This window comes from Desulfosediminicola sp., assembly GCF_048381775.1.
GTDB lineage: Bacteria > Desulfobacterota > Desulfobulbia > Desulfobulbales > Desulfocapsaceae > Desulfopila > Desulfopila ganghwensis.
Genome location: NZ_JBLXGE010000014.1, coordinates 115343 through 163820 on the forward strand (window position 1 = coordinate 115343; position 48478 = coordinate 163820).

The window sequence follows — 48478 nt, forward strand, 5'->3', positions numbered from 1 at the left end:
CAATATATAGCCTTACTGCTGAGACCGAAACACAGACATCCGCTTCCCATTGTCTCGAAACCAGCTGTCTGCCTGTCAGTTATACAACATGCTTCACCACTGCGTGCTATTCCAGCGAAGTACGACTGATGATCTCGTCCTGAACCTCCTTACAAAGTTCCACAAAAAAGGCGCTGTATCCCGCAACCCGCACCATCAGGTCGCGGTACTCGTCCGGATTCTGCTGCGCTTTTTTGAGCGTCTCATTATCCGTGTAATTGAACTGCATCTGGCCATTACCGAGCACCGACGCAGTTTTGAGCAGGGTTATCAAGCCGGCCCGACCTTCAGCATTCTCCAGTGAGCCGCGCACCACTTTGAAATTATGCGCCATGCCAAGACTCATCTGCTCAACATCCATCTTGGAGACTGATTTTATAATGGCGGTCGGCCCCTTCTTATCAGCCCCCTGGGTCGGACTCATACCATCTGAAAGCGGTGCCCAGGCTGCACGCCCGTCCGGGGTGGCGCCAACCAGCTCACCAAGAGGGGTATTGAACGACTGGGAAAGGGTACCGTGAATCATCGAGGCATAAAGGGACTGATGCCCGTTCATGGTGGTTTCTGTAAAATCGACGATATCCGCTGTTATCAGATCCGCGTAATCGTCATCATTACCGTATTTGGGAGCATTGAGACAATCGCGGCGCAATTGCTCGTAGCCCTTCCAGTCCGCATCCAGCGCCTCTTTCATCTCCTGAAGGCTATATTTCCCCTCATCGAACACCAGCCGCTTTATAGCCGCCATACTGTCCACATAGGTGCCAAGTCCGGCAAAGATGGTTCCCGGCCCGGCATAACGCACGGCGCCACCGGCAGTGACATCTTTGGCGCTCTCCATACAGCCATCAACGAAAAGAGACATGTACGGTTGTGGTGCAACATCACGAACCAGTTTCTGGTTGATGACCGTGCCCCTGGCTGTAAGCGCCATGATATGCTCAAGCTGCTTTTTGACCGCCGCCTCAAACTCCTGGTAGCTGTTCAGTTGGGAGAGTTCGCCGGTATCAAGCCCTTGTCTGCTGCCGTGGGACTTGACCACTCCCCGGTTGAAAACCATCTCGATGGCAATGGGCCATTGGGTGAAACCACCAACGGTCCACTGATGGAGACGACCGGATCGCTGGGGTTCGACGCAACCCATGAGGCAATAGTCCCTTGCCTCCTCCAGCTCGAAACCTTTCTGCAGCATCATCTTGACATGCGCATCATCAAAATGGCAGGCGGGCATTCCTCCCCCTGCCCTGACGACATCCACGATCTTTTCCAGATATTCCTGGGGAGAGTCGTTATGAATACGGCAGGCAAGCGATGGCTGATACACACCGACCTTCTTCACCGCTTCCATGAACAGGTAGGTCAATTCATTGGTCGCATCGAGACCTTTGGTGGTCTGCCCGCCAACGGTGATATTGATGAAAGGCATATAACCGGCAAAGTATTTTGCAGTGGACTCGGGGGTATACCAGATCATCTCCGAGCATTTGATAATAAAGCAGCCCAGTAGCTCGAGAGCCTTTTCATCATCGATCCTGCCAGTCAGTTTATCCGCATAAAAATATGGATAGAGATATTGATCCACCCGCCCCAGTGAAGTTGAACACTGGTTTTCCTCCAGTAAAAAGAGTGACTGAATTGTCCACAGGGCCTGCAGTGCTTCGTGAAACGTCTGCGGCGGGTTGGCCGGCACCCGGCGGGTGATACGTGCCAGTTCAAGAAGCTCCGCTTTTCGGGCAGGTTCCTGCTCGTTTTCGGCAAGCGTCATGACATGGGCGGAGAGTCGATCGCAATAAGCGATGATGCCATCACAGGTCTCGATTACAGCCCGGTAGTAATCACCCTTCTCATTGGTTTCTCCCGCTTGCCTGTCGAGTTCCCCCAGCCTGTGCACCGCTTCAGACCTGATGCCATGAATACCCTTGGTCAGGAGGATGATATCGTAGCCGGGGCTGGTATCACCGCCGCCGCTGGTGTGATGATAGCTCAAATCACTCACGCAGGCATCGATGGAAAATTCCCAAAGCCCCTCCTCACGAAACAGCTTCTCGCACGCCTCATCGAGTGACTTGCCTTCCCAGAACGGAAAAATCTCTCTCTTGAGAATTTCCTTGTCCTCTTCACTGATAAGGTACGGGTCCTGGGAGCGGGTTCCAATGGTATCCAGCTCATCCCGCAGCCACCTCCAGGCGGTGTCGGGAGAAAACGAGCCGGAACGTGCTCTTCCTGTCGGGTGCCCGACAATGAGTTCCTCGTCCTGAACCAGCAGGGGTGCGGTTTCGCAACTTCGTCTGAAGCCCATGGCCCTGCGCATCTGGGCAGACTGGGAGCCATGCAGTTTCTCGACTGCTGTTACAGCCAGCGCCCGGCCTATGGAGATGGTAGGCTTCACCTTCAGATATCGAGCTTTCAAACGCTCAATACGAGGGAACACCTCCACGTTTTTGTACTCCGGATTAGGCTGGTCGTTTCCGCAATCTGTCTGAATCGTCATGATACAACTCCTGAATATGGGTGTTTTCCTGCAGCGCAGGAAGGATTCGTTAAAGAGAAAACAAAAAGATGAGAGGGACTATTGGCAGTATGGAAACAGAATGGGTCAGGCAAGAGCCCTGCGCAGCTCGTCCAGACCGTCGCCGCTGATGATGCCGGTGGCGTAGAATTCCTTCACTCCTGCATTTCTTAAAAAGGCAATTGCACGTTCTCTATTGGCTGCGGGATCATCGATTTTAGAAATAATACCGACCACTCTCCGATTGAACATCGAAGCGAAAAGAGGGGGGAAAAGGCTGTTTTTGCGGGTCGCGTCCTGAACCAGGAGCAAAACATCACAGTCTGCGGAGGTGGTGATAAGGGCGTTATAAAACCGCCTGTTCTCCAGAAACTCCCCAGGAGTATTGATGAACCGGCCATGATATTCCACGGCCATGGCTCGCCGGGGTGAGTAATCACCGGCTGAGAGGGTTCTGATAAGTGAGCTTTTTCCAACCAGGGTCTCACCGACCAGCATCACTTTCCTGGTGATATTTTGAGTATCCATCAACTGCTTACTATCTCTGAAAAACGATCTTGAAGGGCACTGATTACTCTCTTACGGCTTACTGAACTCTTTATACATGTTGCATGTTTCCCAAAGTCAGCTCTGCAAGCATTATTGTTCAAGGCCACCTGATGTTATGCGAAATGTCAATTATCGGACAGACTCCTAGGAACGGGTCATCTTGACAGTTGAGTACTGCAAAACATTTTCGAAATAATTCAAAACTTCCCGAATCGCCGCTTCCACACTCGCCACGTCTCCGACGAGCAGCAACGAACCGCCAAACCTGTCGAGAAAACCTATCTCCACCGCGGCCGCTTTGGTGGCCACATCTGCGGCGATGATCACCCCCTCATATGGCATAATGGTCATAATGCCGATGGCACCGGCAGACTCATTATCGAGGCCGAGTTTCAGGTATATTCCCTGCTGGGGACTGGCAATGACATGCGCCAGGGTCACCTGCTTGCCGGGTACGTATTCCTGAATAATGCGCTGTTTCTGCCCGCTCTGGTTCTCAATCATATCAGTGTCCATGTAGTGAAGTGCTTATAACAGATGCGCTTTCAATTCGTTGCTTGGTGACGGTATTACTACGTGGCTGTGCAGAGGACCGGAGTCACCGACAGCCGCAATGCCCGCTTCAACCGCCGCGTTTACTGATCCCACATCTCCAGTCATAGTCACATATGCCTTGCCGGCAAGTCCTGCGGCCATTCTGATTTCAATCAAGTCCACATCGCCCGCCTTGGCCGCGCCATCGGCTGCGAGAATACAGGCTGAGATGGTCATTGTTTCTATTACGCCCAGAGCGTTAATGCGGGGGATAAGCGTACTGGCATTCAAAGCCGGGATCACATCATGGTGAACACTGGCAATGGTAAACCAGTCCACCGCCATATCGCCGGCGATTTTGCAACCGGCCTCCACAGAACTTTGTATCGCCCCGGTATCACCGGCGACAACGATGACGTATCGACCGGGACAGGTGGTACGGGCCATGACCAGTTGCACACTGGCCGCCTTGATCATCTCATCGGCCACATGCATTCCCCAGGCAACACTGTTGACCTCAACACATCCGATTGTCCGTAAATCCATACCTGCTATCTCCCTGCTTCACAGCTTGCTATGCAAATAATGCCATTATCGATCGAGGCAACCACACCGTCTATGCTGGCGTGCACTCTGGCTCCCATCGCCATTTCGGGGATTTCCGCAATGAGCTGATTTTCGCTCACCCTATCTCCCACCGCCACTACCGGCCTCGCCGGCGCTCCTATATGCTGCCTGAGCGGCAAGGCCACTTGCCCGGTGGCCATTTCTCCGCCATATTTGGCATGGGCCTCATACTCTCCGAGCTTGAGCCGCTGGATAAGTCTGCTGGTCGGCACACGGCGAACATCCCTGAACAGATTGGGAACAAGCGCCTCGCCGTCACCTTCCCAAGTCACCCCTTCGCCCATGAGCGCTCTCTTAATCTGGGCGTTGACCTCCCGTGGCGAGAGCATCATCGGACAGGCGAACTTCTCGCAGACACCACACTCCGAACAGAGCAGCGCCTCACGGGCCTGACGCGACTCGAGCACCTGCGACTCCAGAACCCGCATCAGCTTATGCGGATGCAGGGAGTGACCAAGCAATTTCCTCGGGCACATATCGGTGCAGCGGGTGCACTGACAACAGATGGTATTGGTGATCCGCCGGATCTTCTCAGGCTCCATGATTTTACCGGCCACGACGGGATGGTCCGGTGGCAGAACGATCAAACCGCTGGTGGTTTTCGTGACAGGCTGACGTACATCTCCAATCACCCGCCCCATCATCGGCCCGCCATCAATAACCATGAATTGATCAATGGTCGCGCCACCGGCAAATTCGAGCACATCGACAACACTGCTTCCCACCGGCGCCTTCACCACCATGGGCCGTGCGACCTCACCACTGACAGTGATATATCTGTGAGTTACCGGCTTACCATCGACGGCGCGGGCCAGGTTGTACAACGACTCGACATTGCTGACCACAACTCCGACCTGCAGGGGAATGCCCCGCTCGGGTACGGTCTTGCCCAGCACCTCGTGCACCAGCACCTGCTCATCGCCTGCCGGGTAAAAATCTTCCAGTACAAATATCTCGATAGTGGTACAATCGGCACCGCTGATCGCTTTCCGCAGAGATTCAATGGCCGAACCATGCTTGCCCTTAACGCAGAATATGCCTTTGGAGGCCCCTGTGCATTCCATCATAGCATGGAGACCACGCAGCACATCATCCGCCTCATTCTCCATGAGATACGGATCACTCATCAGCAGCGGCTCACACGAAGCACCGTTGACCAGCACGGTTTCAACCCGGGCATCGGCTTTGACCTGGGTAGGCAAGCCGGCACCACCAGCCCCGACCACACCCATGTCGCGAATTTTGGCGACTATCGCATCACTCATCAGATTTTTATCCCATCGCTAAATATTTCTAATTACCAGGCCTGCCTGAGCAACTCAACGATATCACCTTCGGAAGGCCTTCTCGGGTTACCTGCGGTGCAGATATCGCCAAGGACGTTACGGGCGATGGTGTTGAGGTTTGCCATGAACGCGCTTTCCTCGATCTTGAGTGAACCGATTCGGTTCGGAATACCCATGGTCTCGTTCATCTCTCGAATTGCCTTAACAAGGCTCGCGGTTCCCTCTTCCACTGTGGAGGCAGGCAGCCCGATCTTTTGCGCGATCTCCTGGTAACGGATGCCCACATCAAAACTATTGAAGCGAACCACATGGGGAAGCAAAACAGAGTTGGCCAGGCCGTGGGGCACGTGGAATATGCCGCCCAGGCTGTGTGCAATACTGTGCGTAATACCAAGACCGCTGTTATTGAATGCCATTCCGGCCATGCAGGAACCAAGCAGCATGTTCTCTCTGGCCTCCATGTCATCGCCGTTTCTATATGCTCTCAACAGATAATCAAAAACATACTGTACCGCATTCAGGGCATAGTTAGAGGTAAAGGCATTGGCCTGTCTCGAGGTGTACGCCTCAATGGCATGGGTCAGCACATCCATGCCGGTCGCCGCGGTAACGTGGGGCGGAACGGTACGGGTAAAGCGTGCGTCAAGAATAGCGATATCGGGAATCAGTGCTTCATCACTGAGTGGTATTTTGACCTCGTTGATCTTGTCGGTCACAACCGAGATATCAGTCACCTCAGAACCAGTGCCGCTGGTGGTGGGGATCGCCACAAACAGTGGTTTGCCCGCATCCTCCGCAGCCTTGTCGGCGAAATAGGCGATGGCCTTTGCCGCATCGATCGGTGAACCGCCGCCAAGAGCTATGATCAGATCAGACTTGTTCTGCAGCAAGAGCCGCGCGCCCTTTACCACGGTCTCAAGGGACGGATCAGGCTCCACATCGGCAAAAACATGATAACCAACCCCACTGCGATCCAGATGGCTTTTCACCCTGTCCACAAACCCTGTGGAGACCATTACCTGATCGGTAACGATGAAAGCCTGCGTAACCGCAAGTTGCTCAAGCACATCCATGGCATCGTCGCCATAGCAGATTTTGGTTTTTCCGTAAAACTGTGTCACCAGATACTCCAATCAACCGTAAAGAATAAAACAAAGTCCCGACAGGAGAACGTCAGGTATACGATGTGAGGTCAGAGGTGAAAGGCATCAATTCCCTTCACCTCATTGGTACCCTCACTCCCAGCTGCTTACTTGCCGGATTTAGGTAAAATAACTTCAACCTCCGCATGGGGACGCGGAATCACATGCACGCTCTTCAGCTCGCCCACACGATCAGCCGCAGCAGCGCCCGCATCGGTTGCCGCCTTAACTGCGCCGACATCACCACGAACCATTACGGTTACGAGGCCACCGCCAACCTGCTCGCGGCCAACCAGTTCTACGTTTGCCGCCTTTACCATCGCATCAGCAGCCTCAACCGCACCAACCAGTCCTCTGGTCTCAATCATTCCAAGTGCATTCATGATCATTACTCCTCAGTCGAATTTGACTTAAATTGTTTTTTTGAGTGTCTCAACTATCCGGCAAGTGGTTTCCCGCAACTGCTCGGGATCACTCACTCCGTAATCGTTCTTTAAAATCGCAGCCACACCCAGAAGCATAGGGTCGATGTCCGCATTTTCAGTTTCAGCCTTACAGCCTCCGGCAGGGCAACCGGCATCTTTATCGCATTTTCCTCCGAGACCGGCCTCGCGAACAATTGATATCTTTTGTTCACTGAGCGCATCTTTGGCCCCCGGGGTCAGAATCATGGTCTCATCAACATAGATGGTGCCATTGGCCTGACAGATGTAGGACTCAAGGTCACCTTTTTCAATCAGTATCTTTTTCATGGTTTATCCTATTCTTTTAACGAGAGATCTGACAACGGAGTCATCGGGGCGTGGAATAACCACAGTCTCTATGAGATATTTACCCAGAACACTTTCCGCCTTTGCAGTCGCTTCACGCACCGAGGCAACATCTCCGCCGAGAACAAAGTAGCATTTACCGTTAATTCCCTGACCGGTTACCAACCGTAGCAAATCGACGGCGGATTGTTTGACGGCACTGTCTGCGGCCACCACTCCTGACGAGACATTGCGGCACTCAACGACACCAAGTGCCCCACCCTGATAAGCACCGGTATCTCTTTGCAATGCCCCGGCAACTTCTGCCGACACGTTGGAGATACAATAGCAGCCGCTCAACCCGCGGCCGCTCTCTTTGGCCAGCGTGAGCGAAGAGGAAACAGCTTCCCGATCACCACCTATAAAAATCAGATATCTGCCGGAACAGATGGTGGCAGCGCGGATAAGCTCTACATCCGCCTCCTTGACCATGCTGTCAGCCAGTGCCACTCCGCCGGCAATACCTTGTACTTCGACAATACCAAGTGTATCCACAGTCAGACTCCAGCAGCTCAGCCTTCGCTGCCGTCGATAATGCCGACTATGGCAGCATCAACGGGAGTATCGTCATTGCCTATGGCCTTGCGGGCCGAGCTGCCGGTCACCACCAGCACCGGCTCACCGATACCCGCGCCCACACAGTCCACGGCGACGAAATTATCAAGTTCCAGCTCTTTTTCGGTGGTGATGTCGATGCGGCGCACAATCATCAGCTTGAGGCCTTTCAGCGTTTCTTCCTTACGGGTTGCCCAGACATTACCGACTACTTTGCAGACAATCATTTTCCGGAACTCCTTTTAGTGGACACTCGAGGTTACAAGCATCGTTGAATTTCTATATTCAGCTCTCTGGCGATCTCACCGGCCAGCGGAGTAACTTTGGCGGCTGCCGGTACCTGCAGCACCGGTGCGCCCTGCCCTTCGGCATCAACAATGGTCTTTTCAGTGACGAGGTTTTCCCAGCACCTGACAAAATCTGGCTTTTTCACTGAGAACGCTGTCAAGCCGAATCCGGCCAGGGTTTCGACATAGGATTCATACAGCCTGTACAGGGGCCCTGCGGCACTGTCACTGTACGTTCTGTATTCAAATTCAAGCACTTCAACGTTTTTGCCGTTCAACAGCAGATTCAGCACTTCGCCCGCCATAGCGCCTGCGGCGCGTCCGGTTGCCAGCTCCGCCATATCATTACAGGACAACTGCGGCACGACGTAGCGATCGACGTTTTGAGTCGGTTCTGTTTCACCAGAAAACAGAATATCGGTAGCCGGTTCACAGGCCGCCCGCAGGCGACGCTCCAGCTCCGGGTTTCTGTGGCCAAGCACCAGAATACGGTGAGCCACCCGACGGCTTTCAGGCGGCTGCTCTTCATGCAGCTGTTTCACCACTTCCTGGGCAATGATGCGGGCAATTGCGTTGATATCCATACTGCTGGCTTCTCCGGAAATTATCTTATGCTGCACAGTTCAGGGCTATTCCAAGCGGTGTGACCAGAAACGGATTGGCGGGTTTATGCACCGGGATGCCAATCTCGCTTTGCATCACCTTTTCCATCTCGCCAAGACAGCAGGTACCACCAACCAGGTGAATTGCGGAAACCTTTCTGCCGGCCAGATGTCTTTTGACGATGGAAGCCATCTTCTGCACCACCGGCCGCACGATCGGTAAAATCTCACCATGTCGCTTATTCTGCTTTTTCAGCGCCTCAGCCTCTTCAAAGCTGATACCGTAACTTCCGGCAAGCACCAGGGAGACATGGGTGCCTCCGGTCGCCTCATCGGCGACATGGACGACTTTGCCGTCTTCAAAGATCGAAAGCCCGGTGGTTCCTCCACCAATATCGACAATGACGCCATCCTGCAGACCGAGCACCGCGTTGGCCGCGGTGGGCTCATCGAGAATAGCGGTCACTTCCAGACCGGCACCTTCCACCACAAAGCGGTGGGTATTGCTATCTTTGGCGCTTGTGCCGGGAGGAACGGCAATGGCCGCATGGGTCAGCTCTCTGCCCAGCTGCTTCTCAAGCTGCTTCACCAGCTTGCGGGTGATTGTGGTGGCGCCCAAGTAATCCACGACCAGGCCGTCTTTTATTACCTGGGCAAATTCCATTGCACAGGCGACCGGCTGCTTGCAACTGTTGAGAACCACCACAACGATGTAGGCGGTACCGAGATCCACCCCGACATGGAGCTTCTCATCGGCTTCAACAGGCAGACTTGTCACCAGGCACTCTTCAAGCGCCTCTATTTTATTATCGATACTCGCGAAGTTCATACGGCCCACAACCCGGAATCAGCGGTTGCTGATTCTGCCGGAAACACTCTTGTTCCAGCCTGCGCTGTTGCCCTCATCGGGATCGATATGCATTGCCAGCTTGAAGGAATCGTGAACGCGGACCAGCACATCTTCAAGTGTTACCGGACGCTCACCGTCGAGTCGGACATGAACCCTATCATTGTCGATCACGCCGAATCTGCGCGCATCTTCCGGCGACATGTGAATATGACGGGAGGCAACGATAACTCCCTCCTCAAGACCTACGATACCCGCCTGGGAGGCAAGGATGATTCCCGGCGTGCCATTGGTGTCGCCGGACTGGCGCACCGGCGCTTCAACGCCGAGGATACGGGCGTCGGTCTTGGAGATCTCGACCTGAGAGGCGTTACGGGAAGGGCCGAGAACCGCGACATTATCCATGACACCCTTGGGGCCGATCAGTCTCACCCGCTCTTTGGCGAGAAACTGACCAGGCTGGGAGAGTTCACGAACCGGGGTCAGAGGATTGCCGAACAGGGCAATCGCGTCAGCTTCACTCAGATGTACATGGCGAGCGGACAGCTCAACCGGAATGGTCTCGCTGGTGTTGTAGTTGCCAGCCTTTCCCTGCTTGCACACCTCCATCTCATTGATGACATTTTTTATCACCACTTCGAGGATGTCGTTTATTGCTTTCTCGTTCATGCTCACTTCGCTTGCGGATATAAAAATATTTTCAAACGTCTCCGCCCCGGTGAATCGGCAATCGATTCGACACCAGAGCAGTTCATTGTGCTGAAGGGAAACCGGGCCCCCCTTCAAGCTATATGGACCGGTCACATGCTGCCCTACGGCATTGCTGCGACCTGTACCCAAAATCTCTCATCTGCTCATCGGGTGACGGACACCCGATGAGCATGAGAAATGCGGGGCAGTGCCGATCATCCCTGATTGCCCGGAAGGATGATCTCAACCTCGCCATGGGGGCGCGGAATTACGTGAACGCTTACCAGCTCACCAACGTTTTTGGCAGCAGCGGCGCCAGCGTCGGTTGCAGCTTTAACAGCGCCAACATCGCCACGGACCATAACGGTAACAAGACCGCCACCTACCTGAGATTTGCCAACGAGGGTTACGTTAGCTGCTTTAACCATTGCATCAGCTGCTTCAACTGCGCCGACGAGGCCTCTGGTTTCGATCATTCCAAGTGCGTTTGAGGACATGATATTCTCCTTCAAGTGTTTGTATTCTGCTTATTGCGGCAGTTTGTGATCCCAGATGCGATCTAGGACATTTGTTTCAATTGTGCGACGATCATTTTGGTGATGGCGTCGACATCAAGAGATTCGGGCGCGGCGGTCGCAGGTGCGGCCTCGCACGCCATGTTATCGAGGTCATAGGCGATCCTTCTCACGTTCATCAGGTTGAGCGGAGTCACATTGTCGGAAGTGGAACTTCCGCCGACCGCACCGCAACCGAGAGTAAACGATGGAAAAAGTGAGGTGGAAAGCCCCACAGCACCCTGAGTAGAAGGAGTATTGACAAGCATCCTTGAAACCGGCTTCTTCATGCCGAACTCGCAGATTACTCCCTCATTGTTCGAGTGGATGGCCAGAGAGTGTCCCACACCACCGTTTTCCAGAAGCGCATGACATACTTCACATGCTTCCTTCCAGTCTTCCACGACGTAGAAGCCGAGAAGAGCGGTGAGCTTTTCCTTGGAGAAAGGATAGTTCGGGCCTATTCCCTTTTCATCGGAGATCAACAGACGAACACCACTTGGGATGTTGATGCCTGCAATCTTTGCAATGTGAGCTGCATCGCGGCCCACAATATCCGGATTCATGGAACCGTTGCCACGCTCCATGACCCGTTTTACTTTCTCCAGCTCTTCACCTTCGAGGAAGTACCCGCCCTGGGCAATCAGGGTAGCCTTGACCTTATCGGCAATAACCGCATCGGTTACAATGGCCTGCTCAGAAGCGCAGACGGTACCGTTGTCAAAGGTTTTACTGGAGAAAATTTTGGTAATGGCATCCTCGATGTTGGCACTTTTCTCAATATAGGCAGGTACGTTACCGGCACCGACACCGAGAGCCGGGGTGCCTGAGCTGTACGCCGCCTTCACCATACCGGGTCCGCCGGTGGCAAGGATGAGATCAACAACCTTCATCAGTTCGCCGCTGCCCTGGATAGTCGGAACGCTCATCACGTTCACCATATCCGCATTGGCACCGCACTCGTGCAGAACCTTGCGAATCATGGCAACCGTCTGGTTGATGCAGTTCTTGGCACTCGGGTGCGGGGTGAAGACGATGGCATTACCAGCTTTAAGGGCGATTATCGACTTGTAGATAGTGGTGGAGGTCGGGTTTGTCGAAGGAATGATTCCCGCAATAACACCAACCGGTACCGCGATCTCTACCACTTTTTTTGCCTTGTCATCATTCAGGACACCGATGGTTTTCATGTCCTTGATGGCATCCAGCAAACGTTCGCTGGCAAGAATGTTCTTCTGCCTCTTGTCCTGAACCTTACCGAAGCCGGTCTCTTCAACCGCAAGCTGGGCCAGCTGCTCGGCATTCCGGCAGGCAGCCTCGGCGACCGCCTTGACGATACTGTCTACCCGCTGCTGATCATACTGGCCGAATTCGGCCTGCGCCTTTTTGGCAGCACGTACCAGAGAGCGGGCTTCCTGAATTGACAATAAATCCTTGTCTACCATTTGTGTTTCCTCTATCTGTTTGTAGCTTTCAAGATGGCTTCAATCAGTTTCATCTTTGTTGCAGCCTTAATTTCTTCAGTGGTCAGAGAGAGTTCACTCATCTCGAACGCCATCTGCCGCAACATGCTGATTTCAGTCTTCTTCAGCTCTGAAATTTTATAACGCTTCGGCTGCTTGATTTCTGGAGTGTCAACCTCTTCAATCTCGGTCTGCGCTGTGGTTTCCGGCGCAGCTTCATGCTGAGGTGCAGCTGCCGGTATGGGGGCAACCGGCCTTTCGACAGCCACGATCCGGGCAACCTCTTCATATGCTCTGGCAATAACGTTGTCGGCAACCAGTGCACTCTTATCGAGGCGGCAGACTGCAGCTTTGCCAGCCTCTACAGCTGTCTGCACAGCCGAAACCTCACCGCTGACGGTGATTGTGACCAGACCGTCACCAACAATATTTTTTTCCACGAGACGAACATCCGCAGCTTTCACCATGGTGTCTGCCGCTTCAACCGCTGCCAGCAGTCCTTCCGTTTCAATAAATCCTAATGCCGTCATCCCATCCATCCCTTCAATTGCTTACGCTGTACAGCACCTTCCGATCAGTGATGACCATCAGTGGCGAACCACTGACACCGGGAAATTATGCTGTTTGATTTCGCTCTCTATCCGATGCAGGTCGTCACTGCTCAACTTGGGATCTCCCTCGATCGGGTAATTCCAGCCAAGCTGGCTGTACTTATTGACTCCCATCTTGTGATATGGCAGCAGATCCACGCCCTTGAAGTTCTTGTAATCCTGATAGGGTTGCAAAAAGTTGATGAGCGCTTCGATCTCCCGGCGTCCGTCGTTGACACCTTGCAACAGCGGCATTCTGATTTTCACATTCTGCCTGTTTTCCAGCAACCACTGGAGGTTGCCGAGAATCATCTCATTGCGCACTCCGGTCAGCTCGAAATGACGCTCCGAATCCATATGCTTGACATCAAACAGGAACAGATCGACAAACTCCGCCGCCCGTTGAATAACCTCCGGCCGGGCATAGCCGCAGGTCTCGATGGCGGTATTGATCCCCCGCTGCTTACAAACCTGCAACAGGCTGGTGGCAGCTTCAGGCTGCATCAGCACCTCGCCGCCACCAAGGGTGACACCGCCACCCGAGGTATCGTAAAACGGTTTATCTTCCTCAATGATCTCAAGCAGCTCGGAGATGGTCTTCCTCTCGCCCATAATGGCCAGGGCCGACTCCGGGCAGGCATTTTCACATTTACGGCAACCGATACACTCAATCTGGCGGTCAATCTGGTGCTGACCGCCCACCGCTATTGAGTGGATACCCTGTGGACATTGGCGTACACAGGTGCCACAGTTTGTGCAATTCGCCTTCTTCTCCAGAATCTGGGGCCGTTTCAACTGCCCCTCGGGATTTGAGCACCAGTGACAGCGCAAAGGGCACCCCTGAAAAAACACCAGGGTCCGCACGCCCGGGCCGTCATACATGTTGTATTTCTGGATATTGAAGATAAGTGCTTTTCGTTCCATGACGTTCCTTACTCAATCTGCTATCACCGGATCATTCCCGACAGACTGCCCAATCCCTTGAAAATAAACTGTTAAATCTCTTCCAGCATGGTACGGCTGATGATCTCGTCCTGAACATCCTTGCAGAGTTCGACAAAGAAGGCACTGTAACCGGCCACGCGAACCACCAGGTCACGGTATTTCTCCGGATGTTTCTGGGCATCGAGCAGCACCTCGTTGTCGAGGTAGTTGAACTGCATCTCACCGTTGCCCAGCATACAGGCGGTACGGATCAGGGAGATGATGGAGTTCTTGCCTTCCGGGGTCTCCAGCAGGCCGGACATCAGCTTGAAGTTGTGCACCATGCCGATATTCATATCCTCGTTCGGCATCTTGGAGACGGACTTGATGATAGCGGTCGGTCCCTTGAAATCCGCACCCTGGGTCGGGCTGATACCATCGGAGAGCGGCATCCAGGCGTCACGGCCATTGGCCGAAGCGCCGAGGAGCTGGCCGAACGGGGTATTGTTGGAGATAGACAAGGTGCCATGGCTCAGGACGGAGTAGAGAGTTTTGAACTTGCGATGCTCGGTCTCGGTGAAATGCACCAGATCGGCAGCGATCAAATCCGCGTAATCATCGTCGTTACCGTATTTCGGCGCGGCGAGACAATCCGCCTTGACCTGCTCGTAGCCTTTGAACTCCGCTTTCAACGCTTCGTTCAGCTGCTGCAGGGTATATTTTTTCTCTTCGTAGACCAGCTTTTTGATAGCGGCCATGGAATCCGCGTAGGTCGCCAGACCGGACCAGATTACACCTGGGCCGAAGTTATACATGGCGCCACCAGCGGATACGTCTGTACCGCTTTCCATGCAGCCTTCGTACATAATCGACATCAGCGGCTTCGGCGCATGATCCCTGTGAACGCGCTGGGTAATTACCGTGGCGACACCGGACCATTTGGTGATGAACTTAATCTGCTCTTTTACGGCAGCCTCAAACTTCTCGTAGGTGTCGAAATCGCGCAGCTCACCGAGGTTTGGAGTGACCTGCTTGCCATACCAGAGCGGCACACCCTGGTTGAGAACCAGTTCGATGCAGATCGGCCACTGGGTATAGGCGGTGGAGGTCCACTGGTAGAGACGGCCTGATTTCTGCGGCTCCACGCAACCCATGATGCAGTAGTCCCTGGCATCTTCGATGCTGACGCCCTTGGTGAGCATCATCTTGATATGCGCATCATCGAAATGAACAGCCGGAAAACCCATACCGGAGCGGATTACATCGATGATCTTTTCGAGGTATTTCTGCGGTGATTTGCTATGTACACGGGTAGAAAGCGAAGGCTGGTAGATACGTACGTGGCGTACCGCATCCATCAACAGATAGGTCAGGTCGTTGGTCGCATCCTGACCATCACGGGTAACACCACCAATACACATATTGACAAATGGTTGGTATCCCGCGAAAAACTTGGAACCACCCTCACTGGTGATCCACATCATCTCAGACATCTTGATCAGCATACAGCCGGCGAGATCAAACGCCTCGTATTCGCTCATCTGCCCGGTTTCGAGATCACGCTTAAACAGATCATACATATACTGATCGACACGGCCGATGGACATTCCGGTCTGGTTTTCTTCAACCACCAGGAGGGACTCAATGGTGAATACTGCCTGAATCGCTTCCCAGAAGTTGGCGGGAGCGTGGGCAGGAACGCGGGCGTTGACCTCGGAGATCTTCAGCAGTTCAGCCCTGCGCTTCGGGTCACTCTCTCTTCCGGCGAGCTCGGCAGCATAGTTGGAGAGACGCTGGGCGTAGATCATTACACCCTCGGTGGTGTCGATAACCGACTTGTAGAAATAGATCTTCTCGACATCTTCCGGGTTGCCGTAGTCAAGCTGTTCAAGATGTTCACGGGCTTCGCGCTGGATGTCCAGCATACCCTTCTTCATCAGGATGACATCATAGCCAGGGTTGGAGTCACCACCGCCATTGACGGCGTGGTAGGAACAGTCAGAAACGTAGGACTCACCGGACATCTCCCAGAGCCCAGCCTCACGGAACTGTCCTTCGCAGTACTCGTCCACCGATTTGGCTTCCCAGAACGGAAAGAGTTCCTCCTGCATGATTTTCCTGTCTTCCTCGGAGATAAAAAACGGATCCTGCGGGCGGGTGGAAATGGTATCAATCTCATCCTTCATCCAGCGCCAGGCGATGTCAGGAGAGAAGGCACCGGTACGTGGTGCGCCATTGGGGGCACCAACGATCAATTCGTGATCCTGAATCACCAGAGGAGCGGTCTCACAGCAGTATCGGAAAGCCTTTGCACGCCTTATGCTGGCCGGCATGCCGGGATTTTCTTGTGCGATCTTGGTAATAGCCCTGGCACGGTGGGTGCTGATGCTGGGAACATGCGTAAGGAAATTTTCCTTCAGCTTTACATGACGCTCAGTCGGGCCATCCGGTATACCGCGGGTCTCAACGGCAACAGGGGCACTCTTTTCAACGGGCTTTTTGAATACTTCAACAGAAACACCTTCGAAAATCTTCTTCAAAGACTCCCGTTCTTCGGGAGACAGGTTTTTCGCGGCTTCTGCAAGCTTATTTGAAAATTCGTTAAGATCCACTATATTTCCTCCGTATAAAGGATACTTTTCATCTATCTCGTCTATTTATTGGCTGGTGCAGACAGGGCTTTAATCGCCTCGGAGAGGATTTGACGTATTGCCTGCTCCTTATCCGAATCACTGAGCTGCCTGCTCGCAGCGCTGTTCGGACGTTTATTTTCATATTGCACACTTGCCCCTGTCAGACTGTTCATCCCCCTGACCCCATAGCCGACCTTGCGGACATAGATCAGGTTTCGAGGTGAAACGTTGTCTGAGGTGATACCGTGGCCTGCTGAACCGCTGCCCAGAATCATTGAAGGGAACAGATTTGTTGTAGCTCCCATGCCCCCAAAGGCGGCCGGGGTATTAACCAGAAGACGCCCAACCGGCTTCTTCATGGCAAACTGGTGAATGACTCCCTCATCACCAGAATGAATCACCAGCGTGTGGGAATTTCTTTCGTGAAGCAGCAACTCGATGCACTTCTCGCAGGCATCCAGCCAGTCGGCCTCTACATAAAGAGCCAGCACGGGCGAGAGCAGCTCTCTTGAATAGGGGTCTTCTGCCGCTACATAATTTCGTTCTGCGATGAGCAGTGTCGTCTCAGCCGGTATGGAAAAACCTGCTCTTTTGGCAAGAGTCTGTGCCGACAGGCCAACCACTCCATGGCGCCTGGTGCCGTCGGTGCGAAAAAAGAGTCCGGCAAGGGCCTCGCACTCTTTCTCAGACATGAAATAGGCATTGTTCCTGCGCAGGGCTGAACGCACATCTTCAGCAATGCAGGCGTCCACCACAATGGACTGCTCCGCCGAAGGTGCGATACCATTATCGAACGTCTTGCTGGAGATGATATCCCGAACAGCCTGGTCAATATTGGCGCTGCGCTCAATAAAGGCGGGGCCGTTTCCGGTTCCGCCATAGATCACCGGCTTGCCGGAGGTTCGGGCGCTAGCCAGCATTCCCGGAACACCGGTCACCATTACCAATGCCGTTGCCGGGTGATTCATGAGCTCTGCGGTACCGCTTTTTGACACCGGCTTGAGGTAACTGATACAGCCTTCCGGCAAACCGCTCGCCTCTGCTGTTTCGATGATCAGCTCGAGGGTATGGGAGATACTTTTTGCCGCCAGAGGATGGGGAGAGAAAATAATGGCGTTGCCAGATTTCAGCGCCATAAGCGCTTTGTAAATCGTTGTCGAAACCGGGCTGGTTACCGGACAAAGGGCAACAATAACACCGACAGGAACACCGATATCCCTGGTTTCCGCCTCGCAATCTTCTGCAATCACCCCGACACAGCGTAATTCCATGAACCGGTCGACCACCGCAGTGCAGACAAACCTGTTTTTAGCCAACTTATCCTGCCACCTGCCGCCATCGGTCTCCTCGGCTGACATCACTGCCAGCGCGTGGGCCTCACCGGCAACAGCTTCGGCTACTTTTGTAACAATCGCGTCCAGCTTATCCTGCGAGAAGGTCGCCAGCTTTTTCTGGGCTTCAACCGCATTCTCAGCAAGGATTCGTGCATGCTGTATGGAGAGTAAGTCGTTATCGACAATCATCAGTTTCCTCGTCGTCTCTTCGGAAAGGGGCTATCAGGGCAAAAGCTTCTTGATATCGTAGATGCTGGTGATCTTTTTCAGGTCTGAATGAGGGGTGGGGATCACGACGGAAGAGTACACTTCGGTACCCATCTGCTCCACAGCCTTGACACCGGCTGCAACGGCAGCCTGGCAGGCGGAGACATCACCTTCTACGAGTACCGAGATATAGCCTGAGGCAACGTTCTCATAGCCAACGACCCTGACATCGGCCGCTTTGACCATGGCATCAGCAGCTTCGAGCACATAAACAATGCCGAAGGTCTCAATCAGCCCCAAGGCAGAAGAACGGGAAAATTCTTCAGTACTTTCCTCCAGGCCGTGTACAGCGACGATATCGCTTACTGCACCGATAGGACGAGGCATGACATTGCTGGCAGTAAGTTTGCCGATAGAGGATGCGGCGGCAACACCGGCTTCCACAGCGGCCTGCACGGCAGCGACATCGCCATTAACCATTGAGGTGACCAGGGTCGAACCGACATTTTCGTAAGATACCAGGGTTACATCTGCGGTTTTCAGCATGGTATCGGTTCCATAAATCGCAGGAACCATTCCAAGCGTTTCGATCATTCCGAGAGCCTTCTCACCGTTATGTCTCATGTATCCTCATCAACAAAAAAAAATTGTTCTGCTCACCAGCAAGCAGTGAAGTGATAAATCCGGTACAACACCGACCTCCATTTATGGAAGAGGATCTTACGCCCTTCCCCACAGGGGAAAGTCAACATTTTTCTCAAAGCCAATTCTTTTCAGGCAATAATGCACGGAATAACCTACTCTTCCGGATACATAAATCGATACAGGGCGACTACTCCCTCACCATTCGGCCAGAACCTCCCACTTTTTCACCAGCTCTCATCTATTCAAATCGTTTCCCCACCATTCCCAAGGCTATTTTTTGGGCCTCTGGCAAAACCGTATGCCCAGGGCATATTGTGTCCGTTTCCTGGGTACTTACTTTCCTAAATTCACTCTTTTCTCCTGCCATGAACCACGTTGTCGGCAAATTTTTCCTTGACCTTCCCCTTAGGGGTAAGGAGTACAGTCGTCATTCGATGACCTTCCCCCCCAGGGCAGGGTAGGCACTGGATCTACCGATATTGACCCGATTCACGAATAACAAATTGTTGTTTCTCATTGCGGCTCGGGTTCTGTATCAATTTGTAGTTTTTATAATTTCCAAACAGGAGTAAGAAATGGGGTCCGCAGTTCAGGCAGTAAACCCGGCAGCTATCGCTGCAAAAAAGAAACTGGAAACCAGTTTTCGACGTCGCGGTATTCAGATCGCCACTTTCTCAGGCATTATGTACGGTATTTACACCGCCTTCATGACCCTCGGCATGTCCAAGGGAATCTGGGTTGACTGGTACGAAGAAAATTCTGCGCTTTCTGCTTTTGCCGTCATTTACCTGCTTGGTGCACTCGGTGCCGCCACTACAGATATCTGCAGCGCGATCTGGGCCAGTTCCATTGCCGCCGTCCGCGGCCGCTTCGGCGATTTTGTCCGCACCTTGAAAACCAAACCTGGAATGATCATGGTTGGTGCCGCCATAATTGGTGGCCCCATTGCCGGTACAGCATATGTAATCGGTTTGCAGATGGCAGGCTCCATCGTGGTGCCGATTGCCGCACTTTGCCCTGCTATCGGTGCGATTTTGGGCAAATTCCTCTTCAAACAGCAGCTTAACGCCCGCATACTTTCCGGTATCGCTATCTGCTTTCTGGCAAGTGTTATGATCGGCAGCACCGGCCTGGGAGCTGATGCGGCCGACAACCTGCTTCTCGGCCTCATGTTCGCCTTCATTGCGGCGCTCTGCTGGGGACTTGAAGGCTGTGTCTGCGGTTACGGTACTTCCATGATCGATCCCGAAATCGCCATCACCATTCGCCAGGTAACTGCCGGTGTCACCAACCTCTTCATCCTTGTCCCCCTGTTTGCATATTTTGGCGGTGCAAATGCAGTCGAGATGGTTACCCTCGCCTTTACCGACAGCTCACTCATCTGGTTCATAGTCGGTGGTCTCGCAGCCTATATGACCTTCATGTTCTGGTATCAGGGCAATGGCATGTGCGGCGCTGCCCTCGGTATGTCCTGCAACGGTACCTTCTCCTTCTGGGGCCCATTCTGCTGCTGGATCATCATTGGTGTAGTTTTCGGTATCTCCGGCTGGACCATGGCACCGATTGCCTGGGCGGCAGCTGTCGTCATGATCATCGGTATCTTTATTATCGCCATGAACCCACTCGACCTGTTCAAAAAGAAAAATGAGGAGATTGCCTGATGTTACCCCTGAACTATGCTATCCTGAAACATTTCACCACGGTTGATGATGCCTGCGCTGAGACAGTCATGGAAGCGCTGCACAACACCTACTCAGGTTATAAAGCGTTCAACAAGCCATCCATCATCAATGCGCTGATGACCGCTGAAGCCAACGGCCTTCTAGAGGAATCACGCTTTGAACTCGATGCCGATGATGAATTGAGAGTCTACTATCGTGCCCATGAGGAAGGCGCTGCCACAATCAACACATATATCGTTGACTAGGCGAAAAACACCTCCCCTGCTTAAAACCCCAACGAGGTCTGCTTCCACCGGGAAACAGACCTCGTTTTTTTTTGCAAAACCGTTCATTCATGCTCAGTGTAGGTTCTATCTATCAAACTTGATGACAGCCGGTTTTCATTATTTTCACACGCGTAAATCCCGAGGAGCCCGAAACGCTTTATGACAGAAGAAAAACACTTCCTGATAGGTGATGTAAGCCGAATCTGCAACATTTCCAGAAAGGCCCTCAGGTATTACGACGAGATCAACCTCATCCCCTCCCTGCGGGATCATGACAACAACTATCGCTATTACACCGAAGAGGCACTCCTGGCTGTGCCGGTCATTAAATATTACAAGACCATGGGCTTTACCCTCGAGGAGATGAAAGAATTCATCGAAGGTGAAAATGCCAATATCTTCAAATCGCTCCAGGCATCGTTTTTGGCAAAGAGCAAGGAACTGAAACAGCAGCAGCAGGAGATACGCAGAAAACATATCTGCGTAAAGGAATGGTACGACCTGATCACTGAGGCTGAGACTGTAATCAGCAATGATATCCGGGAGGTCTCAATTAAATTTGTCGAATCGTCCGATCTGCTATTCATGGATCAGGATTTTGACGGCAACCAGAAAGCAGCCCTGATCAACATCGATTTCACCAAACATATCGAAAAGCTGGAGAACAGTATCGCCGGTCCTGTAATTATAAACTTCTCATCACGTCAGGACAGAATGATCCGCAAGGAGCAGAGGGTGAAAATCATGCAAAAATCCGTTATGCCCTGCCCTGAAGAATATTCATACCAATTCGGCGGCAGCCTCATGGCAAGCTGCTACCATATCGGCCGTCACGACGATATCGGCGAGACCTATTTGAAGATTGCACAGTGGGCAAAGGTAAACGGATATATTTTGGATAACCAGTCCTTTGAGAGATATGTAACCGACTACTGGACCACCAATAACATTTCAAAATTCGTAACTGAAATCATGATTAAGGTGACACGCCCAAACCATTGATGCCAGGGGGGTTGCAGAGTTAGGCGCAAGATGACACCGAACTCCCGAGACTATCTTGTTGCCCATTTGTTAAATATTCTGTATTCACATGAGCCTGTGCGCCACCTGTTTAGAACAGAACATAGGGGTCGTGCTGGGATCAAATTGAATTTTGCCCCCTTTTGCTGGTTGAGAATCGCATAACATCACGGTATGCTTCCTTCCATTGTGAGAGTTTCACGATGACCTGGATCTGTACCATGCGAATCCTCCCACTCTATATTCCCAGGCAGCATATTTGTTGACTCTAACCCTATCCGCTTGCGTGGACATGAAGAACTACATAGCTCAGCCTGTCCGCTCACAACTCCCGAAAGAGTGACATAGCTCCATGAGCGTCCTTCATTTACTACTCGCCTTGATCGCCAACTGTGCCTGGGGCTTTAATTTCATAGCCGGCAAAATAGGGACGCTCACCTTTCAGCCCCTCTTTTTCACCAGTATCCGCTTTTTTTTCCTGCTTTTGATCATGCTGCCCTGGCTACGGCCCGCACCCGGCCACATGAAACCCCTTCTAAAGGTCGCTTTTCTGCTGGGTGTTATCCATTTCAGCATGATGTTTATCGGCCTGAACGCAGGCGGCAACATCGCCTCAATAGCCATTACCACCCAGCTCTATGTGCCGTTTTCCGCTATCCTCGCCGCCATTTTTTTAAAAGAGAGCTTTTCCGCGATACGAGTTGTGGCTATTTTTATAGCTTTCATCGGAATACTGGTAATCGGTTTTGACCCCATAGTTTTCAGTCATCTGGATGCGGTTCTCTGGGTAATGGGAGCTGCCTTTGCAATGGCCGTGGCCACCATCATGATGCGCCAGTTTCCCAATATGGGTGTTTTTAAATTGCAGGCATGGATCGCCGCAATCGCTGCGCCTTCTCTGTTGCTGCTCAGTTTGATATTTGAATCTGGCCAACTGCAGACCTTGGCAGATCTCGAAATTATTCAGTTATGGTCTCCGCTCTATTCAGCCATCGGCGCATCTGTTCTCGGACACGGCATCGTCTACTATCTCCTTGGCCGTTACCCTGTTTCGATAGTGACACCGCTGTTACTTCTGGCTCCTGTTCTTGCTTCAATATTCGGTATCTGGTGGTTTGGGGATGAGATCGGCTGGAAGCTTATTGTCGGGGGCACGATGACCCTGCTTGGTATTCTGCTGGTTTCGGTAAATGTTGAACGATTTACGAGCAGGCTCAAGGCGAGAATATAGTCTTTTTAAAAAATCACTTTCGACAACACACCGAGATGACACAAGAAGAAATAGTACAGATCGTTGATTCAAACAACATTCCCATTGATGCGGTACCACGCTCAATTATGCGGGCCCAGAAGCTTATTCATCGGGCGTGCTACATCCTGGTGCTCAACAGAGCGGATGAACTTTTTCTCCAGAAACGTACCTTGACCAAGGATATCTACCCCGGTTACTGGAGTGTTGCGGCAGGAGGCGTGGTGCAGGCAGGAGAATCGTATGAAGATTCTGCCAGAAGGGAGCTTTTTGAGGAACTTGGCATCACCGCGCCCCTCAACGTTCTATTCGACCACTTCTATGACCGGGAGGACAACCGTGTCTGGGGACGAATATATTGGTGTCGCCATGAAGGACCGTTCACCCTTCAGGCAGAGGAAATTGAATACGGCCAGTCTCATTCTCTCAAACAGATCCTCGAAATCAGTAAAAATGAACCTGTTACCCCGGACGGAATCGAGATAATTCATCGGTTACGGGATGAAGAAATCGATTTCATTTGAATCCCGCCTTCTTCATTACAGGAAGATTCATCAGAATAGTGAGCCGGAATCCTGTCAGATATGCATTTTTTTCACAATTCGAGATATCGAAGAAATATCAAGCAAATTCATATGCTTGATATTGCGAGCATTATTTTTTGAAAATTCCGCAGAATTTGGGGGAAAGCCATTGCCGGACATCCTCTTAGCCCGGTTTTACAGCAAGCCAGATAGTATGTTTGCGACCCTTGCCGGAGCTGTTGGCGTGAGCTGTGACAACTTCTGTGCGAAATCGGCATTTTTTCAGACGTCGGGTAAAACCATCGTCTGGCGCATAGGACCAGACAGCGAGAATACCACCGGGCCTGAGCGCTGCAAAGGCGGCATGTAGACCCGGCAGACCATAGAGTTGATCATTCGCCTCACGGGTAAGTCCATCGGGGCCGTTGTCCACATCGAGTAGTATCGCGTTCCAGGCGGATTTCTTACTCTTGATTGCCTGAACGACATCTCCCTGCCAAACAGCCACCCTGGGATCATTAAGCGGAACCCCTGCAAGGTGGCCGAGAAATTCACGGTTCCAGCTGATCACTGCCGGTACAAATTCTGCAACGGTCAGGTGGGCATCCGGGCCGGAATTTTCAAGTGCTGCTCCAAGCGTGTATCCCATGCCAAGACCGCCGATAAGGATGTTCACATCCCTTTGATACGAAAGGCGCTCACAGGCAAGCCTGGCCAGAGCCTCTTCAGAGCCGTGGAGGCGGCTGTTCATCAATTCAGTGGTTTCAGTACGGATTGAGTATTCCGTGTCACGCTTTCTTAAGATGAGCTCGCCCTCTTCATCGGGAATTCGGGCTCGATCAAGTGTTACCCAGGGTTTCATAATATCCTTTATACTGCCCACCTTGCTGTACGGACAGTTGAGCAGATGAGTGCGTGATAATCAGATTTCCACAACGCACGTGTAACATTCTGGCGACGTATCTGTTCCGGACTAGCAATTGCTGAGGTTGATTAGCCTTTTGACAAAATGTTCCTGAGAAATCGGGGTCTGGAGCAGTCAAACTGACTGCCACTCATTTATCACCGTTTTTTCCTTCGCGTGTTACGCCTGCCTGAACCGGGCTTGCAGGATTTGGCTATTGTGACCTCATCCTGTGATTTTCTGTTTCGTCTTCCCCCTGGTTTGCCCTGCGGGCTCCCTGCCCCCCGTGCTGCCCTGCCTCGTTGCCGCGGGTTTTCTTTTTCAGAACTGTTTTCCCGGCTCCCTCCGCTTTTTGCGGAACTGCCCTTTTGATCCTGGGCCTGACTCTTTACACCCTGCTTTTTCGGTTTTTTGGGCTTTTTAGGCTTCGGTTGCTGCAAATGGGTCAGAGGGACACCGTGGTGGGGAACAAAGCCGGTTGTAACCTCACGGGTCAGGAGTTGGCGAATAAGGGTCTCGATTGCGGTAAGAAGCTGGACTTCATCGGCACTGACCAGAGATATCGCAACACCTTCTTTACCAGCACGACCGGTACGACCGACGCGATGAACATAGTCTTCGGCCACCTTCGGCAGATCGACATTGATAACACAACTGAGTTCCGTGATATCAATACCTCGCGAGGCAATATCCGTGGCTACCAGAACACGGATTGACCCATCTTTAAAATCAGCAAGAGCCCGGTTACGCGCTCCCTGGCTTTTATCACCATGAATCGCCAGGGCGGAAACACCTTTCCCCGTGAGTTTTCTGACCAATTGATCAGCGCCTTTTTTAGTCCGGCTGAATGCCAGTACCTGATCCCAGTCATTGTTTTGCAGGAGATGGCAGAGCAGATCGGGCTTTTTGCTCTTATCGACCTCGATCAACCACTGTTTGACACTCTTGGCCGCTGAATTACGCTGGTTGACTTCTATCTGAACAGGGCGGTGGAGAAGTGTTGTGGAGAGCGCCCGGATTTCTGCTGAAAAGGTCGCTGAGAACAAAAGATTCTGTCGTCTTCGTGGTAACAGCGCGAGAATTTCATCAATCTCATCTTTAAAGCCGAGGTTGAGCATCTTATCCGCTTCATCCAGAACCAGAACCTGAAGCTGATCAAACTTCACCGCATTCTGGCGATAAAGATCGAGCAGGCGGCCGGGGGTGGCAACTAGAATATCAATACCGCGGCGCAGTCTCATCATTTGCGGATTAATTTTTGCGCCGCCGTACACAACAGCGCTGCTCAGCGGCAGATATCTGCCGTAGTCGGCAAGAGCTTCACCAACCTGCATGGCAAGTTCGCGGGTAGGAACCAGTATCAATGCGCGAATGTGGTTCGATCGCACACCTGGCCCGGTGGCTAACAGTTGCATGATCGGCAGCGTAAAACCTGCAGTTTTACCGGTACCGGTCTGGGCAGCGGCCATAACATCCCTGCCTGAAAGAACAGCTGGAATGGCCTTATTCTGAACTGGGGTCGGTGTCGTGTAACCCTGTTCATCAATAGCACGAAGAAGAGGCTCAGAGAGCTCTAGTGAAGAAAATGACATAAAATTTATACAAATCGTATTAGAGACAGCTGGTCGGGGATAGGAACAGGCTATTTCTGATTCTGCTTGAAGAGTTGATTGAATTTTTCCGGGATCCCTGTCTCAAAACTGCACAGTTCATTGGTTTTCGGATGGGTGAAAACAAGTCCCTGGGCGTGCAGGCCGAGACGTCCGATAGGTTTTATTTTAGAACCATACTTTATATCGCCGACAACCGGGTGTCCGATATCCTGCATGTGCACACGAATCTGATGTTTTCTGCCGGTTTCGAGGTTCACCTGCAGCAGGGAGAAATCTTTGTTACTTTTGAGCGTCTTATAATGGGTGACTGCTTTCTTGCCTACTCGCGGGTTTTGTGAAGAGTAGACGATAAAGGCTTTACTTTCATTCAGGTAGGAGGTGATTGTTCCGCTTTCACGTTTAACTTCACCTTCTACGGCGGCTATATAGGTACGCTCCTTGATAGTCGAGATCCATGTTTCCTGAATCTTGAGCTTTATTTTTTCGTTCTTGGCAAAAAGCAGCAGGCCTGATGTTTCCCTGTCTATCCGGTGGACTATGAAAATTTTATTATCAGGATCTTCAGTTTTCACGTATTCACTGAGCAGAGAATAAGCGGTTTTACGCTTTTCCTTGTCTGTTGCGACGGTGAGCAAACCCGCAGGTTTGTTGACGACGATAATATCATCATCCTCAAAGATTATGTTGAGTCCGTGAGGACGCTTCTGCGGAGACGATTTGTCCCAGCTCACCTCCACCACCTGGCCTGGCTTTAAGGGATGGTCGAACTGGGTAACTGTTCTGTTATTTACCTTTATCTGACTATCACGCAAAACCGCTTTGAGGAGTTTACGACTTTTACCGGGAAAGGCGGCAACAAGGCTTTCAAGCAGCGGACCTTGGCTGGTAACAGTAAAAGTGTCGGATTTTTTTGTCTTTTTCTCTGGCCGGGTTCGTATTCTGGTCTTTTTCATCATACTCTCGAAAGATAGGGTCTGGTCAACGTGTCGCTCATACTATCATGCATGTGCAGGGCGTCGGCAATCTACCTTTTTTGCGGCCAAAGTCCTAACTATTTCCACATCTGATTACAGAGAGCCTGAAAAACAACTATAACCGGTAACCCATTGTCTGATCGCACAGAATCGATGATACCTGTACTTTTCTTAAAAAGAATCTTGTTTTTTGACGGCCATAGCACTATCGTTGACAGGTCAACTGTTGACCAGACAATCCTGGGAAGGTTATGAAATACATCGACAAACAACCATTCGGCTTTTACATCGCAATGCTCTTTCGACTGAGCCGAACCAACATTGAACCCCTGGCCCGGACTTTGGGCTTAACCGGGAGCCAAATCCCCTTTATGGCCTCCATTTTCAAGAGCCCGGGCATAAGCCAGGACGAAATTTCAGCTGTCCACTATATTGATAAAGCGGCAACAGCGCGTCAACTCAGTAAGCTGGAAGAATCTGACTTCATTGTGCGAAAGACAGATCCTGCTAATCGCAGAAAAAAACAGGTCTTCCCCACTGAGCACGCTCTTTCAAAAGAGGCTGAGTTCTGGCAGATGCTGAGCGAGAGTAACCAGCGCTCCCTTGATGGTTTGAGCCAACAGGAATGTCAGCAGTTCACCGAACTTCTTGCCAAAGCACTCCATAATCAAATTCACTATTACCAAAAAACGCAATAGACACAATGCATTAAACGCTTTCGGCAGATCTGTCACGCTACTCTACCCAACCCTGCCATAACACAGTTACCTTTTAAAGCCTTCCGAGATCGCAGTAATGAATGACACCCGGCAAAAAAATCATAACCTGATTCTTCTTATTATTTGTATCGTCCAGTTTATCACCCCTTTCATGGCCGCTGGAGTAAACGTCGCCCTGCCCGCTATCGGTGAATATTACCAGGCATCCACTTTTCAACTCAGCCTGGCAGCCATGCTCTATATTCTCGGCCTTGGCTGTCTGTTGCTGCCATCCGGTCAACTCGCCGACCTTTATGGCCGGAAAAAAATATTTTTGAGCGGCATTATTGGTTTTTGCTGTACCTCCATAATCATTACCTTCAGCCCTGATATAACAATCTTTCTCATCCTGAGATTTATCCAGGGAATGGCTACCGCTCTAATTACCACAACTTCTTTTGCCATTCTTTCCTCGGTTATTCCTCCCGAAAAGAGGGGAAGAAGCATGGGAATAATTATAGCCTTCGTTTATGCCGGATTGTCAGCCGGGCCTGCTTTAGGTGGCTTTCTGGTCGATTATTTCAACTGGCAATTCCTATTCTGGTTTACTGCAGCTTTCGGTATCGTTGGACTCTGCCTGAGTATAGCAGTATTACGCGGTGAATGGTGGGGAGATAGAACCCAGAGATTTGATTTCACAGGGAGCCTGCTCTTTGCTCTGGTCATCTCATGCCTGACAGTGAGCATTACAGGAAAAGAATGGGTTGGGGACTGGGCAACTCTACTGATGATAAGTAGTGTCATCGGAGCTGGCCTATTCATCATAATTGAGCGCCGGGTCTCCTCCCCTGTCCTCCCCGTCAACTTCCTGCTCTCAAATAGTTCTCTGAGCTTGAGCGCCTTGGCAGCATTACTCAACTACGCCGCAAGTTTCGGCATTATCTTTTTCTTCAGCCTTTACCTGCAGAGTATAAAAGGACTGTCACCGCAAAATGCAGGTTTGCTGCTGATGATACAGACCCTTATTCAGTGCATCCTCTCCCCCAGTGCCGGTAAGCTTGCCGACCGTATTTACCCGGGAAAGCTCGCCACCGTTGGCATGGGGCTTTGCGCTCTATCACTTTTTATGGCAACGCGGATAGAGGCGAACAGCTCACTCAGCTTTATAATTATCGTTTTTATCATTATGGGCCTGGGCTTTGCTCTGTTTTCATCACCAAACACCACCTTGATCATGAATTCGGTGCCGAAAGAGAGATACGGTATGGCATCGAGTCTCACCGCCATCATGCGTAACCTCGGCATGCTGGTCAGCATGGCAATTTCAACTTTTCTGGTGGAGCACTTTATGGGACACTCGCTGCTGCGAGCCGATACCCACGAACCATTCATGAACAGTATGCAATGGGGAATGGCCTGTTTCGCTGGTATAAGCTGCCTTGGTGTGCTGTGCTCTGTCGGGAGATTCAAAAAACCGGCTGATAAAAGGTGAGCATGTTACAGCAGGCTCACTTTAACGAACTCACAGGGTATGACATTACTCAAGACCACAATGACGCTACTCTTGAACTGTAAGCTGTTGCCCTCCCCCTCTGGTTCCTCACGCCTGGTGTAGTGAAGCTGTGCATGAGTGCTGATAAGATGCAGGTAACATGTATTTTTCGTTGACAACAACACTTGGCTATTTTACCATATGACCCAACGAGGTGATGCAATGAAAGGTAAACAACGAGCATTGATTGAGGCGAAAGCCAATGTATTAAAAGCCCTGGGGCATCCGACCAGGCTCTGGATGGCCGAGCAGCTCGCCGATGGAGAGAAATGCGTTTGCGAACTGGCAGAAACCATCGATGCAGATTTTTCTACCATTTCCAAACATCTGTCCGTACTCAAGCAGGCCGGAGTGGTTGCAGATGAAAAACGGGGCAAGATGGTCTACTACAGACTCAAGGTGCCATGTATCCTGAACTTTATGCCCTGCGTGGAAGCGGTTATCCAGGCAGGCATCGAAGAGAGGAATGGACTCCTGGGCTGAAGTTTTTTTTGCAAACATTTGGTTATTTTGCCAAATGACAATTCGTAAGGATGAACAATGAACTGGAAAGTTGAATGGAAGTATCTGGTCTGGATCATAGCCGTTTTTCTTGGGTGCTATTTCCTGCCAGTGGGGTACCCCCGCTTTGACAACGCCATGCTCGAGGCATTCCACCTAGTCAAATGGTATGCGCAGGAGCATGTTCTTCTCTGCCTTGTTCCCGCTTTCTTCATAGCGGGTGCGATCGGTGTTTTTGTCAGTCAGTCCTCGGTTATGAAATATCTGGGCGCTGAGGCCAACAAGGTGCTTGCTTACGGGGTCGCATCTGTTTCCGGGACCATCCTGGCGGTTTGTTCCTGCACCATCCTGCCGCTCTTTGCAGGTATTTACAAGATGGGAGCCGGTCTTGGCCCTGCCACCGCGTTTCTCTATTCCGGGCCTGCCATCAATGTACTTGCCATTGTTCTGACTGCCACCGTTCTCGGCCCGACCATGGGAATAGCACGAGGTGTGGGTGCGGTGGTCTTCAGCATCATTATCGGATTGCTCATGGCATTTTTCTTCCGCAATGAAGAAGAAAACAAACCCGCAGTCCCTATAGCAATGATGGCAGACGAAAATGTCCGGCCGTTATGGCAAAACGCGCTCTACTTTTTTTCCATGGTCGGCATACTGGTTTTCGCTAATTGGGGTAAACCGCAGGCAGCAGATGGATTGTGGGCATTCTTGTATAACATCAAATGGCTCATTACCTCAGGCTTCGGCCTGCTCTTTGCCGCAATCCTTGTGCGCTGGTTCGGGGTACGTACCTGGAAAATAGCCCTGGTAACCTCCGTAGTTGCACTCTTAGCATTTGCTGCCCCCGACCATCCGGCACTCGCCTTCACAGCAGGGTTTATCGGCTTGTCACTCATCACCAGTATGGATAACGGCGAATTAGGGAAATGGTTCTCTTCTTCATGGGATTTTGCCAAACAGATACTGCCACTCCTGCTGATCGGTGTGCTCATTGCCGGTGCCCTGCTTGGCCGTGTCGGCAATGAAGGACTGATCCCTTCCGAATGGGTAGCTGCCGCAGTTGGCGGCAATTCCCTCAGGGCAAACTTTTTCGCCTCGTTTGCCGGGGCGTTCATGTACTTTGCCACCCTGACAGAGGTACCTATTCTCCAAGGGTTGATTGGCAGCGGTATGGGGAAAGGACCGGCGCTGGCCCTGCTGCTTGCGGGCCCGGCACTCAGCCTGCCCAACATGCTGGTCATCCGCAGTGTAATGGGCACTAAAAAGACAGCGGTTTTTGTTGCACTTGTCATCACCATGGCAACATTGAGCGGCCTGATCTTCGGGTCATTTTTCGCATAAATACAACAATGAGGTAACATTATGAAAATTCAGGTTTTTGGTCCAGGATGCACAAAATGCCAGCAGGTCGCTGATAATGCCAAAGCGGCCGCTGAAGCACTGGGGATTGAGTACGAGATAGAAAAAATTTCCGATTTCAATGTAATGATGGGCTTTGGGGTAATGATGACTCCGGCCATCGCCATTGAAGGAGAAGTGAAGGTGGTTGGAAAGGTTCCTACGGTTGATGAAATTAAAACTATGCTCAGCTAAAGGAGGAAAGCCAATGAGTACCCCGCAGACTGATTGTAAATGCAGTTGCAGCACCAGCACCGGTATCGCACCAAAATTGGTTTATGCATGTTCCGGTTCTGCAGATGTGGGAGAACTCAGTGACAGGGTCGCGAGAGAGCTGAGCCGTGAGGGGCACGGTAAGATGTCGTGCCTCGCCGGCATAGGCGGCAGGGTCACTGGTCTGCTCAAATCGGCAGAAGCAGCCAGCGGTATCCTGGCAATCGATGGCTGCAAACTCCATTGCGGCCTGAAATCCATGCAGGAAGCGGGCTTTTCACAAGTTAGACACCTTTGCCTTGATGATCTCGGGTACACCAAGGGAGCAACTGAGATAACCGAATCGGCCATCCACCAGGTTGCCCAACATGCCGCATCAATGCTCAGCAGTAAATAGGGTTGTAACAGATAGAATCTAATTAAGATTTTAGGTGCTCATCAACTTCGTAGCAGCCTGATTTCGCTCTACCACCCCCTTGAGTAAACCACTCGCCCCAGGAAGGCAAAAAAGCCTGTAGCACTCACAAACGTGAATGCTACAGGGCCTGGGTGTTGTGTTCCTGTTCCTTCTCCTGGCCTACCTGGGGCTTTCGGTTCTCTGGTTTAGGGGGATGTGGACTTTGGTAAAGAGAGTTTTGAGGAACCGGACTGTACACCAGGGCTTATCGGCACCTCACGGTTTATTCTTGCCCTGGGTCTGATCCTCGTCGCTTCCCGGGCGATGATTCCGGCCGTCCAGGAGACTGCGGTACGCCCCTGGATCCCGGAGGGCATAATAGGCGCGACTTTGGCGCCTTCCTGCCGGAGTTTGTAACTGCCATTGCCGCAGTTACAAAAGGTCATGGTTAACTTGCGGTACGCAATGTCATCGGTGCTGATATACTCAACGTGCTTTTGGTGGCGGGCGCTGCGGCAACAGTGACCGAGGGCGGGCTCATAGCACCGGTGCACTTTTTTCAAATCGTTTTCCCGGCGATGCTCTTTATACTTGTCGTTCTCAGGGTTGGGGGCAATTTCTCGAAAGAACATCTGCACAGGCCTTTTTCACACCCCTTGTCAGTTATTCGTATCTGAATCAACCTCCCCGATGGCGTTCTGAGAGCATCTCTGCAACAACACCTTCAAAGATCCTCGCTAACCACTGGATAATCTGCCGGAAAAAAATAGTGCTTCATTCCTCCACTCATCCCTTTCCAGATTGACATTACGAACTATTTTCTTTATACACCTCTCCTGCAGACTATGGACCGCCTGAGATTCACCAATACTCCGGCAGTCCGCGACAACGGCTGAAGCGGTCTTTCGCCAGCCCCATATAATCAGAGGAAATACAATGTTTCGGAAAAACCTTGCAGTTCTGGCCATTCTTGTGGCACTTACGCTCACAGGCGGCAATGTTTTCAGCGCTACCAAAATCACTAACGGCATCGATGCCAACTTCCCTCCCTTTGCCTATGTCGACAAGACCGGTACCCCGAGCGGTTTTGATGTAGAGGCGATGGAGTGGATCGCCGCCGAGCTCGGCATGGAGGTAACCCACCAGCCCACCGAGTGGGACGGCATTATCACCAGCCTGCTCACCAAGAAAATAGATATCATCGCCTCCGGCATGTCCATCACCGAGAAGCGTGAGAAGATGGTAAATTTCACCATCCCTTACTGGAAAATCGAAAACGTCATGGTCACCAAGAAGGGCTCCGCCCTCACCATCGACGAATTGTTGAACGGTAACAAGATCATCGGTGTACAGCAGGGTACCCCTGAGGCAAAGTGGCTCAAGGACGAAAAAGCGAAAAACGGCTGGAACTATGAACTTCGTTACTATAACTCCTCCCCCCTGGCGGTTGAGGACACCTTGAACGGCCGCATCTCCGCAGCTGCCATGAACGACGCTCCAGCCAAAGACGCTGTCGCCAAGAAAGACGTTCAGATCGTCGGCCAGTTCGGTATGCACGGCGAATCCTTCGGTTATGCTGTCCGTAAAGACGACACCGAACTGCTTGAGAAAGTGAACGCAGCACTGGAAAAACTGATGGACTCACCAGAGTGGGCTGAGCTCATTCAGAAATACGGCCTCAACAAGTAATGGTGCACTGTTAGAACCGGTTTTAAAATCGGTCCCGGTCGCTTGCAAGTAAGCGGCCGGGACCCTGGATTCCTCTGATGCGCGCCGTCACAGTCTGCATATGGCATGACCATGCTCGAATATATCAATATACTCACTGAATCGCTTCCCTACCTGATGCAGGGAGCGTTTATTACGGTGGCCATCGTCACCGCCGCCATGCTGATCGGTCTTGTCCTGGGGCTTACCATGGCTGTCGGTATCGTTTTTGGCAACAAGGCCACCCGCGCAATCTTCGGATTTTATATCTGGTTCTTTCGCGGCGTACCGCTCCTGGTACTACTCTTTCTCTTTTATTTCGGTCTCTTCACTTGGCTGGGTTTCAACTTCAGCGCCATGGTGGCTGTAGCCCTGGTACTCGGCATGACCACCGGAGCCTATCAGGCCAATATCTTCAAAGGCGCCATACTCTCCTTGCCTAAAGGCCAGTTCAAGGCGGCCTGTGCCCTCGGTATGAGTGAGCGCCAGGCAATCACCAGCATCGTGCTACCCCAGGTTCTTCGGGTCTCGATCCCGGCCTGGTCCAACGAGTTTTCCATCGTATTGAAAGATTCGGCCCTAGCCTTCGTTATCGGTGCCCCTGAAATTATGGCCCGAACCCAGTTCGTCGCCTCTCGCACCTACCAACATCTGCCACTCTATATCACCGCCGGTATCATCTACTTTATCCTGACCTGGGCCGGAGTCATGCTGCTGGCTCGACTCGAGAAACGGTACCGAATCCCCGGTTATGCACAAGAAGGAATGTAATCATGACACTCTCCGCTCCTATCCTTGAGGTCGAAAACCTCAATAAGAGCTTTAACGGCACCACCATCCTGCGCGATATCAGTCTGCAGATGGTCACAGGTGAAATAAAGGTGCTGATTGGGCCTTCCGGCGGCGGCAAATCGACCCTGCTGCAGTGCATCAACTGCCTGGTGCAGCCGGACAGCGGCACCATCCGCCTCTTTGGCGACGAGGTAGATCTTGCCAACAAAAAATCACTCTGCGAGCTGCGCCAGCAGGTCGGCATGATTTTTCAGGATTTCAACCTGTTCGACCATCTCACCTCGCTGGCCAACATTACCGTGTCGCTCAGGAAAGTTAAAAAGGTCAGCAAAAAAGAGGCACATGAACGTGCCATGAGCGAGCTTACCCAGGTGGGCCTTGGGGACAAAGTGCATCTTTACCCCGCAGAACTCTCAGGCGGCCAGCGCCAGCGGGTGGCCATTGCCAGGGCTCTGGCCATGGACCCGAAGATCCTGCTCCTGGACGAACCTACCTCCGCGCTCGATCCCGAGCTGATCGGTGAGGTTGTGGCCGTTATCAGGAATCTGGCCGCTAAAGGCATGACCATGATTCTAGCCACCCACCAGATGGGACTTATCTCCTCGCTGGCCAACGAGATTCTTTTCATGGAGGCAGGCCGCATTATCGAACATGGTGCCCCTTCCGAACTGCTTGCCCCGGGCCGTGAGTCGAGAACCCGTGCGTTCTGCGAGATGCTGAGTGACACCGCCCAAATGGAGAGTTGATCGTGGAACTCTCACCATTTTATCAGGAGCTGATCACTGCCCTCAACCGCGGCCTGGTGATGAGTGTGGCGCTGATTATCCCCTCCGCCCTGAGCGGAGTAGCTATCGGTATCGCCGCCGGCACCTTACGCTCTTTCGGCAGCAAAACCGTTCGTCGACTCGGTGACTTTTATGCCGCCCTCTTTCGCGGCACACCGCTGGTAGTACAGCTCTTCATCCTCTACTTCGGCCTGCCCAACATCGGCATCTACCTCAGCCCCTATGCTGCGGCCGTAATCAGCTTTATGCTCTGCTCCGGTGCGTACCAGTCCGAATATGTGCGCGGAGCTCTGCTGTCAATTAAACGCGGTCAGTACTTCGGTGCCCAGGCCCTTGGCTTTACCAACTTCCAGACCATCTTCTGGATTATCATTCCCCAGGCGTTCAGGCGTTCCCTGCACGGCTGCGGCAACGAGATCATCTACCTCATCAAATATTCATCGCTGGCCTATGTCGTCACCTGCATGGAACTGACCGGCGAGGGCAAGACCATTGCCACTGAATATTTTCGGTTCACCGAAGTGTTCGCAATCATCGGTCTGTATTACCTGGCGCTGGTGAGCGCGGCCATGTTCCTGTTGAAAAAACTGGAACAGCGCCTCTATGTGCCTGGCTTCGGCAAGTAACGCGAGCCTGCGTTGCTACGTTGAACCAAGCGAGGTACAGCCATTTTTCTTGCAGAGCTTTTTTAAACAGCTCATGTCATGGATCTGGCTGTACACCCCCCTCTCCAGATGCTCATTCTTGGCAGATTTTGCATAGCTCAGCTCATCCGCTATTACCTCGTTTCGCAGAAAATCGCACGCCTCAGCTATATTTTCAAAGCCGTACACTCTGCCCTGGCACCCAGGACCGTTAAGTTTTCGCAGGTAACGAGCGATTTCTCCCACAAAGGCAAAGCGGTCGACGGATTCCATCAATGTGCGGGCCAAGGCCCGGTACTTGCCAGACACACCTCACGCCTCTCTCTTTACCCTTTCAAGCTGAAGATTAAGGGTGTTCAGAAAAAAGATTAAAAAATAATTCTCCGGCAATCCCCTATTTCTGGCAATTCATACCAAATGGTTCGTATCTTACGCAATTGTGCCTTCTTGTACCATTATTCCTGATAGTTATTATGTAACCGTTTCAAACACCAATAGAACGCCCCTAAGACTAAGAGATAAAAATGGCCTACCCAAAAGCATTTCCCATAATGGAATATCTGCAACCGATCGAGAAAAAGCCATTGAGCTCTTACAGTCAGGTACTTGGTTGGTAGATGATCATGCACCAACAGAGATCGTGGATGATGAACCTGCGCCTAAGTCTCCCAAAACAACTTTTTTCAAAAGGATACCTACGATGAATACCGTCTATGTTACCGCGACATTGAAAGCCAAACCTGGCATGGAAAAATCCCTGGAACATGAACTTGCCGCGGTTGTCTCCAGAGTGCGCAGTGAAAAAGGCTGTCTCCGCTACGACCTGCATAAGTGCACTGACCACACGTCCACCTTTTTGTTTTATGAAATATGGGAAAGCAAAGAGGCTCTTGATATTCATGCCAGCGCCCCCACACTGACTGCCCTACAGGAAAAAATCGCGGACATGCTGGTCTCAGGCGAAGTGACAACCTGGTCCGGAATTGACACACCAGAGTGAAGTTTCGCGGCCAAAAGTGTTTTTTGTTGAGTTCTTGACGACCAACCAATCCCACTACAATCAATAAGGTAAAACCAATGAACGTACCTGAAGCAATTTTGACAAGACGAAGCATCCGCAAATACACCGACGCGCCTGTGACGGACGAACAGATCAATACCATTCTGGAGGCCGCTATGATGGCCCCCAGCGCCGGCAATCAGCAGCCTTGGCAATTTATCGTTGTCAGGAACAAGGAAATTCAAGGCAAACTCAAAGATATCAATCCCTATGCGGCTATGGCAGATAAGGCTCCCGTGGGTATTCTCGTCTGCGGCGACCTGAGCCTTGAAAAACACGCTGGCTTCTGGGTTCAAGACTGCTCAGCCGCGATTCAGAACATTCTGCTGACTGTGCATGATCTTGGCCTGGGTGCAGTCTGGACCGGCATCCATCCTCTGAAAGATCGAGAAGAGGGCTTCAACCAACTCTTCAAGCTTCCGGAGCATATCATTCCTCTGGGATATATTGTTATCGGACAACCGGACCAGCACCCCACGACTGTAAGTCGGTACAAAGCTGACCGTGTGCATCAGGAGACATGGTAAAAATCCAGCAAGACATTTTTCAGACCACACCGTCCAATAGTTGACGGGCATCTACACAGCATAATTAACACGGAGTACACAATGGCAGTACCATCTCTTTTTGAAACAACCACCCTCGGCCCCATGACACTCAAAAACCGGCTATGGCGCTCAGCCACATGGGAAAAAATGGCCGATGATACAGGACACATGACCCCTGAACTTCAGGCGGTCTATGAAGATCTCGCGAGAGGAGGTGTGGGAACAATCATCACCGGCTATGCGTTCATCCGTGAGGAGGAGCAGCCCAATGCGGGTATGATGGGCATCTACGATGATTCCTTCATTGCCGAATACAAAACCTTTACAGACAGGATACACGAACTTGGCGCTAATATCGTTCTGCAAGGCTGCTACGGCGGATCCCAGACCGACTTCAAACCCGAAGGCAGACTCATCTGGGGGCCATCAGCCGTAGAACATCCTGTATTCAAGGTCACTCCCGAGCCCATGAGCCACGAGGATATCGCCGCATTGATAGATTCTTATGCCCAGGCAGCCCGCAGGGCCAAAGCCGCCGGATTCGACGGATTTCAAATCCACGGCGCACATGGGTATTTGCTCAGCCAATTCCTGACCCCGTATTTCAACAGACGTACCGACGAATATGGCGGCGCCATTGAAAACCGGGCGCGGATTATCTATGAAGTACTCGATGCCATCAGAAAAGAAGTGGGACCTGAATATCCGGTACTCATCAAGATCCACTCTACGGATGAATGGGGAGCTCAGGGCCTGACTCCTGAAGAAAGCGTTCTTGTTGCCAAGGAACTGGAAGCCCGCGGCATCACCGCTCTCGAACTTTCAGGCGGTCATCTTTCCAAAGACCCATCGACCCTGCCCATTAAACCCAAAATCATCAATGAGAACAATCAGTCCTATTTCCGTGAACCGGCAGCTATGATAGCGGAGGCAGTCGAGGTCCCAGTCATTCTGGTGGGCGGAAACCGCAGCGTTGCGGTTCTTGAAAACATCCTTGGATCAACACCGATCAAGTATTTCTCATTTTCAAGAACGTTGCTTTCTGAGCCGGATCTTCCCAATAAATGGCAGCAAGGGTCCAACGACCGTCCCCGGTGCGTATCCTGCAATCGATGCTGGGGAAAAGATAAAAATATGTGCATCCTGGACAGAAAGAACGAGGAGTAAATAGAAGTCATTTTGATCTCCGCACGCTGTAATTCCAATGGAATGGCTTGCGGGGATCAAACTCAACATATACCACAACAGTCATACACTGACCTGAGCATCCACTTTGAGGGAATAACTTTTCCCGGCGACATCCTGCATTCCGGCCAACACCAAAGACAGACTACCAACCCAAGGTATACCCAGCAAAGACATCATAATTAACTGCGATGTATGCACCTCACGTGTCTCGTGTACACAATACATGATATAGTTTCAATATTACCGGGTTCTCAAGGTATCCGGGCCAAGTTGGAGTTTCAACCATGGCAGGAAAAACATGACAAACTGAACCAGCTTTGCATGAAAGCTGGTTCAGGAAGATGGTGGACCTTTACACCGGTTCACGCTCCAGCTGGTTTCCGATACCATACAGTTTCCAGCCGATTACCCAAGACGGGTTATCTAATAGCAGTTTAACTGTGACACCAATATGGTTTTCAACTTTTTTATCGAGGTGCTATGAAGAGACGAATAGACGATCTTATCTTGCGAATAAAAGAGTTGGAAAGGGAGTTATCATTTGAACTGGATAATGAGTTACGCGAAATTCAGGAACGATTTCGATACACCATAGATCAGGGTAAGGTTCGTTTTCAGAAAAGTGCCCTAGCCACTCAGAAAACCTTTAAAAAGAATCTATACCGCTATTTTCGCGAATCACATTTGATGTTTGTCCTGACCACTCCGGTCATCTATTCACTTCTCGTTCCGCTTGTCTTGCTGGACGTATTCCTGACCCTCTACCAGGTTTTCTGTTTTCCTGTTTACCAGATAACGAAAGTTGCCAGAAAGGAATATGTCATAATTGACAGACAACACCTTGCCTACCTCAATCTTGTCGAAAAAGTGAACTGCATGTACTGCGGCTACGCCAACGGACTCCTTGCCTATGCATTGGAAATTGGTTCAAAAACTGAGGAATACTGGTGTCCGATCAAGCATGCCAAAAAAACCAAAGACCCTCACTCAAGATACCAGAATTTTCTGAAATATGGAGATGCTGAAGGGTACAAGAATAAAATGGACGAATTCAGAAAGACTGAAGCCAGCCAGGACTAATTGGTACATTCAAGATTTCTGCATATCTTTCAAAGTGAAGGCTTCAGGGATTGGCTCTTCTCAAATTTTCTCACCCCTGCCAATAGACTTACTTACTGCAACAGTTGAAATCCCCAGCCGTCGACCCATTGAAGCCATGCTCTCTCCCCTTTCCCGCACGAGTCAAAAAGAGCGCAAGCTGCGAGCCGTTACCAACCGTTTATACGTACCAGATTGCCAGACCTCATGGACATCCATATCCAACAATTGCGCCACCTTTTGAGCTATCGCATCCACATCCTTACCTTCTTCTCCGGTAAAGTAACTCGATTTACTTAAGCTCTTTGTTGTATCGCCAGCGCTCTTGAACACGGACGCGATTCTCCTGCCGTTTCAATTCAGAATAATCAGCAGTCTTCTCTGTATCTACTGCGGCGATATTTCGTTCTGACAGGCCGGCTGTGGGCAGAGGCCTCAGGTTATTGAGGCACTATGAAAGTGGCCATTGCACGCTGAGCAACGGAGCATGTGCAGAATACGATTGTTCTCGGTCTGACAAGTCTGATAATCTGTTGGAGAATGATCAGTATAACAGCCACAAGGTGGGAACCGGAAAATTTCGCTCAAGTATGACCATGGAGGAGAAAAATGGCAATCTATGACCGTGACCAGCCAAAAGACAGTTGCGGGTTCGGACTGATCGCCCACATGGAGGGAGAGCCGAGTCACCGGATCATAAGAACCGGGATTCATTCGCTTGCCAGAATGGCACATCGCGGCGGGATCGCCGCTGACGGCAAGACCGGAGACGGCTGCGGGCTGTTGCTGCAGAAACCGGATTCGTTTTTCAAGGCGGTGGCCGCAGAGAACAACTGGCAACTTGGCAACCGGTATGGGGTCGGCATGCTGTTTCTGAGCCAGGATCCGGCTGCAGCCTCACACGCGCAACAGGTGCTTGATGGGGAGCTCGCCCGGGAGACGCTCACGGTGGTGGGGTGGCGCGAGGTGCCGGTTGACCCAGAGGTACTGGGGCGGTTGGCGGTTGAGACAATGCCGAGAATTGTGCAGGTCATTATCAATGCCCCCTTTGCCTGGGGGGCTACCGACCTGGAACGGCGGCTCTACATGGTTCGCCGCCGGGTGGAGAAGCTGCTGGCTGACGACCCGTCATTCTACGTGGTCAGCCTCTCCAACCTGGTTGTGGTTTACAAGGGGCTTTGCCGCCCGGTGGATTTGGCGAAATTCTTCCCGGATCTGGCTGATCTCCGGATGCAGTCATCCATCTGTTTGTTTCACCAGCGCTTTTCCACCAATACCCTGCCCCGATGGGAGTTGGCCCAGCCCTTTCGCTTCCTGGCCCATAATGGCGAGATCAATACCATAACCGGCAACCGGCAATGGGTCAGGGCCCGCAGCTACAAATTCCATTCACCACTTTTGCCCGACCTGCAGGAGGCGGCCCCTTTTGTCAACGAGTATGGTTCAGACTCTTCGGCGCTGGACAATATGCTGGAACTGTTCCTGGCAGGTGGCATGGGCCTGTTTCGGGCCTTCAGACTGCTGATCCCGCCTGCCTGGCAGAATCACCCCGATATGGATGAGGACCTGCGGGCGTTTTACGACTTCAACTCCATGCATATGGAGCCCTGGGACGGACCTGCAGGGGTAGTCATGAGTGACGGCCGTTTTGCCGCCTGCGGACTGGACCGCAATGGCCTCAGGCCGGCGCGATATGTGGTGACCAGGGATAAACTCATTACCCTGGCTTCGGAAGTGGGGATCTGGGACTATGACCCTGACGAGGTGGTTGAAAAGGGCAGAGTCGGGCCCGGGGAGCTCTTTGTCATCGATACCCACACAGGCCGGCGCTGGACCAGCTGGGATATCGACCGGGAGCTAAAATCACAGCACCCGTATAAGAAGTGGCTGACCGCCTGCTGCGCCAGGCTTACGGCTGGTATCGAAGAACAGGTGGAAACATTGGTGGAACCTGAAGAGTTGCTGGCCTTCCAGAAAATTTTTGGCTACAGCCGGGAAGAGATCGAGCAGGTTATCCGGGTGCTGGGGGAGACGGCTAAGGAGGCGATGGCCTCCATGGGGGATGACACCCCCATGGCGGTGCTCTCCAGCCGGGACAGAAGTCTCTATGACTACTTTCGCCAGAAATTTGCCCAGGTGACCAACCCGCCGATTGATCCGTTGCGCGAAAGCCATGTGATGTCTCTGACCACCTGCGTTGGCCGTGAGCAGAATGTGTTTAACGAGACCCGTGGGCATGCGCATCGGGTCCAGTTCGACTCACCGATTCTGACCGACACCAGTTATCGGCAGCTTCTGGGGCTGGAGGAGGAGTATTACCGCCATGAGGTGATCGACCTGAATTACAGCGAAGACACAAGCCTTGAGCTGGCATTGCACGAGTTGTGTGACCGGGTTCTGGCCAGTGCCAGAAATGGCATCGTGTTGATCGTGCTGTCCGACCGTGAATGCCGGGAAGGCACCCTGCCCATTCCGGCGGCCATGGCGGTGGGGGCTGTACAGCAGGCCCTGATTGAAAATCATCTGCGTTGTGATACCAATATAATTGTTGATACCGGTAGTGTACGGGATCCGCATCAATTTGCTGTTCTGTTGGGTTATGGGGCCACCGCGATCCATCCCTGGCTGGCCTTTGCCACCCTGAAGTCGCTATCGACAACGGGGGCCATCGCTCTCGATCATTCCGAGGTGATCGACAATTATTTGAGGGGGATCAACACCGGACTGTTGAAGATCATCTCCAAGATGGGGATATCCACCATCGCCTCCTATCGCAGCTCCCAGCTTTTTGAGGCGGTCGGCCTCGGCGAAAGTGTGGTGGACTTCTGCTTTCGCGGAACTGCCAGCAGGATAGGAGGAGCCAATTTCATTGACTTTCACAAGGAACAGCTGGCCCGTTCCCGCTACGGCTGGCTGACTCCACATCGGCCGCTGCCCCCTGGCGGGTTGGTGAAATACGTGTACGGAGGCGAGTACCATGCCTTCAATCCTGATGTGGTGCATACCCTGCAAAAGGCGGTGCGCTCGGGTGATTACGGAGAATATCGCAGCTATTGTAAGTTAGTCAATAGCCGGCCGATATCAAGCTTGCGCGATCTGTTGCAGGTGGAGAGGGGCGCCGGCGGCATTGCGCTTGATGAAGTCGAACCGGAGGAGAACTTTTTCCCGCGGTTTGATTCTGCCGCGATGTCCATCGGAGCCTTGAGCCGGGAAGCTCACGAGGCCCTGGCCATTGCTATGAACCGCCTCGGTGGATTTTCCAACAGCGGGGAAGGCGGTGAGGATCCAGGCCGGTTCGGAACAGAGCGGATGTCACGAATCAAGCAGGTTGCATCCGGCAGGTTCGGCGTGACTCCGCATTATCTGGTAAACGCCGATGTTATTCAGATTAAGATGGCCCAGGGCGCAAAACCTGGTGAGGGCGGTCAGTTGCCGGGGCACAAGGTGACCGAACAGATTGCCGGGCTACGGTATTCTATTCCCGGCGTGACCCTCATTTCACCGCCACCTCATCATGATATCTACTCCATTGAGGATCTGGCCCAGCTTATCTTTGACCTCAAGCAGGTCAACCCGGATGCCCTGGTCAGCGTCAAACTGGTGAGTGAGCCTGGGGTGGGCACCATCGCCACCGGGGTGGCCAAGGCCTATGCCGATCTCATCACCATTTCCGGCTATGACGGGGGCACGGGCGCGAGTCCGCTCACCTCGGTAAAATATGCCGGCAGTCCCTGGGAGATTGGTCTGGCTGAGACCCAGCAGGCACTGGTGGAAAATGGTTTGCGTCACAAGGTGCGGCTACAGGTGGACGGAGGTTTGAAGTCGGGGCTGGATATCGTCAAGGCCGCTATACTCGGGGCAGAGAGCTTCGGTTTTGGTACCGCACCGCTGATTGCCCTTGGCTGCAAGTACCTGCGTATCTGTCACCTCAATAACTGCGCGACCGGGGTGGCTACCCAAGACGAGACCCTGCGGCGGGAATATTTTTCAGGACTCCCCGAGATGGTGATGCATTATTTCCGCTTTCTGGTACGTGAGACCCGGGAGATCATGGCTGAGCTGGGGATCAGTCGGCTGGTGGACCTCATTGGCAGGACAGACCTGCTCCGGGAGTTGGATGGGGAAACACCGAAGCAGCGGCGGATAACGCTCGTCGACATCATCAACCCGTCAAGCGGCAGCAAAGGCGTGGCGCTTTATAACAGCGAACTCAACATCCCGGACGATCCGGGCAATCTCAACCTGCGGCTGGCCGAAGAGCATGAGGAGGCTGTGCTCGAGCAACGGGGGGGCCGAGGCAGGTATCAGATCCGGAATACCGATCGATCGGTTGGGGCGAGGCTCTCAGGGCTGATCGCCATGCACCACGGCAATATAGGCATGGAACATGCGGCGCTGAAGCTCACATTTACCGGCACCGCCGGCCAGAGCTTTGGGGCGTGGAACGCTGGGGGGCTCAATATGGTGCTCACCGGGGACGCCAATGATTATGTCGGCAAGGGCATGGCAGGTGGCAAACTGGTCATCAAACCACCTGCCGGTGTAGCATATGCTTCCAATGAGGCGTCCATCATCGGCAACACCTGCCTCTACGGCGCCACCGGCGGCAGGCTCTATGCCGCCGGCCGTGCCGGTGAGCGGTTCGCGGTACGTAATTCCGGGGCGAGAGCGGTTGTTGAAGGTATCGGCGACAACGGTTGCGAGTACATGACCGGCGGGGTGGTGACCATCCTCGGCTCTACCGGAGTAAATTTCGGGGCAGGCATGACCGGAGGCTTCGCGTACGTGCTCGACCAGGACGGTAGGTTTTCCGGCCGCACCAATCTGGAGCTGGTGGAAGTGCTGGAGCTGACTGAACACGAGATCCTGCTTGAACATTTACGCGGGATCATCAGCCACCACCAGCGTGAGACCGCTAGTCTCAAGGCCGAAGAGATTTTAAGCGATTTCGATAAATTCGCGCCACTTTTTCGGCTGGTAAAGCCAAAGACCAGTAACCTGGAGACCCTGCTGGGGCATCGGGGCACCTCGCCTGTGGAGATGCTGGCCAATACCCATTGACAGGCATCAGAGGCGATGGAGCCGGGATTCTGCAAAAGCGGAGATAATTATGAACCAGAATCTGTATCAGTTTCTTGAGGTGGACCGGGTTGACCCGCCCAAACACAGAATAGATAAGTGCCGGGAGACGTTTGATGAGATCTATCAAAAGTTTCGTAATACCCAGCTGAAAATGCAGGCTGATCGCTGTATCGAGTGCGGTAATCCCTACTGCCAATGGAAGTGCCCTGTGCACAATTTTATCCCCGAGTGGCTCAAGCTGGCCAACGAGGGACGCATTATGGAGGCAGCAGAGCTCTGCCATCAGACCAACAGCCTGCCTGAGGTCTGTGGCAGGGTCTGCCCCCAGGACCGGTTGTGCGAAGGTGCCTGTACCCTGAATCCTGATTTCGGGGCGGTGACTATCGGCGCGATCGAGAAACATATTGTCGATACAGCATTCGCCGCGGGTTGGAGGCCGGATCTCAGCAAGGTGAAAAAACATGACCTGAAGGTCGCGGTGGTGGGGGCTGGTCCTGCGGGTTTGGCCTGCGCCGATGTCCTGGTCAGAAACGGTGTCGCGCCAGTGGTCTTCGACCGTAATCCTGAAATCGGCGGACTCCTCACCTTTGGTATCCCTCCCTTCAAGCTCGATAAGGAGGTGATGCGGCTACGTCGCGAGATATTCACCGAAATGGGTATTGAATTCAGGCTCGCGGTTGAGATCGGTAAAGATGTGGAGTTTGAGCAGCTGCTGGGCGATTATGATGCAGTCTTTGTCGGGATCGGCACCTATACTGATATCCGAGGTGGCTTTTCGGGTGAGGATGTCGATGGGGTGTATGCGGCCCTCCCCTACCTTATCGCCTCCACGGACCGGTTGCTGGGGATTTCGCGGCCTGAACACCCATACACGGATTTTGCCGGGCAGCGGGTCGTGGTGCTTGGCGGCGGTGACACAGCCATGGATTGCGTGCGAACTGCCGTCAGGCAGGGGGCGAGTTCGGTGGTATGCGCCTATAGGCGGGACGAGCGCAACATGCCCGGCTCGGCCCGGGAAGTGCAAAATGCGCGGGATGAAGGGGTGGAATTTAAGTGGAATCTGCAGCCGCTTAGCATCCAGGCCGGGAGCAATGGCCGGGTATGCGGAGTTGAGGTGATCACCACCAGGCTCGGCGAGGCGGATGAGCAGGGCAGACGAAGACCGGAACCGGTCAACGGAACCCAGCAGGTGCTGCCGGCAGATGCGGTCATTATGGCTTTTGGCTACCGGCCTTCCCCACCGCCATGGCTCGAAGACCAGGGTGTGTCGCTGAGCGATTATCGGCTCATTATTGCGCCGGAGCACGGTGACTATCCTTTCCAAACCAACAATCCCAAGGTTTTTGCAGGTGGTGATGCCGTGCGTGGCTCAGATTTGGCGGTTACAGCCATCTACGAGGGACGATGTGCTGCTGAAGGGATAATGGCCTGGCTTGGACTGCCAGTCTGATTATTGTCATTCTTACGCTATGTCAGAGGAATGTTCAGCAGGACGACCGAAACTAAAGGAGACTAATAATACGTTCATGGATGTCCGCTTTTGTTACTGGCTCGCTTGATTCCCTGACAAACGTCCCCCCCACTCCAGGCACCTCGCGTAATATTCCTGCCGTGAGGCAGCAAGGGTGTTTCGAATTTTGCTGACATTTAAGACCGTAGTGGAAATTGCAAGAAAACATACAGTTGACATCGCCAGCATTAAAGCTGGCAATCACTATGGATGGTGAAAACCACTTTAATCCGGCGAGTTCCCGTTAGCTTTCAAGAGTAATCCCGGAGGTGAGATGGATATCTTTTTCAAAACCGTGACCTGGTGTGGTTCCCTGATCATTCTCCTGCCGGTTGCTGCAGTACTCGGCCTGCTTGTCGTGCAAAGAAACGGTATTGTTGATGTATTCCTCATTATTGGGGGGCTTTGCGGCAGCTCTTTCCTCTCCCATTCGCTCAAACTTTTTTTTGCCAGGCCACGCCCCCCGGCGGAAGGGCTTCTGGTCGATATGCCCTCGGATTTCTCTTTCCCAAGCGCCCACACTGCCCAGATTTTCGCCTTTACCATTGCCTGTGGGATCACCTTCAGTAAGCAGATGCCTGCCCATATGGTGTTGCCACTTTGGCTGGCCCTAATCACTCTTGCTGTTATTGTTGGGTATTCGAGGATTTATCTCCAGGTTCATTATGTGTCGGATGTTATTGCTGGAGGCCTGTTGGGCATCGGCTGGCTATTTATTTTGCACCGGATCTTGATCTTCTTTGAGGCATAATGCTCAAAAACGAGGTGAAGAATGAAAAATAAATTTTCAAAGAGTGATGATGGTGGCTATCATCCGCTGCAAAAAGTGCGAGTCGTGCTTTCTGGATTGAAATATGCTGTTCGTTATGACTTTAGTGTTACCTACAAACTGGTACTCTCGGCGATTGTCCTCTCCACCTTTTTCTTTTTCCGCCAGTGGATAGATTTTCTCCTTCTTGCTGCAGCAACCACCATGATGCTGATGGCAGAGCTGTTCAACAGCGCCATAGAAGCTCTTTGCGACTTCATCACAACAAAGGAAAGTCATAAGGTCAAAGTGATAAAAGATATTTCAGCTGCCGCCGCCGGGATATGTATTTTTTTCTGGGCGGTGATACTGGTGATAGAAAGTTACCGAATCTTGCGTTTTTTGTTTTAAATCACTGCGGCCTGAGAAACAGTTATGCAAATACCAACAACCGGGGGAATTTCAACCTGCCCATACCTACTAACTCCTTGTTATGCCTTATTTTGTTTGCGCTTGCAACCGCGCGAAACGATCGCGAATCGTGTCTACGTTACCGAGTGTGAAATATGCGGAATACGAGAACGACAGTTCTGGGGTGAGCGCGAACGTTCGCAATGGCGCGATATACGAACAGTCGGTGCCAGAGCCACCCTTGAACCGATACGCTGTCGCTTCTGTCGTGCCGGGCACATAGACACCGATCCCGTTTCCATACTCATCAACAAAGGCGGCCCAGCTTTCAGAAAGAGCGACATGCTCGTTGGGCCAGCCAGGTTTCTTTCGCGTCAATGCTGAACCGGTCCACGGTTTTTGTCCAGTGTAGGTGACGAGCGTGGATAATTTTGGTGAAACGAACACTGCTGGCATCTCTTGATACCAAGGTTTATGCGATTTCAAACCGTTGTAAGTGAATTTGAAGCGCACTCGAACAATAGGCCCGTCCAGCTCGACCCACTGTTCCATCGTGCAATCTTCCAGCAATTGGCCAGATGCCCAATGGCGCGGGACGGTTTTGGCATATGCGGTTGTACCCGTGGCTTTGAAATTCACGAGTTTTGCAGCCTTGCCTTTGGAGTCGCCGCCTTGCACAGGATTATAACGCCACGGCTTGTCACCCCAACGTGAGCCGTCTTTGTCACCGTAATACGACTGTTGGATTAACCTGCCGTGATCGTCGTGGTTGAGAGCGTTGAATCTAGAGTTTCGGTCAGAAAGGTACCCTATAGCGCCGCCATGAGAGCGTAACAGTCCAACGCGCAACTCAGCGTTTTGGATGTACACCCAATCTTCGCTTCGTTCGGCGTCTTTCGATTGCGACTCCACCGCGATGGCGACTAAGGCCACAAGCGCCAGCAAAACAATTGAGGCGTGATTTTTTCTGATTGCGTGCTCCTTGTTCCGAAGCGAAGAAATAGGGGACAAACCAGAATGGCGCTAGTTTAAGCGTGTTTTATAGGTGAAAAGCAACTGAATATATTGGCAAAAATTGGTATAATTTG

At 52.2% G+C, this 48478-nt stretch carries 50 protein-coding genes; 23 read left to right on the top strand and 27 right to left on the bottom strand.

Annotated elements, in window-relative coordinates; translation table 11 throughout:
• Positions 1 to 106: 106 nt before the first annotated feature.
• The 20 genes from cutC (ACN5NT_RS20025) to ACN5NT_RS20120 form a co-directional block, all read right to left on the bottom strand.
• Positions 107 to 2530, bottom strand: coding sequence for a choline trimethylamine-lyase (cutC, locus tag ACN5NT_RS20025; protein ID WP_419176648.1), 2424 nt, complete (start codon positions 2528 to 2530; stop codon positions 107 to 109).
• Positions 2531 to 2635: 105 nt separating this feature from the next.
• The gene (locus ACN5NT_RS20030; protein WP_419176649.1) at positions 2636 to 3076 is read right to left on the bottom strand and encodes a EutP/PduV family microcompartment system protein; all 441 of its coding nucleotides are present in this window, start codon (positions 3074 to 3076) and stop codon (positions 2636 to 2638) included.
• Positions 3077 to 3241: 165 nt separating this feature from the next.
• Positions 3242 to 3601 (bottom strand): BMC domain-containing protein, encoded by a 360-nt coding sequence (locus tag ACN5NT_RS20035; RefSeq protein WP_419176650.1) that lies wholly within the window; start codon positions 3599 to 3601, stop codon positions 3242 to 3244.
• Between the two features lie 24 nt (positions 3602 to 3625).
• Positions 3626 to 4177 (bottom strand): BMC domain-containing protein, encoded by a 552-nt coding sequence (locus ACN5NT_RS20040; RefSeq protein ID WP_419176651.1) that lies wholly within the window; start codon positions 4175 to 4177, stop codon positions 3626 to 3628.
• Positions 4178 to 4182: 5 nt separating this feature from the next.
• Positions 4183 to 5523 carry a 4Fe-4S dicluster domain-containing protein gene (locus ACN5NT_RS20045; RefSeq protein ID WP_419176652.1) on the bottom strand — a complete coding sequence of 447 codons (1341 nt, stop codon included), beginning with the start codon at positions 5521 to 5523 and terminating at the stop codon, positions 4183 to 4185.
• Between the two features lie 32 nt (positions 5524 to 5555).
• Positions 5556 to 6665, bottom strand: coding sequence for a 1-propanol dehydrogenase PduQ (locus ACN5NT_RS20050; RefSeq protein ID WP_419176653.1), 1110 nt, complete (start codon positions 6663 to 6665; stop codon positions 5556 to 5558).
• Positions 6666 to 6793: 128 nt separating this feature from the next.
• Positions 6794 to 7075: an ethanolamine utilization microcompartment protein EutM gene (eutM, locus tag ACN5NT_RS20055; RefSeq protein WP_419176654.1), complete on the bottom strand. Its 282-nt coding sequence runs from the start codon at positions 7073 to 7075 to the stop codon at positions 6794 to 6796.
• A gap of 21 nt (positions 7076 to 7096) precedes the next feature.
• Positions 7097 to 7438 (bottom strand): hypothetical protein, encoded by a 342-nt coding sequence (locus ACN5NT_RS20060; RefSeq protein ID WP_419176655.1) that lies wholly within the window; start codon positions 7436 to 7438, stop codon positions 7097 to 7099.
• 3 nt (positions 7439 to 7441) lie between these two features.
• Positions 7442 to 7990 (bottom strand): BMC domain-containing protein, encoded by a 549-nt coding sequence (locus ACN5NT_RS20065; protein ID WP_419176656.1) that lies wholly within the window; start codon positions 7988 to 7990, stop codon positions 7442 to 7444.
• A 17-nt stretch (positions 7991 to 8007) separates the two neighbouring features.
• A complete protein-coding gene (locus ACN5NT_RS20070) occupies positions 8008 to 8277 on the bottom strand; it encodes a EutN/CcmL family microcompartment protein (RefSeq protein WP_419176657.1) in 270 nt (89 codons plus the stop codon).
• A gap of 32 nt (positions 8278 to 8309) precedes the next feature.
• Positions 8310 to 8921 carry a hypothetical protein gene (locus tag ACN5NT_RS20075; protein WP_419176658.1) on the bottom strand — a complete coding sequence of 204 codons (612 nt, stop codon included), beginning with the start codon at positions 8919 to 8921 and terminating at the stop codon, positions 8310 to 8312.
• Between the two features lie 25 nt (positions 8922 to 8946).
• Positions 8947 to 9768, bottom strand: coding sequence for an ethanolamine utilization protein EutJ (gene eutJ, locus ACN5NT_RS20080; RefSeq protein ID WP_419176659.1), 822 nt, complete (start codon positions 9766 to 9768; stop codon positions 8947 to 8949).
• 18 nt (positions 9769 to 9786) lie between these two features.
• On the bottom strand, positions 9787 to 10626 hold the full coding sequence (locus tag ACN5NT_RS20085) for a phosphate propanoyltransferase (protein ID WP_419176660.1): 840 nt from the start codon (positions 10624 to 10626) through the stop codon (positions 9787 to 9789).
• A gap of 65 nt (positions 10627 to 10691) precedes the next feature.
• Positions 10692 to 10973, bottom strand: a complete 282-nt coding sequence (gene eutM, locus ACN5NT_RS20090; protein WP_419176661.1) for an ethanolamine utilization microcompartment protein EutM — start codon at positions 10971 to 10973, stop codon at positions 10692 to 10694.
• Between the two features lie 62 nt (positions 10974 to 11035).
• Positions 11036 to 12475, bottom strand: coding sequence for an acetaldehyde dehydrogenase (acetylating) (locus ACN5NT_RS20095; protein ID WP_419176662.1), 1440 nt, complete (start codon positions 12473 to 12475; stop codon positions 11036 to 11038).
• Positions 12476 to 12486: 11 nt separating this feature from the next.
• On the bottom strand, positions 12487 to 13023 hold the full coding sequence (locus tag ACN5NT_RS20100; RefSeq protein ID WP_419176663.1) for a BMC domain-containing protein: 537 nt from the start codon (positions 13021 to 13023) through the stop codon (positions 12487 to 12489).
• A gap of 57 nt (positions 13024 to 13080) precedes the next feature.
• Positions 13081 to 14007: a choline TMA-lyase-activating enzyme gene (cutD, locus tag ACN5NT_RS20105; RefSeq protein ID WP_419176664.1), complete on the bottom strand. Its 927-nt coding sequence runs from the start codon at positions 14005 to 14007 to the stop codon at positions 13081 to 13083.
• A gap of 71 nt (positions 14008 to 14078) precedes the next feature.
• A complete protein-coding gene (gene cutC, locus ACN5NT_RS20110; protein WP_419176665.1) occupies positions 14079 to 16619 on the bottom strand; it encodes a choline trimethylamine-lyase in 2541 nt (846 codons plus the stop codon).
• A 41-nt stretch (positions 16620 to 16660) separates the two neighbouring features.
• On the bottom strand, positions 16661 to 18163 hold the full coding sequence (locus ACN5NT_RS20115; protein WP_419176666.1) for an aldehyde dehydrogenase family protein: 1503 nt from the start codon (positions 18161 to 18163) through the stop codon (positions 16661 to 16663).
• A 33-nt stretch (positions 18164 to 18196) separates the two neighbouring features.
• A complete protein-coding gene (locus tag ACN5NT_RS20120; RefSeq protein WP_419176667.1) occupies positions 18197 to 18805 on the bottom strand; it encodes a BMC domain-containing protein in 609 nt (202 codons plus the stop codon).
• A gap of 596 nt (positions 18806 to 19401) precedes the next feature.
• On the opposite strand from ACN5NT_RS20120, the gene ACN5NT_RS20125 reads away from it, so the two are divergent.
• The 5 genes from ACN5NT_RS20125 (at position 19402) to ACN5NT_RS20145 (ending at position 23567) form a co-directional block, all read left to right on the top strand.
• Positions 19402 to 20487: a hypothetical protein gene (locus tag ACN5NT_RS20125; protein ID WP_419176668.1), complete on the top strand. Its 1086-nt coding sequence runs from the start codon at positions 19402 to 19404 to the stop codon at positions 20485 to 20487.
• Positions 20487 to 20753, top strand: a complete 267-nt coding sequence (locus tag ACN5NT_RS20130; protein ID WP_419176669.1) for a hypothetical protein — start codon at positions 20487 to 20489, stop codon at positions 20751 to 20753. The genes ACN5NT_RS20125 and ACN5NT_RS20130 overlap by 1 nt, the downstream gene beginning before the upstream one ends.
• 180 nt (positions 20754 to 20933) lie before the next feature.
• Positions 20934 to 21776 carry a MerR family transcriptional regulator gene (locus ACN5NT_RS20135; protein ID WP_419176670.1) on the top strand — a complete coding sequence of 281 codons (843 nt, stop codon included), beginning with the start codon at positions 20934 to 20936 and terminating at the stop codon, positions 21774 to 21776.
• Positions 21777 to 22146: 370 nt separating this feature from the next.
• Positions 22147 to 23025, top strand: coding sequence for a DMT family transporter (locus ACN5NT_RS20140; protein ID WP_419176671.1), 879 nt, complete (start codon positions 22147 to 22149; stop codon positions 23023 to 23025).
• 35 nt (positions 23026 to 23060) lie between these two features.
• The gene (locus ACN5NT_RS20145) at positions 23061 to 23567 is read left to right on the top strand and encodes an NUDIX hydrolase (protein ID WP_419176672.1); all 507 of its coding nucleotides are present in this window, start codon (positions 23061 to 23063) and stop codon (positions 23565 to 23567) included.
• 184 nt (positions 23568 to 23751) lie between these two features.
• Here the strand turns inward: ACN5NT_RS20145 and ACN5NT_RS20150 are convergent, their stop codons facing one another.
• The 3 genes from ACN5NT_RS20150 to ACN5NT_RS20160 form a co-directional block, all read right to left on the bottom strand.
• Positions 23752 to 24429: a hypothetical protein gene (locus tag ACN5NT_RS20150; protein ID WP_419176673.1), complete on the bottom strand. Its 678-nt coding sequence runs from the start codon at positions 24427 to 24429 to the stop codon at positions 23752 to 23754.
• Positions 24430 to 24629: 200 nt separating this feature from the next.
• Positions 24630 to 26063, bottom strand: coding sequence for a DEAD/DEAH box helicase (locus ACN5NT_RS20155; protein ID WP_419176674.1), 1434 nt, complete (start codon positions 26061 to 26063; stop codon positions 24630 to 24632).
• Between the two features lie 50 nt (positions 26064 to 26113).
• Entirely contained in the window at positions 26114 to 27040 is a 927-nt protein-coding gene (locus ACN5NT_RS20160) for an RluA family pseudouridine synthase (protein ID WP_419176675.1), read from the bottom strand.
• Between the two features lie 269 nt (positions 27041 to 27309).
• On the opposite strand from ACN5NT_RS20160, the gene ACN5NT_RS20165 reads away from it, so the two are divergent.
• The 6 genes from ACN5NT_RS20165 to ACN5NT_RS20190 all read left to right on the top strand — a co-directional run bounded on the left by ACN5NT_RS20165 (position 27310) and on the right by ACN5NT_RS20190 (position 31817).
• Positions 27310 to 27756, top strand: a complete 447-nt coding sequence (locus ACN5NT_RS20165) for a MarR family winged helix-turn-helix transcriptional regulator (RefSeq protein ID WP_419176676.1) — start codon at positions 27310 to 27312, stop codon at positions 27754 to 27756.
• A gap of 97 nt (positions 27757 to 27853) precedes the next feature.
• On the top strand, positions 27854 to 29248 hold the full coding sequence (locus ACN5NT_RS20170) for an MFS transporter (RefSeq protein WP_419176677.1): 1395 nt from the start codon (positions 27854 to 27856) through the stop codon (positions 29246 to 29248).
• Positions 29249 to 29470: 222 nt separating this feature from the next.
• Positions 29471 to 29791 carry an ArsR/SmtB family transcription factor gene (locus ACN5NT_RS20175; protein ID WP_136796894.1) on the top strand — a complete coding sequence of 107 codons (321 nt, stop codon included), beginning with the start codon at positions 29471 to 29473 and terminating at the stop codon, positions 29789 to 29791.
• A 57-nt stretch (positions 29792 to 29848) separates the two neighbouring features.
• Positions 29849 to 31150: a permease gene (locus ACN5NT_RS20180; RefSeq protein ID WP_136796895.1), complete on the top strand. Its 1302-nt coding sequence runs from the start codon at positions 29849 to 29851 to the stop codon at positions 31148 to 31150.
• A gap of 21 nt (positions 31151 to 31171) precedes the next feature.
• The gene (locus tag ACN5NT_RS20185) at positions 31172 to 31402 is read left to right on the top strand and encodes a thioredoxin family protein (protein WP_136796896.1); all 231 of its coding nucleotides are present in this window, start codon (positions 31172 to 31174) and stop codon (positions 31400 to 31402) included.
• Between the two features lie 13 nt (positions 31403 to 31415).
• Positions 31416 to 31817 (top strand): putative zinc-binding protein, encoded by a 402-nt coding sequence (locus ACN5NT_RS20190; RefSeq protein ID WP_419176678.1) that lies wholly within the window; start codon positions 31416 to 31418, stop codon positions 31815 to 31817.
• A 206-nt stretch (positions 31818 to 32023) separates the two neighbouring features.
• Here the strand turns inward: ACN5NT_RS20190 and ACN5NT_RS20195 are convergent, their stop codons facing one another.
• Positions 32024 to 32449: a hypothetical protein gene (locus tag ACN5NT_RS20195; protein ID WP_419176679.1), complete on the bottom strand. Its 426-nt coding sequence runs from the start codon at positions 32447 to 32449 to the stop codon at positions 32024 to 32026.
• Positions 32450 to 32753: 304 nt separating this feature from the next.
• Between ACN5NT_RS20195 and ACN5NT_RS20200 the strand changes: the two genes are divergently transcribed.
• From ACN5NT_RS20200 to ACN5NT_RS20215, 4 genes are all read left to right on the top strand, one after another.
• A complete protein-coding gene (locus ACN5NT_RS20200; RefSeq protein WP_136796898.1) occupies positions 32754 to 33506 on the top strand; it encodes an ABC transporter substrate-binding protein in 753 nt (250 codons plus the stop codon).
• A gap of 111 nt (positions 33507 to 33617) precedes the next feature.
• The gene (locus tag ACN5NT_RS20205) at positions 33618 to 34295 is read left to right on the top strand and encodes an amino acid ABC transporter permease (protein WP_136796919.1); all 678 of its coding nucleotides are present in this window, start codon (positions 33618 to 33620) and stop codon (positions 34293 to 34295) included.
• A gap of 2 nt (positions 34296 to 34297) precedes the next feature.
• Positions 34298 to 35062 carry an amino acid ABC transporter ATP-binding protein gene (locus ACN5NT_RS20210; protein ID WP_136796899.1) on the top strand — a complete coding sequence of 255 codons (765 nt, stop codon included), beginning with the start codon at positions 34298 to 34300 and terminating at the stop codon, positions 35060 to 35062.
• Positions 35062 to 35727, top strand: coding sequence for an amino acid ABC transporter permease (locus ACN5NT_RS20215; RefSeq protein ID WP_136796920.1), 666 nt, complete (start codon positions 35062 to 35064; stop codon positions 35725 to 35727). The genes ACN5NT_RS20210 and ACN5NT_RS20215 overlap by 1 nt, the downstream gene beginning before the upstream one ends.
• Before the next feature lie 15 nt (positions 35728 to 35742).
• Here the strand turns inward: ACN5NT_RS20215 and ACN5NT_RS20220 are convergent, their stop codons facing one another.
• Positions 35743 to 36054, bottom strand: a complete 312-nt coding sequence (locus ACN5NT_RS20220) for a hypothetical protein (RefSeq protein WP_419176680.1) — start codon at positions 36052 to 36054, stop codon at positions 35743 to 35745.
• Between the two features lie 391 nt (positions 36055 to 36445).
• Here ACN5NT_RS20220 and ACN5NT_RS20225 point away from each other — a divergent pair, with 391 nt between their 5' ends.
• From ACN5NT_RS20225 to ACN5NT_RS20240, 4 genes are all read left to right on the top strand, one after another.
• Positions 36446 to 36745: a putative quinol monooxygenase gene (locus ACN5NT_RS20225; RefSeq protein ID WP_419176681.1), complete on the top strand. Its 300-nt coding sequence runs from the start codon at positions 36446 to 36448 to the stop codon at positions 36743 to 36745.
• Positions 36746 to 36822: 77 nt separating this feature from the next.
• On the top strand, positions 36823 to 37332 hold the full coding sequence (locus ACN5NT_RS20230) for a nitroreductase family protein (protein ID WP_419176682.1): 510 nt from the start codon (positions 36823 to 36825) through the stop codon (positions 37330 to 37332).
• A gap of 81 nt (positions 37333 to 37413) precedes the next feature.
• Positions 37414 to 38520, top strand: coding sequence for an NADH:flavin oxidoreductase (locus ACN5NT_RS20235; protein ID WP_419176683.1), 1107 nt, complete (start codon positions 37414 to 37416; stop codon positions 38518 to 38520).
• 501 nt (positions 38521 to 39021) lie between these two features.
• Positions 39022 to 39621 (top strand): hypothetical protein, encoded by a 600-nt coding sequence (locus ACN5NT_RS20240; protein ID WP_419176684.1) that lies wholly within the window; start codon positions 39022 to 39024, stop codon positions 39619 to 39621.
• 162 nt (positions 39622 to 39783) lie between these two features.
• Here ACN5NT_RS20240 and ACN5NT_RS20245 read toward each other — a convergent pair whose 3' ends face one another.
• Complete coding sequence (locus ACN5NT_RS20245; protein WP_419176685.1) at positions 39784 to 39972, bottom strand: hypothetical protein; 189 nt, start codon at positions 39970 to 39972, stop codon at positions 39784 to 39786.
• A 276-nt stretch (positions 39973 to 40248) separates the two neighbouring features.
• Here ACN5NT_RS20245 and gltB point away from each other — a divergent pair, with 276 nt between their 5' ends.
• The 4 genes from gltB to ACN5NT_RS20265 all read left to right on the top strand — a co-directional run bounded on the left by gltB (position 40249) and on the right by ACN5NT_RS20265 (position 47390).
• A complete protein-coding gene (gltB, locus tag ACN5NT_RS20250) occupies positions 40249 to 44700 on the top strand; it encodes a glutamate synthase large subunit (RefSeq protein ID WP_419176686.1) in 4452 nt (1483 codons plus the stop codon).
• A 49-nt stretch (positions 44701 to 44749) separates the two neighbouring features.
• Positions 44750 to 46171 carry an FAD-dependent oxidoreductase gene (locus ACN5NT_RS20255; RefSeq protein WP_136796906.1) on the top strand — a complete coding sequence of 474 codons (1422 nt, stop codon included), beginning with the start codon at positions 44750 to 44752 and terminating at the stop codon, positions 46169 to 46171.
• Positions 46172 to 46505: 334 nt separating this feature from the next.
• Positions 46506 to 46982 (top strand): phosphatase PAP2 family protein, encoded by a 477-nt coding sequence (locus ACN5NT_RS20260; RefSeq protein ID WP_136796907.1) that lies wholly within the window; start codon positions 46506 to 46508, stop codon positions 46980 to 46982.
• 21 nt (positions 46983 to 47003) lie between these two features.
• Positions 47004 to 47390 (top strand): diacylglycerol kinase, encoded by a 387-nt coding sequence (locus ACN5NT_RS20265; protein WP_136796908.1) that lies wholly within the window; start codon positions 47004 to 47006, stop codon positions 47388 to 47390.
• A gap of 87 nt (positions 47391 to 47477) precedes the next feature.
• Here the strand turns inward: ACN5NT_RS20265 and ACN5NT_RS20270 are convergent, their stop codons facing one another.
• Positions 47478 to 48323: a hypothetical protein gene (locus ACN5NT_RS20270; protein WP_136796909.1), complete on the bottom strand. Its 846-nt coding sequence runs from the start codon at positions 48321 to 48323 to the stop codon at positions 47478 to 47480.
• Between the last annotated feature and the right edge of the window lie 155 nt (positions 48324 to 48478).

What these genes read in the sequence shown, in the direction of transcription:
- cutC (WP_419176648.1), bottom strand. Translation starts at nt 2,530, where the DNA reads ATGACGATTCAGACAGATTGCGGAAACGACCAGCCTAATCCGGAGTAC.
- ACN5NT_RS20030 (WP_419176649.1), bottom strand. Translation starts at nt 3,076, where the DNA reads ATGGATACTCAAAATATCACCAGGAAAGTGATGCTGGTCGGTGAGACC.
- ACN5NT_RS20035 (WP_419176650.1), bottom strand. Translation starts at nt 3,601, where the DNA reads ATGATTGAGAACCAGAGCGGGCAGAAACAGCGCATTATTCAGGAATAC.
- ACN5NT_RS20040 (WP_419176651.1), bottom strand. Translation starts at nt 4,177, where the DNA reads ATGGATTTACGGACAATCGGATGTGTTGAGGTCAACAGTGTTGCCTGG.
- ACN5NT_RS20045 (WP_419176652.1), bottom strand. Translation starts at nt 5,523, where the DNA reads ATGAGTGATGCGATAGTCGCCAAAATTCGCGACATGGGTGTGGTCGGG.
- eutM (WP_419176654.1), bottom strand. Translation starts at nt 7,075, where the DNA reads ATGATCATGAATGCACTTGGAATGATTGAGACCAGAGGACTGGTTGGT.
- ACN5NT_RS20060 (WP_419176655.1), bottom strand. Translation starts at nt 7,438, where the DNA reads ATGAAAAAGATACTGATTGAAAAAGGTGACCTTGAGTCCTACATCTGT.
- ACN5NT_RS20070 (WP_419176657.1), bottom strand. Translation starts at nt 8,277, where the DNA reads ATGATTGTCTGCAAAGTAGTCGGTAATGTCTGGGCAACCCGTAAGGAA.
- ACN5NT_RS20075 (WP_419176658.1), bottom strand. Translation starts at nt 8,921, where the DNA reads ATGGATATCAACGCAATTGCCCGCATCATTGCCCAGGAAGTGGTGAAA.
- eutJ (WP_419176659.1), bottom strand. Translation starts at nt 9,768, where the DNA reads ATGAACTTCGCGAGTATCGATAATAAAATAGAGGCGCTTGAAGAGTGC.
- eutM (WP_419176661.1), bottom strand. Translation starts at nt 10,973, where the DNA reads ATGTCCTCAAACGCACTTGGAATGATCGAAACCAGAGGCCTCGTCGGC.
- ACN5NT_RS20095 (WP_419176662.1), bottom strand. Translation starts at nt 12,475, where the DNA reads ATGGTAGACAAGGATTTATTGTCAATTCAGGAAGCCCGCTCTCTGGTA.
- ACN5NT_RS20100 (WP_419176663.1), bottom strand. Translation starts at nt 13,023, where the DNA reads ATGACGGCATTAGGATTTATTGAAACGGAAGGACTGCTGGCAGCGGTT.
- cutD (WP_419176664.1), bottom strand. Translation starts at nt 14,007, where the DNA reads ATGGAACGAAAAGCACTTATCTTCAATATCCAGAAATACAACATGTAT.
- ACN5NT_RS20115 (WP_419176666.1), bottom strand. Translation starts at nt 18,163, where the DNA reads ATGATTGTCGATAACGACTTACTCTCCATACAGCATGCACGAATCCTT.
- ACN5NT_RS20120 (WP_419176667.1), bottom strand. Translation starts at nt 18,805, where the DNA reads ATGAGACATAACGGTGAGAAGGCTCTCGGAATGATCGAAACGCTTGGA.
- ACN5NT_RS20125 (WP_419176668.1), top strand. Translation starts at nt 19,402, where the DNA reads ATGGGGTCCGCAGTTCAGGCAGTAAACCCGGCAGCTATCGCTGCAAAA.
- ACN5NT_RS20130 (WP_419176669.1), top strand. Translation starts at nt 20,487, where the DNA reads ATGTTACCCCTGAACTATGCTATCCTGAAACATTTCACCACGGTTGAT.
- ACN5NT_RS20135 (WP_419176670.1), top strand. Translation starts at nt 20,934, where the DNA reads ATGACAGAAGAAAAACACTTCCTGATAGGTGATGTAAGCCGAATCTGC.
- ACN5NT_RS20140 (WP_419176671.1), top strand. Translation starts at nt 22,147, where the DNA reads ATGAGCGTCCTTCATTTACTACTCGCCTTGATCGCCAACTGTGCCTGG.
- ACN5NT_RS20145 (WP_419176672.1), top strand. Translation starts at nt 23,061, where the DNA reads ATGACACAAGAAGAAATAGTACAGATCGTTGATTCAAACAACATTCCC.
- ACN5NT_RS20150 (WP_419176673.1), bottom strand. Translation starts at nt 24,429, where the DNA reads ATGAAACCCTGGGTAACACTTGATCGAGCCCGAATTCCCGATGAAGAG.
- ACN5NT_RS20155 (WP_419176674.1), bottom strand. Translation starts at nt 26,063, where the DNA reads ATGTCATTTTCTTCACTAGAGCTCTCTGAGCCTCTTCTTCGTGCTATT.
- ACN5NT_RS20160 (WP_419176675.1), bottom strand. Translation starts at nt 27,040, where the DNA reads ATGATGAAAAAGACCAGAATACGAACCCGGCCAGAGAAAAAGACAAAA.
- ACN5NT_RS20165 (WP_419176676.1), top strand. Translation starts at nt 27,310, where the DNA reads ATGAAATACATCGACAAACAACCATTCGGCTTTTACATCGCAATGCTC.
- ACN5NT_RS20170 (WP_419176677.1), top strand. Translation starts at nt 27,854, where the DNA reads ATGAATGACACCCGGCAAAAAAATCATAACCTGATTCTTCTTATTATT.
- ACN5NT_RS20175 (WP_136796894.1), top strand. Translation starts at nt 29,471, where the DNA reads ATGAAAGGTAAACAACGAGCATTGATTGAGGCGAAAGCCAATGTATTA.
- ACN5NT_RS20180 (WP_136796895.1), top strand. Translation starts at nt 29,849, where the DNA reads ATGAACTGGAAAGTTGAATGGAAGTATCTGGTCTGGATCATAGCCGTT.
- ACN5NT_RS20185 (WP_136796896.1), top strand. Translation starts at nt 31,172, where the DNA reads ATGAAAATTCAGGTTTTTGGTCCAGGATGCACAAAATGCCAGCAGGTC.
- ACN5NT_RS20190 (WP_419176678.1), top strand. Translation starts at nt 31,416, where the DNA reads ATGAGTACCCCGCAGACTGATTGTAAATGCAGTTGCAGCACCAGCACC.
- ACN5NT_RS20195 (WP_419176679.1), bottom strand. Translation starts at nt 32,449, where the DNA reads ATGTTCTTTCGAGAAATTGCCCCCAACCCTGAGAACGACAAGTATAAA.
- ACN5NT_RS20200 (WP_136796898.1), top strand. Translation starts at nt 32,754, where the DNA reads ATGTTTCGGAAAAACCTTGCAGTTCTGGCCATTCTTGTGGCACTTACG.
- ACN5NT_RS20205 (WP_136796919.1), top strand. Translation starts at nt 33,618, where the DNA reads ATGCTCGAATATATCAATATACTCACTGAATCGCTTCCCTACCTGATG.
- ACN5NT_RS20210 (WP_136796899.1), top strand. Translation starts at nt 34,298, where the DNA reads ATGACACTCTCCGCTCCTATCCTTGAGGTCGAAAACCTCAATAAGAGC.
- ACN5NT_RS20225 (WP_419176681.1), top strand. Translation starts at nt 36,446, where the DNA reads ATGAATACCGTCTATGTTACCGCGACATTGAAAGCCAAACCTGGCATG.
- ACN5NT_RS20230 (WP_419176682.1), top strand. Translation starts at nt 36,823, where the DNA reads ATGAACGTACCTGAAGCAATTTTGACAAGACGAAGCATCCGCAAATAC.
- ACN5NT_RS20235 (WP_419176683.1), top strand. Translation starts at nt 37,414, where the DNA reads ATGGCAGTACCATCTCTTTTTGAAACAACCACCCTCGGCCCCATGACA.
- ACN5NT_RS20240 (WP_419176684.1), top strand. Translation starts at nt 39,022, where the DNA reads ATGAAGAGACGAATAGACGATCTTATCTTGCGAATAAAAGAGTTGGAA.
- gltB (WP_419176686.1), top strand. Translation starts at nt 40,249, where the DNA reads ATGGCAATCTATGACCGTGACCAGCCAAAAGACAGTTGCGGGTTCGGA.
- ACN5NT_RS20255 (WP_136796906.1), top strand. Translation starts at nt 44,750, where the DNA reads ATGAACCAGAATCTGTATCAGTTTCTTGAGGTGGACCGGGTTGACCCG.
- ACN5NT_RS20260 (WP_136796907.1), top strand. Translation starts at nt 46,506, where the DNA reads ATGGATATCTTTTTCAAAACCGTGACCTGGTGTGGTTCCCTGATCATT.
- ACN5NT_RS20265 (WP_136796908.1), top strand. Translation starts at nt 47,004, where the DNA reads ATGAAAAATAAATTTTCAAAGAGTGATGATGGTGGCTATCATCCGCTG.